General features: G+C 45.1%; 46 protein-coding genes (2 of these 46 cut by a window edge). 38 read left to right on the top strand and 8 right to left on the bottom strand.

Features of this window, described 5'->3' with window-relative positions; translation table 11 throughout:
* From ISALK_RS06230 to ISALK_RS06210, 5 genes are all read left to right on the top strand, one after another.
* A protein-coding gene (locus ISALK_RS06230; RefSeq protein ID WP_160720237.1) for a MutS family DNA mismatch repair protein crosses the window boundary here: on the top strand, positions 1 to 566 show its final stretch. 1,300 nt of this gene lie to the left of the window's left edge; the window shows 566 of its 1,866 coding nt (coding positions 1,301-1,866); its start codon lies off the left edge, out of view; its stop codon occupies positions 564 to 566.
* Between the two features lie 29 nt (positions 567 to 595).
* Positions 596 to 2,260, top strand: coding sequence for a M20/M25/M40 family metallo-hydrolase (locus tag ISALK_RS06225; RefSeq protein WP_160720235.1), 1,665 nt, complete (start codon positions 596 to 598; stop codon positions 2,258 to 2,260).
* Positions 2,261 to 2,635: 375 nt separating this feature from the next.
* Complete coding sequence (locus ISALK_RS06220) at positions 2,636 to 2,833, top strand: cold shock domain-containing protein (protein ID WP_160720233.1); 198 nt, start codon at positions 2,636 to 2,638, stop codon at positions 2,831 to 2,833.
* A 361-nt stretch (positions 2,834 to 3,194) separates the two neighbouring features.
* Positions 3,195 to 4,616, top strand: a complete 1,422-nt coding sequence (locus tag ISALK_RS06215) for a DEAD/DEAH box helicase (protein ID WP_160720231.1) — start codon at positions 3,195 to 3,197, stop codon at positions 4,614 to 4,616.
* A gap of 208 nt (positions 4,617 to 4,824) precedes the next feature.
* A complete protein-coding gene (locus tag ISALK_RS06210; RefSeq protein ID WP_160720229.1) occupies positions 4,825 to 7,182 on the top strand; it encodes an ATP-dependent Clp protease ATP-binding subunit in 2,358 nt (785 codons plus the stop codon).
* A gap of 165 nt (positions 7,183 to 7,347) precedes the next feature.
* Here the strand turns inward: ISALK_RS06210 and ISALK_RS06205 are convergent, their stop codons facing one another.
* Positions 7,348 to 8,373 carry a branched-chain amino acid aminotransferase gene (locus tag ISALK_RS06205; protein ID WP_160720227.1) on the bottom strand — a complete coding sequence of 342 codons (1,026 nt, stop codon included), beginning with the start codon at positions 8,371 to 8,373 and terminating at the stop codon, positions 7,348 to 7,350.
* 211 nt (positions 8,374 to 8,584) lie between these two features.
* On the opposite strand from ISALK_RS06205, the gene ISALK_RS06200 reads away from it, so the two are divergent.
* The 10 genes from ISALK_RS06200 to ISALK_RS06155 all read left to right on the top strand — a co-directional run bounded on the left by ISALK_RS06200 (position 8,585) and on the right by ISALK_RS06155 (position 19,257).
* Positions 8,585 to 10,015: a leucine-rich repeat domain-containing protein gene (locus ISALK_RS06200; RefSeq protein ID WP_160720225.1), complete on the top strand. Its 1,431-nt coding sequence runs from the start codon at positions 8,585 to 8,587 to the stop codon at positions 10,013 to 10,015.
* Positions 10,016 to 10,176: 161 nt separating this feature from the next.
* A complete protein-coding gene (locus ISALK_RS06195) occupies positions 10,177 to 10,824 on the top strand; it encodes a hypothetical protein (protein ID WP_160720223.1) in 648 nt (215 codons plus the stop codon).
* A 75-nt stretch (positions 10,825 to 10,899) separates the two neighbouring features.
* On the top strand, positions 10,900 to 11,460 hold the full coding sequence (locus tag ISALK_RS06190) for a hemerythrin domain-containing protein (protein WP_160720221.1): 561 nt from the start codon (positions 10,900 to 10,902) through the stop codon (positions 11,458 to 11,460).
* Between the two features lie 222 nt (positions 11,461 to 11,682).
* Positions 11,683 to 12,030 (top strand): encapsulin-associated ferritin-like protein, encoded by a 348-nt coding sequence (locus ISALK_RS06185; RefSeq protein WP_160720219.1) that lies wholly within the window; start codon positions 11,683 to 11,685, stop codon positions 12,028 to 12,030.
* A gap of 58 nt (positions 12,031 to 12,088) precedes the next feature.
* Entirely contained in the window at positions 12,089 to 12,880 is a 792-nt protein-coding gene (locus tag ISALK_RS06180; RefSeq protein ID WP_160720217.1) for a family 1 encapsulin nanocompartment shell protein, read from the top strand.
* 276 nt (positions 12,881 to 13,156) lie between these two features.
* Positions 13,157 to 14,437, top strand: coding sequence for an L-cysteine desulfidase family protein (locus ISALK_RS06175; protein WP_160720215.1), 1,281 nt, complete (start codon positions 13,157 to 13,159; stop codon positions 14,435 to 14,437).
* Positions 14,438 to 14,453: 16 nt separating this feature from the next.
* A complete protein-coding gene (locus tag ISALK_RS06170) occupies positions 14,454 to 16,244 on the top strand; it encodes a sigma 54-interacting transcriptional regulator (RefSeq protein ID WP_160720213.1) in 1,791 nt (596 codons plus the stop codon).
* Between the two features lie 118 nt (positions 16,245 to 16,362).
* The gene (locus tag ISALK_RS06165) at positions 16,363 to 16,713 is read left to right on the top strand and encodes an ArsR/SmtB family transcription factor (protein WP_160720211.1); all 351 of its coding nucleotides are present in this window, start codon (positions 16,363 to 16,365) and stop codon (positions 16,711 to 16,713) included.
* A 79-nt stretch (positions 16,714 to 16,792) separates the two neighbouring features.
* Entirely contained in the window at positions 16,793 to 18,028 is a 1,236-nt protein-coding gene (locus ISALK_RS06160; protein ID WP_160720209.1) for a competence/damage-inducible protein A, read from the top strand.
* Complete coding sequence (locus ISALK_RS06155) at positions 18,025 to 19,257, top strand: BaiN/RdsA family NAD(P)/FAD-dependent oxidoreductase (protein ID WP_160720207.1); 1,233 nt, start codon at positions 18,025 to 18,027, stop codon at positions 19,255 to 19,257. Before ISALK_RS06160 ends, ISALK_RS06155 begins: the two co-directional genes overlap by 4 nt.
* A gap of 61 nt (positions 19,258 to 19,318) precedes the next feature.
* Here the strand turns inward: ISALK_RS06155 and ISALK_RS06150 are convergent, their stop codons facing one another.
* Positions 19,319 to 20,947, bottom strand: coding sequence for an ATP-binding protein (locus ISALK_RS06150; RefSeq protein WP_160720205.1), 1,629 nt, complete (start codon positions 20,945 to 20,947; stop codon positions 19,319 to 19,321).
* A 466-nt stretch (positions 20,948 to 21,413) separates the two neighbouring features.
* Between ISALK_RS06150 and nifJ the strand changes: the two genes are divergently transcribed.
* The 9 genes from nifJ to cls all read left to right on the top strand — a co-directional run bounded on the left by nifJ (position 21,414) and on the right by cls (position 34,704).
* Positions 21,414 to 24,929 (top strand): pyruvate:ferredoxin (flavodoxin) oxidoreductase, encoded by a 3,516-nt coding sequence (nifJ, locus tag ISALK_RS06145; protein WP_160720203.1) that lies wholly within the window; start codon positions 21,414 to 21,416, stop codon positions 24,927 to 24,929.
* Positions 24,930 to 25,056: 127 nt separating this feature from the next.
* On the top strand, positions 25,057 to 26,346 hold the full coding sequence (locus tag ISALK_RS06140; protein WP_160720201.1) for an ATP-binding protein: 1,290 nt from the start codon (positions 25,057 to 25,059) through the stop codon (positions 26,344 to 26,346).
* Complete coding sequence (locus tag ISALK_RS15530; protein ID WP_160720199.1) at positions 26,336 to 27,274, top strand: response regulator; 939 nt, start codon at positions 26,336 to 26,338, stop codon at positions 27,272 to 27,274. Before ISALK_RS06140 ends, ISALK_RS15530 begins: the two co-directional genes overlap by 11 nt.
* 168 nt (positions 27,275 to 27,442) lie before the next feature.
* A complete protein-coding gene (locus ISALK_RS06130) occupies positions 27,443 to 28,441 on the top strand; it encodes a TAXI family TRAP transporter solute-binding subunit (RefSeq protein ID WP_160720197.1) in 999 nt (332 codons plus the stop codon).
* A gap of 94 nt (positions 28,442 to 28,535) precedes the next feature.
* Positions 28,536 to 28,988, top strand: coding sequence for a DUF1850 domain-containing protein (locus tag ISALK_RS06125; RefSeq protein WP_160720195.1), 453 nt, complete (start codon positions 28,536 to 28,538; stop codon positions 28,986 to 28,988).
* A gap of 14 nt (positions 28,989 to 29,002) precedes the next feature.
* Complete coding sequence (locus ISALK_RS06120; protein ID WP_306770703.1) at positions 29,003 to 30,961, top strand: TRAP transporter permease; 1,959 nt, start codon at positions 29,003 to 29,005, stop codon at positions 30,959 to 30,961.
* A 79-nt stretch (positions 30,962 to 31,040) separates the two neighbouring features.
* On the top strand, positions 31,041 to 31,934 hold the full coding sequence (locus tag ISALK_RS06115; RefSeq protein WP_160720193.1) for a DUF4392 domain-containing protein: 894 nt from the start codon (positions 31,041 to 31,043) through the stop codon (positions 31,932 to 31,934).
* Positions 31,935 to 32,027: 93 nt separating this feature from the next.
* Positions 32,028 to 33,251, top strand: a complete 1,224-nt coding sequence (locus ISALK_RS06110; protein ID WP_160720191.1) for a patatin-like phospholipase family protein — start codon at positions 32,028 to 32,030, stop codon at positions 33,249 to 33,251.
* Positions 33,252 to 33,264: 13 nt separating this feature from the next.
* The gene (gene cls / locus ISALK_RS06105; RefSeq protein ID WP_160720189.1) at positions 33,265 to 34,704 is read left to right on the top strand and encodes a cardiolipin synthase; all 1,440 of its coding nucleotides are present in this window, start codon (positions 33,265 to 33,267) and stop codon (positions 34,702 to 34,704) included.
* Positions 34,705 to 34,809: 105 nt separating this feature from the next.
* Here the strand turns inward: cls and ISALK_RS06100 are convergent, their stop codons facing one another.
* The 4 genes from ISALK_RS06100 to ISALK_RS06085 all read right to left on the bottom strand — a co-directional run bounded on the left by ISALK_RS06100 (position 34,810) and on the right by ISALK_RS06085 (position 40,101).
* Positions 34,810 to 35,184: a class II SORL domain-containing protein gene (locus ISALK_RS06100; RefSeq protein ID WP_160720187.1), complete on the bottom strand. Its 375-nt coding sequence runs from the start codon at positions 35,182 to 35,184 to the stop codon at positions 34,810 to 34,812.
* 113 nt (positions 35,185 to 35,297) lie between these two features.
* Positions 35,298 to 35,954, bottom strand: coding sequence for an energy-coupled thiamine transporter ThiT (gene thiT / locus ISALK_RS06095; RefSeq protein ID WP_236660285.1), 657 nt, complete (start codon positions 35,952 to 35,954; stop codon positions 35,298 to 35,300).
* Positions 35,955 to 36,217: 263 nt separating this feature from the next.
* Positions 36,218 to 37,636, bottom strand: coding sequence for an MATE family efflux transporter (locus ISALK_RS06090; RefSeq protein WP_236660284.1), 1,419 nt, complete (start codon positions 37,634 to 37,636; stop codon positions 36,218 to 36,220).
* Between the two features lie 269 nt (positions 37,637 to 37,905).
* A complete protein-coding gene (locus ISALK_RS06085; protein WP_160720185.1) occupies positions 37,906 to 40,101 on the bottom strand; it encodes a methyl-accepting chemotaxis protein in 2,196 nt (731 codons plus the stop codon).
* Between the two features lie 270 nt (positions 40,102 to 40,371).
* Here ISALK_RS06085 and ISALK_RS06080 point away from each other — a divergent pair, with 270 nt between their 5' ends.
* The 6 genes from ISALK_RS06080 to ISALK_RS06055 all read left to right on the top strand — a co-directional run bounded on the left by ISALK_RS06080 (position 40,372) and on the right by ISALK_RS06055 (position 48,294).
* Complete coding sequence (locus ISALK_RS06080; RefSeq protein WP_160720183.1) at positions 40,372 to 41,667, top strand: glutamate-cysteine ligase family protein; 1,296 nt, start codon at positions 40,372 to 40,374, stop codon at positions 41,665 to 41,667.
* Between the two features lie 13 nt (positions 41,668 to 41,680).
* The gene (locus ISALK_RS06075; RefSeq protein ID WP_160720181.1) at positions 41,681 to 43,009 is read left to right on the top strand and encodes a glutathionylspermidine synthase family protein; all 1,329 of its coding nucleotides are present in this window, start codon (positions 41,681 to 41,683) and stop codon (positions 43,007 to 43,009) included.
* Between the two features lie 89 nt (positions 43,010 to 43,098).
* Entirely contained in the window at positions 43,099 to 44,331 is a 1,233-nt protein-coding gene (locus ISALK_RS06070; protein ID WP_160720179.1) for an AI-2E family transporter, read from the top strand.
* 184 nt (positions 44,332 to 44,515) lie between these two features.
* Positions 44,516 to 45,562 carry an extracellular solute-binding protein gene (locus ISALK_RS06065; RefSeq protein ID WP_160720177.1) on the top strand — a complete coding sequence of 349 codons (1,047 nt, stop codon included), beginning with the start codon at positions 44,516 to 44,518 and terminating at the stop codon, positions 45,560 to 45,562.
* Positions 45,563 to 45,668: 106 nt separating this feature from the next.
* Positions 45,669 to 47,222, top strand: coding sequence for an ABC transporter permease (locus ISALK_RS06060; RefSeq protein WP_236660283.1), 1,554 nt, complete (start codon positions 45,669 to 45,671; stop codon positions 47,220 to 47,222).
* Between the two features lie 16 nt (positions 47,223 to 47,238).
* On the top strand, positions 47,239 to 48,294 hold the full coding sequence (locus ISALK_RS06055; RefSeq protein ID WP_160720173.1) for an ABC transporter ATP-binding protein: 1,056 nt from the start codon (positions 47,239 to 47,241) through the stop codon (positions 48,292 to 48,294).
* A gap of 27 nt (positions 48,295 to 48,321) precedes the next feature.
* Here ISALK_RS06055 and ISALK_RS06050 read toward each other — a convergent pair whose 3' ends face one another.
* Positions 48,322 to 48,990, bottom strand: coding sequence for a metal-dependent hydrolase (locus ISALK_RS06050; RefSeq protein ID WP_160720171.1), 669 nt, complete (start codon positions 48,988 to 48,990; stop codon positions 48,322 to 48,324).
* Between the two features lie 261 nt (positions 48,991 to 49,251).
* Here ISALK_RS06050 and ISALK_RS06045 point away from each other — a divergent pair, with 261 nt between their 5' ends.
* Positions 49,252 to 50,148, top strand: a complete 897-nt coding sequence (locus ISALK_RS06045) for an FMN-binding protein (RefSeq protein WP_160720169.1) — start codon at positions 49,252 to 49,254, stop codon at positions 50,146 to 50,148.
* A gap of 171 nt (positions 50,149 to 50,319) precedes the next feature.
* Here the strand turns inward: ISALK_RS06045 and nhaC are convergent, their stop codons facing one another.
* Entirely contained in the window at positions 50,320 to 51,726 is a 1,407-nt protein-coding gene (nhaC, locus tag ISALK_RS06040; protein WP_160720167.1) for a Na+/H+ antiporter NhaC, read from the bottom strand.
* Between the two features lie 356 nt (positions 51,727 to 52,082).
* Here nhaC and ISALK_RS15525 point away from each other — a divergent pair, with 356 nt between their 5' ends.
* The 7 genes from ISALK_RS15525 to ISALK_RS06005 form a co-directional block, all read left to right on the top strand.
* A complete protein-coding gene (locus ISALK_RS15525; RefSeq protein WP_332925425.1) occupies positions 52,083 to 52,373 on the top strand; it encodes an iron-sulfur cluster biosynthesis family protein in 291 nt (96 codons plus the stop codon).
* A gap of 184 nt (positions 52,374 to 52,557) precedes the next feature.
* A complete protein-coding gene (locus tag ISALK_RS06030; protein WP_160720163.1) occupies positions 52,558 to 52,824 on the top strand; it encodes a Veg family protein in 267 nt (88 codons plus the stop codon).
* A gap of 349 nt (positions 52,825 to 53,173) precedes the next feature.
* On the top strand, positions 53,174 to 54,403 hold the full coding sequence (gene arcA / locus ISALK_RS06025; RefSeq protein WP_371723624.1) for an arginine deiminase: 1,230 nt from the start codon (positions 53,174 to 53,176) through the stop codon (positions 54,401 to 54,403).
* A gap of 82 nt (positions 54,404 to 54,485) precedes the next feature.
* Positions 54,486 to 55,481, top strand: coding sequence for an ornithine carbamoyltransferase (gene argF, locus ISALK_RS06020; RefSeq protein WP_160720161.1), 996 nt, complete (start codon positions 54,486 to 54,488; stop codon positions 55,479 to 55,481).
* A gap of 78 nt (positions 55,482 to 55,559) precedes the next feature.
* Entirely contained in the window at positions 55,560 to 56,522 is a 963-nt protein-coding gene (arcC, locus tag ISALK_RS06015; RefSeq protein ID WP_160720159.1) for a carbamate kinase, read from the top strand.
* Between the two features lie 146 nt (positions 56,523 to 56,668).
* Positions 56,669 to 57,529: a 4-(cytidine 5'-diphospho)-2-C-methyl-D-erythritol kinase gene (gene ispE / locus ISALK_RS06010; RefSeq protein WP_160720157.1), complete on the top strand. Its 861-nt coding sequence runs from the start codon at positions 56,669 to 56,671 to the stop codon at positions 57,527 to 57,529.
* 70 nt (positions 57,530 to 57,599) lie between these two features.
* Positions 57,600 to 57,671, top strand: the beginning of a protein-coding gene (locus tag ISALK_RS06005; protein WP_160720155.1) for a D-alanine--D-alanine ligase family protein. It continues 1,038 nt past the right edge of the window; 72 of the gene's 1,110 nt are visible here — the first part of the coding sequence; its start codon is at positions 57,600 to 57,602; its stop codon lies off the right edge, out of view.

Genomic DNA, 57,671 nt, shown 5'->3' with positions numbered 1-57,671 from the left:
TTACAGGATCGAATATGTCTGGGAAAAGTACTTATCTGAGAACCGCCGGGATCAATCTTCTTTTTATGAACATCGGAACCAAGGTCTGTGCCCGGGAAATGGAAGCATCCCTGATGAAGATTCATACCTGTATGCGAATCAGCGATAACATTGAAAAAAACATTTCCTCCTTCTACGGAGAAATCCTTCGAATCAAAGAGATTGTGGAGGAGACGAAAAAAGGAAAACCGGTATTTTTCCTGTTGGATGAAATATTTAAAGGAACCAATTCCATGGACCGCCATCTCGGGGCGAAGATACTGATTCAGCAGCTTTATGAAACCGGAGGGGTGGGTCTGGTATCCACCCATGACTTGGAGCTTACGGAACTGGAGGAAAATCCGAAGGTGGGGGTGAAAAATTATCATTTTCAAGAAACCTATAAAGACGGGGAAATTCAATTTGACTACAAGCTTCGACCGGGAGCCTCCAGAACGACCAACGCCCTGTATCTAATGGAAATGGCGGGGGTAGAGGTTACAAACCGAGGGGACCCTGTTAAAAATTCAAAGGAAAATCCGAAATGAGTAGTTTTAAAGAATAAAGGAGGCTAACTATGCTATCGGAAAAACAGCAAAAAATTATCGAGTCCATCTTTTACCGTCTGGTGGCGATTCGAAGTGATACCAATTCAATCTATGAACCGATTATTGAGGATGTAATTCTTAACTGGTTCCGGGAAAGGGAATATTTTCAGGAGAACCCGGAATATTTTGGTACGGAACCCCTGGAAGATGATGCTTTTCGAAGGGAAGTGGTGTGGGCCTTAGTAAGGGGAGAAGGAAAAGAGACGGTGGTACTGATTCATCATCACGATGCGGTGGGAATCGAGGAATATGGCAGTCTGGAGGATATGGCCTTTCGTCCGGAAGAGCTGAAGGAAGCCTTGAAGAGTCGAGTGAAAAAGAAAGCGGTACTTCGGGATCTTCAGGATGAGAACTGGATTTTTGGTCGGGGCACGGCGGATATGAAAAGCGGTGCCGCCCTTCAAATGGGCGTGGTGGATCATTTCACTAAACGAAAAGATTTTAAAGGCAACCTCCTGATTTTATCCGTTCCCGATGAAGAAACCATTTCTAAGGGCATGCTTCAGGGGGTGGAGCTCCTTCATAAACTCCATCAGAAATACGGGCTGAACTATAAACTGGCCATCAACTCGGAACCCTACTTTAACAATGTGCGGGACAAAGCCCTATACTACGAAGGCAGTGTGGGAAAGGTGATGCCCATTATTTACGCTAAAGGGGTGACCAGTCACATCAGCAATCCCTATAACGGCATCAGTCCCTCGATGATCATGGCCAACATTCAGCGGCGAACGGAACTAAACCCGGGACTATGCGATGTTCATGAAAATGATGCCACGCCGCCACCGATGTGGGTTCATTTGAAGGATCAAAAAAAGGTGTACGACGCCTCTATTCCCGAAGCAGCGGTGGGCTTTTTCAACTGGCTGACCTTTGTAAAGGAACCCCATGAGATCCTGGAATCCCTTAAAGAGTTTGCTCAGGAAGCGGTAACGGAAACCCTGGTATTTGTGGATGGGTCCTATCAGGCTTTTTGTGAAATGAATCACCAGGACTACGAGCCCATTGATTACTCCCCTATAATTTTAGACTTTGAAGAGGCCTATGAGTGGGCAAAGGAAGACGGGGGAGAACGGTTTGTAACAGAATATGAGGAGACCCTGTTTTTATTAAAACAGGATTTTAAAGATAATAAGGTAACCCTGCCGGAATTGTCGGTTAAGCTTATTGCCTTAGCCGGCGAGCACATTAACATCGAGGAACCCGTGGTGATCATTGGGCTTTCAGGACCCTATTATCCCCATATCAACAATCATAATATCATCGGAGATGATTTGAAACTGGATGAGCGTTTAAATCGAATTACGAAGCAATACTACAACTTTGCCTTTCAAAAAAACGAATACTTCATGGGGATGAGTGATTTAAGCTACTGTGGATTCACAGGAAAGCCCGAGGATATTGCTGTCATCAAACGAAACAGTCCCGGCTGGGATGAGGTGTATAGTATCCCCTTTAAAGAAATGCAAAAGCTGAATATGAAAGTGGTAAACATCGGTCCCTGGGGTAAAGACCTGCATCAACGGTCGGAAAGGGTGTACGCCCCTGACGTTTTTGAAAGGATCCCGACGATTATTAAAGATTTAATTGAAGAGGTTCTAACAGGGGAAGAGCAAAGTGAAGAGGTAGGCTGAAAAATTTATAGATCATTATAAAAGGCCTTTATTCTAAGGAGTTTTTAATTCTGCTAACGGTTTCTTTTTTGCAAAAGGCATTTGTAATAGTTCTTAAAATCAGTAAAACAGCGAATTGCTGAAGTTGTGAAAAGCCAGGGGCCTATCCTTGGAATAAATGAAAGGGTTGTAAGAAGAACAAAATCCCTGGAAAAAATAAATTAAATTCAAAAAGCCCTTTCTTTTTATTTTTACCTGTGGTATGATGTAATAGTTAAAGCAGATAGAGGAAAAACGGTTTTAGAAGCCTTACTCTAAATGAAATACTTCAGTTTTAGGATTTAAAAACGTTTTCTGCATGATGCTTTAGAATTTAATTTAGAGGAGGTCATTAATTTGACAGGAAAAGTAAAATGGTTTAACTCAGAAAAAGGATTTGGATTTATCGAAAGAGAAGAAGGAGACGATGTATTTGTACACTTCTCAGCGATCCAATCTGAAGGATTCAAGACTTTAGAAGAAGGTCAAGACGTTGAATTCGAAATTGTTGAAGGCGACAGAGGTCCACAAGCAGCGAACGTAACTAAGCTGTAATTCAGGATCTGAAGAATCGTTTGTAATCACTAGATATTTTATTCTATTAAAATAATTATTTACAAATGACAGACCTTAAAGGCCAATTCCTTTAATATTAAAGGAATTGCCTTTTTTTATGGCGTAAAAACACTACGGGAAACCGTCGCCAAGGATTGAAGAAAGACGGAACTTATATCAATAGGAGTCGGGGTGGCAAGTGCATCTCTGACAGATAAAACGGCGTCAGCCGATAGATAATCTCTTTTAGTTAGCGATTTTCCCTATTGATTAGAGGTATAGAAAAAATAGAGGCTAGAAAAGATCTCTTAAGTGCCGTCTAGGAAAAGTGGAAAATCAAAAAACAAAGGAGAATGATTAAGTGAGTAATTTTAAAGAATTTATGGTAGACGAGAAAATTTTACATGCATTAGACAAAATGGGGATTGTAGAGCCTACGGACATACAAAGCCAGGTAATACCCCATGCAAAACTGGATCGAGATATTATTGGACAGGCCCAAACCGGAACGGGAAAAACCGCAGCCTTTGGTATTCCCACCATTGAAAAAATGCTGCCGGACAGAAAACACCCCCAGGCTATGGTTTTGGCTCCCACAAGGGAACTGGCCATACAAGTGGCAACGGAAATCAACCGACTCAGTCAATTTAAAAAGGTGAACGCCCTGGCAATTTATGGGGGAGAGCCCATTGACCGACAAATCAAAGCCCTGAAGAGAAATCCGGAAATCATTGTGGCTACCCCGGGAAGATTTATGGATCATATGCGTCGAAAGACCATCCGTCTCGAGGAGATGTCCGTAGTCATTCTGGATGAAGGGGACGAAATGCTGAACATGGGCTTTATTGAAGACATTGAAACCATCTTTAAAGAGCTTCCTACGGAGCGACAAACCATGTTGTTTTCAGCGACCATGCCAAATCGATTGAAAAAAATCGGAGAGCGATTTATGAATAACCCCCAGTCCATCGCCGTGAAATCCCAGGGGATGACTGTGGATACCATAGAGCAACGATACGTAAAGGTAAAAGAAGCGGAGAAGTTAAATGCGCTTTGCACCTTACTGACTAAGCATCAGCCGGAGTCCGCCATTATTTTCGGCCGGACCAAAAGACGAGTGGATGAACTGACGGAAGCCCTTCGAAGCAACGGCTTTAAAGCAGAAGGTCTTCATGGAGATATGCGTCAGGAAAAAAGAAGCAAAGTGCTTCAGCGATTCCGACAAAACAAAATTGAGCTCTTGATTGCAACGGATGTTGCAGCGCGAGGCCTGGATGTTACCGGAGTAACCCATGTATTCAACTTTGACTTACCCCAGGATACCGAAAGTTACGTCCACCGGGTAGGAAGAACGGGAAGAGCGGGAAAAACGGGAATCGCCTTTACCTTTGTAACCCCTAAGGAAATGGAACTCTTAGCCCGGATCGAGGAGAAGACCAAAAAGGAAGTGGTAAAAGAATCGATGCCGAGTTTTGATCAGTTAACGAAAAAAGGCTTTGAAGTTACGGCAGAAAAAATCGTGGATCAAATCGAAGATACGGATTTATTGGAGGCAAGAAAAGTAGCCAAAGAGCTATTAGAACGCTACGATGCGGAAACGGTTCTAGCCATGGCTCTGAAATTGTCGACGAAAGCGCCGAAGGAAGTGGAAAATGTATTGACCGCTGAATCCCCTATGCGCTCTAAAAAGCCTCAGAATCGGAATAACTCGAAAAAAGGTCGACCGAGCCACCGCGGCGGACGACGAAGCAGCCGGAAGAACTATGGAAAAGGCAGCAATTAAAATAAAACGTGAAACCTTAAAAAAAAGTCTACCAATCCCGGTAGATTTTTTTTATTTGGGTAAGTATAATAGATAAAACGGTTTCTAACATTGACAAGTTTGTTATAATAGAGTTAAGAAGCTGGAAGGTGTTAATAAATTAAAACCGATAACAAATAAAATCAGTTATACTGATATTACTATTTTAATAAATATGGAGATGATCAACTTGAAAAAATGTTCAGTATGTAAAAAAAATGTAGCAGTGATTTTTGCCGCGGATATGAAGGAAAAGGATTCGGGCATGAAGGGACTTTGTGTTCCCTGTGCGAAAAAAATGGGTCTGCCCATCGTAGATCAAATTATGGAGCAAACCGGAATGAGTGAAGAGGAAGTGGAAGGCTTAATCGAACAGATGAACCATATGTTTGATAATATAGAGGACGGTGAGGATGCGGGCAATGAAGAGGGAAACAATCCCTTTATGAAGCTACTAAACGGCGCCAACAAACCGAACTCCGATAAAAAAGACCCTTCCAGGAAAAAGGAAGAAAAAAAACCGGAAAAGGAAAAGCCCTTGAATCAACAAGAGCATCCTCATAATTATTCCGAGGGGGAATCGAAAAGCAAAGAGAAGACCATGGGAAATCCCTTTAAAAAGAAAAAGAAATTCCTGGATCTTTACGGAAGCAATCTTACGGATAAAGCCAATGATGGGGAAGTAGACCGTATTATCGGAAGACACCGGGAAATCGACCGAGTGGTACAAATCCTGAATCGAAGAAATAAAAACAATCCCATTTTAATCGGTGAACCGGGAGTGGGAAAAACCGCCATTGCCGAGGGACTTGCGGTGCGAATTGTGGATAAAGAGGTCCCGGCAAAGCTGTTTAATACAGAAATTTATTTATTGGACCTCACCGCCATCGTAGCGGGAACCCAGTTTCGAGGACAGTTTGAAGGAAGAATGAAGTCCATCGTCAAAGAAGCCAATGATCTGGGAAATGTAATATTGGTTATTGATGAGGTCCATAATATCATGGGGGCGGGGGAAGTCCACGGCGGCGTCATGAATGCTGCAAATATTTTAAAACCATCTCTGGCAAAGGGAGAAATCCAAATTATCGGGGCCACCACCTTGGAGGAATACCGAAAACACATCGAAAAGGATGCCGCCTTAGAGCGGAGATTTCAGCCGGTAATGGTGGAGGAACCCAATATTTCCGACAGCATAGAAATCGTCAGCGGCGTAAAGGATTACTATGAAAAATATCACAGTGTGAAGGTTTCCGAGGCTGTGATTGAAGCCGCAGTAAAACTATCGGAACGCTATATTAATGACCGATATCTTCCGGATAAAGCCATCGATGTTCTGGATGAAGCGGGCTCCCGGGCAAATCTGAAAAACAAAGGACTGGTAGAGCTTGCGGCCCTAGAGGAAGAATTGGAGATCCTTCGGGAGAAAAAAGAGTTTGCAGCGGAGCATAATGATTATGAAAAGGCAGCGGAGTACAAAGCCGAGGAATTGATGGTGCTGGATAAAATCGAAAAAATCCGTAAAGAAACGGAAAACATTGAAATCACCGTGGAGGATATTGCCTATGTGATTGAAACCTGGACCAGAATTCCGGTGCAAAAAATCACGGAGGAGGAAGCGAAAAAGCTTCTGGATCTGGAAGAACGTATGCATCGACGGGTTATCGGTCAGGAAAAAGGTATTTCCAGTCTTGCGAAGACCATTCGAAGAAACCGTTCAGGCTTTCGAAAACTTAAAAAACCGGCGTCCTTCATTTTTGTAGGACCTACCGGGGTTGGTAAGACCGAATCCGTAAGGACGCTGGCCCATGAGCTTTTCGGGGATGAAGAAGCCATGATTCGAATCGATATGTCGGAGTATATGGAAAAGCACACCGTATCAAAACTGATTGGTGCCCCTCCGGGATACGTAGGTTACGACCAGGGCGGTCAATTGACGGAAAAAGTCCGACGAAAGCCTTATTCTGTGATTCTCCTTGATGAGATTGAAAAGGCCCATCCCGATGTATTTAACATGTTGTTGCAGATTCTAGAAGACGGACGGCTGACGGATAATCAGGGTCGAACCGTTCATTTCGATAATACGGTGATCGTGATGACCTCCAATGTAGGCACCAATGCCAAGGCCAATACCATCGGATTTAGCCAAAACGGTTATGCAGCCATGGAAAGCCGGGTTAGGGATAAACTGAAAGAAACCTTCCGCCCAGAATTTTTAAATCGTGTGGATGACATTGTGGTTTTCACCGAACTTTCAAAGGCGGAGCTGAAAAAAATCATCGATCTTATGATTTGGGAAGTTCGACGGGAAGCCTTAGAGCAAAATATTGAATTAAGCGTAACCGAGGAAGTAAAAGATTTAATCCTTGAAAAAGGCTATGACCAAAAATATGGAGCCAGACCCCTTCGAAGAACGGTGCAACGTTTGATTGAGGATGAAATTGCAGAGATGTTCTTAAAGGGAATCGTCACGGAAGGCTCAAAAGTGGAAATCTATGTGGAAGAAGGAAAACTGCAGTTTCACGTGGAACAAATCAAGCAGCCGGTTTAAATAGGCCTTGAAAAAGGTGTAAGACCTACAATTCAGTGTGTGAATTTTGTGGATAGAAAAAAGGAAAAGGATCGGAGGCTCTCCGATCCTTTTCCTTTTTTTAAAAACCCGTGTTCTCTAACTCTCATGCATCCTTTGATTCATGATTGAAATTAAAACCCGTATCTAGTCTACTTCTACAATCCATCCTTCGGGGGCTTCATCGTCTCCGAACTGGATATTGTAAAGGGTGTCATACAGTTTTCGAGTGATGGGTCCTACTTCCGTTTCACTGTGGAATACATGGAAGTCATCTTTGTGCTGGATGCCGCCAATCGGGGTGATCACCGCCGCGGTACCGCAGGCGCCGGCTTCCTTAAACTCATCTAAGTTATCAACCAGTACGTCCCGTTCTTCCACTTCCAGGTTTAAGTATTCCTTCGCTACGTGGAGCAAAGAATACTTTGTGATGCTTGGCAGGATAGATGGGGAGTCCGGGGTAATAAATTTGTCGTCATGGGTAATGCCAAAGAAGTTGGCAGCTCCAACCTCTTCAATTTTTGTGTGGGTAGCAGGATCCAGGTAGATGGCATCGGCAAAACCTTTATCCTTGGCTATTTTGTTGGGATATAAGCTTCCTGCGTAATTTCCGCCTACCTTTGCAGCTCCGGTACCATAGGTTGCCGCCCGGTCATAGGGGGAAGTCATAAAGTTTACCGGCTTTAGGCCGCCTTTAAAGTAAGGGCCCACGGGTACGGCAAAGATTGAGAAAATATATTCGGGAGCCGGTCGAACACCGAGATTGTGGCCCACCCCGATAACAAAGGGTCTTAAATATAAGGTAGCACCGCTTCCGTAGGGAGGTACAAAGTGCTCGTTGGCTTTAACCACCTGCTTTACCGCATCGATAAATTTTTCTTCTGGAATTTGAGGCATTAAGATCCGCTCACAGCTTTTGTTGATTCTTTTCGCATTCTGGTCAGGTCGGAAAAGCTGGATTTTCCCGTCTTTTCTCCGATAAGCCTTCATTCCTTCAAAACACTGTTGGCCATAGTGAAGGGCGGTGGAGGCTTCGCTGATGCTCAGGTCATTATCCTCCACTAAGGCACCGTCATCCCACTGGCCGTCCTTCCACTTTGAAAGATAGCGGTAGTCGGTCTTCATATAGCTAAAACCCAGTTTGCTCCATTCAATATCAACTTTTTTGCTCATCTAAATCCCTCCATAAAATATTTTAGGCTTGAGAAAATTCTCCTAATCACTAACAGTATATCATATTTTAAAATTTTTTGAGGGCCTCTCTTAAAAGTTTAACAATTCAAACTTTCAAGCAAAAAAGTTGAAAGCCTAAGCTTACCAGATCCAAGGAAGTATGATAAAATACTGTGTAGATTGTAATAAGGAAAGGAAGGGGAGCCAAGTGATGAAAAGCAAAATAGCAATGATCAATTTGATAATTGTTGGGATCTGTGTGCTTTTGGTTTCCGGAATTTCCCCGGCCTTTGCCGGAGAAAGCGAAGCTTCCTTTAGATACAGGGAATTAGAGGAGGGCACCGTGAAACTTGTAGGTTTTCAGGGGGAACCCCAAGAGACGGTGAAAGTGCCCGCAACCCTTAAGGACAAGAAGGTAACGGTGATCGGCGAGGAAGCTTTTCGAAATTACAGCATACGGTCTGTGGTGCTTCCTCGGGGTCTTTTGGAGATTGAACCCTATGCCTTTGCCAACAACAGTATTGAAGAGATGGTTCTGCCGGACACCATAGAATACATCGGAGAGGGAGCCTTTGGCAACAATCAACTGAAAAGCCTGCACCTTCCCTCTTCCCTAAGAAACATTGAAGTTTGGGCCTTTCGAAAGAATCAAATAGAGGAACTGACCTTTGAAGAAGGGTTGGAAACCATAGGGTCCGGGGCTTTTCGGGGGAATAAAGTGAAAAGCCTGATCCTTCCCCAAGGACTCAAAACAATCGAAAGTTTCGCCTTTGATAATAGTCAGCTGGAAAGCATAACCTTCCCGGAAACCACCCAATCCATTGGTGTGGGAGCCTTTCGGGGAAATAACCTTCAAGAGTTGTTGTTGCCCCAAGGTTTACGGGAGTTAGGGGAACGGGCTTTTATCGATAACCAGTTGAAAGGGGTAACCTTTCAGGGAAGCCTGGACAGAATCCCTTCCCGGGCCTTCCAATCCAATGGGATCGAGGAGGTGGTTTTTCCAAAGGGGCTGAAGGTTCTTGGAGAAGCTTCCTTTCAAGACAATCAATTAAAAGAGGTGCAACTTCCCATGGGGGTTGAAAGGGTGGAGGCCTTTGCTTTTCGCAATAATCAAATCGAAAATCTTGAATTGCCGGGAAGCCTTAGGATTGTGGAGAACTCCGGATTTCGGGATAATCGTTTGACAGAACTTTTCTTGCTTCGGGGCCTGGAAGAAATTCATCGAGGAGCCTTCATGGGAAATCGACTGGAAAAAGTGGAATTCCCTTCGGGACTCCGGGAGATTTCCGTAAACGGTTTCCGAGACAATCAACTACAAACCGTGAACCTTCCCGAGACGCTGGAGGTCCTGGGAAGGTATGCTTTTTATCAAAATCCTGTGGAAGAATTGAGACTTCCGGAAGGCTTACAGGAAAGTACGGACATCGAAGACATTATCGGACCCCAAGCCTTGGAAGATCAACAGGAACAGGGGAATCTCCAGAGTGACGGGGAAGAAGGGTACGCCGGGGAGGCCTTTGGCCTGTTCGATTTATGGCAACGGTATCAACCTATTTTTGCAGGAATTACCTTTTTTATGATTCTTCTGGGGACCCTGATCCTTGGAAAATACCTTTATCAGGAAATGAACCGACACCCCTAGGCTACATTCTGCCTATGTAAGGGGTGTTTTTTATTAATCGCTTAAATTGTGATGGAGCTCACAGAATCATCGGTATGCCTCCTGTACAATAGGAAGTAGTTAATCGATAATATAAAACGTTGAAACAAAAGTTGAAACGGAATAAGAAAGGATGATTTGAAATGAGTTTATTTGTCGGACCGATTCACCACTGGTTATTTAATAAAATTAAAACCTTTGAAAAGATGGAACAGGAGGTGATCCGCTGGGGGGAAGAAAAGGGCCTGGAAGGGGAAGCCCTCGCCCGGGAGATTTATCAAAAATACGGAGAGCCGGTAGGGGAGGCCTCCCTTGAAGAAATTATTGATACGGATAATATCCATGGCTGGCTACAGGAAAAAATTTCCCGGGCGGAAATCCGCCAAAGCGCCTTGATTTCAGAAATCCTGAAAAAGGATTCTGAATATATCATGGAACTGGACAAGGTCTTTCGGGAGGAAGGGGACCGTGTAGGTAAGGAACTGGCTCGAAAATCGGGACAGGCAAAGGATACGGCGCCGGACCTGTTTGAAGGGCTTCACGACTATCTACTGGAAGGGATGCCTTGTGACCGGGTAACGGAGGTAATGAAGCAGGAAGAGGCCGAAGTGCTATGGAAAACCAATCAATGCCTCCACGAAAAATACTGGGAAGCGGTGGCCTCCGACGTTAAGATATTCTATCGTCTACGGGACTCCTGGAGCAAAGGATTTATCGAAGCGGCCAATCCTAAGTTTACCTTTACTCGGGTAGAGCCGATGCTTCAGAAGATTGAACCGGTGGAAGATTAAGCCAAGAAGGCCAGGCAAGAAGACGGAACCAAGAAAAATAAAATCCGATGATAAAATGAAGAAAGAAGGGATAATATGGATGGAATTCAATTAATGATCGATGAGCATAAAACCATTAAACGGATGCTCCAGGTGATTCGAAGCTATTGTCTACGGATCCTCAACGGAAAAGAGGTTGAGGGGCAGGACGTCTTTAGAATGATCGATTTTGTCAGAAATTATGCGGACAAACACCATCATGGAAAAGAAGAGGATTTGCTCTTTAAATTTATGACCGAGGAGCTGGGAGCCACGGCGGAGAAGCTGGTACGAAACGGCATGCTGGTGGAACACGATTTAGGAAGACTGTATATGCGGGAGTTGGAAGAGGCGACCCAAAAAATGATCGACGGGGATCCGGAAGCAAAGGTGGATGTGATTGGGCACGCCATGTCCTACTATCATTTATTACAGCGCCACATTGATAAGGAAGACGGAATGGTTTATAAGTACGGAGAAAATAATCTGTCTAAAGAAACCCTAGAGCGGGTGAACCGGGAAACCGAGATTTTGGAAAAAGAAGCCCGGGAAAAAGGGGTTCAGGAAAAATACGAAAGACTTGTGGATGAACTGGAAAAAAAGTATGTAACTTCCTAGGAAGAGCCGATGAAATCGGGAAACCCTCAACACCCCAAATGAAATTCGAAGAAACCTTAGGGATTATAAAAGGGATTATAAAAAAAAGACTTCGGTCTTTTTTTTTTGCTTGTTTCGTTTTTTTCGGGAATTCCATGGGCTGAGGGGCAAAGAAATTCTCTGTTAGTTTCCTGGAGCCTTGGGTAAATATAAAAATGAGATAAAAATAAAGGAGGTTTTTGCATGTCAAATTATCATGAACCAGTAGAGCTGTTAAGCGAAAAAGCAAAAAATATCACAAGAGCCATTAATAGTTTAAGAGAGGAATTAGAAGCGGTGGACTGGTACAACCAACGGGTGGAAGCCAGCGAAGACGAAGAATTACAGCAAATTATGGCCCACAATAGAGACGAAGAAATTGAGCACGCTTGCATGACCATTGAGTGGCTCCGAAGAAACATGGATAAATGGGACGAAGAATTAAAAACCTATTTGTTTACGGATCAGCCGATTATTGAAGCCGAGGAAGGGGCAGAAGAAAGTGGAGGAAAGCCTCCCAGCAAAGGCCTTAATATCGGGAAATTAAAATAAAAAACGATTATGGGAAGAGCGTAAAAGCTTCGGACTATAACATTGGAGGAGGAAGAATATGGATATTTTAAAGAGAAGCATTGCACCTTTAACAGAAGAGGCGTGGAAGGAAATAGATGAACAGGCGGTTGAAGTTTTACGATCCCACCTGTCGGCGAGAAAAACCGTTCATGTGGAAGGCCCTAAGGGATGGGACTACACCGTGGTCCCCGAGGGTCGTTTAGCCCTTGTGGATAATGAAAAAGATGTGAAAACCGGTATATATAAATCCACCCCCCTAGTGGAAGCTAGAATCAGCTTCGAACTGGACCGGTGGGAAATGGACAATCTGGTACGGGGAGCGAAGGATATCGAACTGGAAGCCCTGGAAAATGCAGTTCATAAACTTGCGGTATTTGAAGAAGAGGCGATTTACAATGGCTATGACAAAGGACAGATTAAAGGCCTGAAGGCATCCAGCGAACAGGAAACCCTAACCTTCGGAGACGATGCGAAAACCATTCTGGAAATGCTTGCAAAAGGCATGATTATGCTGCAGGATGCTTTTGCGAAAAAGCCCTATAACCTCGTAGTGGGAGACGAAGCCTGGAAACGAATAAACCGGGAATCCGATAGTTATCCCTTGGTTAAGCAGATAGAAGAGCTGATTGAAGGAAAGGTGATCCACAGCCATGTGGTGCAGGGCGCCTTTTTACTTCCCGAAGATCATGAAGATCTGGAAATGACCATTGGTCAGGACTATTCCATCGGATACGAATCCCATACCGATGAAAAAGTGCGGTTATTTATTACTGAATCCTTTGCCTTTAGGGTATTGGATCCCGCTTTAATCATCAATTTCAAGGTTTAGTATTTAGGAAAAAACCGGCTTGAACCTTCGCTTTTCTCAAAATGAGAAGGTTCAAGCCTTCAGTTCAGTTAATAAAAGTAGGAAAATACCAATTGTGTCAAGGGGAATTATCAAAATGATAAAATCTTATCATTTTGATAATTTTTTTGAGTAAAAATCCCGCTTTTATGATAGAATAAGTGAAGAAGAACTGAAAAACCTGGGGTCTATGGTTGGCACGGTAATTGCTAGTTAACTAGTAGAGAAACCATAAACCAAGACCTTAGGAGGCATCATATGGAAAAAATGATTATCGATATGCTAAAAGAAGAAATCCGACCGGCGGTAGGTTGTACGGAGCCGGTGGCCGTGGCCTATGGGGCAGCCTTGGCCAAGGAACTTCTCGGGGAAGACCTAGAGGAGTTAAAGATATTGGTAAATTCCAATCTGTATAAAAACGGTATGGGGGTGTTTGTCCCGGGAACCACGAAGAAAGGCCTTCGCTGGGCGGCGGTCCTGGGGGCTTTACTGGGAAACCCCGATAAAGAGTTGGAGGTTCTGGAAAATCTCCCCTTGGAAAGTGAAACCCTTGGCCGGGAGTTTTTAGATAAACACCGGGTTACGGTAAACTACCTGGAAAAAAAGCCGGAGGTTTTTATCGAGGTAAAAGCCTTTGGAAACCAAAGCCATAGCCGGGTAATTATCGAAAAAACCCATGGAAATGTGGTGTTGAAAGAAAAAAACGGGGATAAGATTTATGTAAAGGAAAACAAAGGGGAAAAAGAGCAGCCTAGGGAGTTTCTTCGACGGGATCTGGATATCGAAGGCCTAAGAGGATCCGTAAAAAAGCTTACAAAGGAGGACTTGAGCTTTTTAAATCCCGTGATCGAGAAAAACTGCCATATCGGCAATGAAGGCAAAAAGATCAAACTGGGGATGGGGGTTGGCTACAGCTTAACCCGTTTGATGGAAGAAGGCAAGATCGGAGAAGATGCACTGAATAAAGCAAAGGCTATTACCGCTGGGGCATCGGATGCCCGTATGTCCGGGGCTTCTTACACGGTATACAGTTGCGCCGGTAGCGGCAATCAAGGCTTGGCTGCATCCCTTCCGGTCATTGTTATGGCCGAGGAGCTAAACCTTGGAGAAGAGACCCTGCTTCAGGGGCTGGCCCTGAGTTTCATGGTGACCATTTATGTGAAAAACCGGATCGGAAGACTGTCGCCTCTTTGCGGTTGCGGAATTGCTGCAGGGGTGGGGAGCGCCGTGGCCCTGGGGGAATTCATGGACATGTCCACGGAGGAAATTGAAAAGGGGATTCAAAACATTATCGGGAATCTTACGGGGATGATCTGTGACGGGGCAAAGCCCGGCTGTGCCCTGAAGCTTTCCACCTCCGTGGGAGGGGTTATGGAAATGATGCTTTTGGCAAAGGCGGGAGCCTGCATTTCCGAGAGTGAGGGGATTACGGGAAAAACTTTGCAGAAAAGTATTGAAAACCTGGGAGCCTTGAGCACGAAAGGGATGGAAAGTGCAGACGATTTAATACTGCAACTGATGGTGGCTCAAAACCCATAGCAAAGAGGGGATCTGAATGGAAGAAAAAAAACTGAAACTCCAATCCATTAAGGATACCGTAGAACAAATTGCGGAAGTGATTGCCATGGTTCTGGGTATTGAGGTAAGCATTATCGACCAGAGAGGAGAGCGCCTCTATGTTACCGGTTCCTATAAGGATACCATCGAAGGCTATGTTTCGTTGGATTCCGTATTCTCGGAAGTCCTGGAAGGGAAAAAAGATCAAGCGGTGACGGACAAACTGCAATCCATGACCTGTCGGGACTGTTCTTATCGGGATCAGTGTTTAGAGCTTGCTAATCTCTGCGCCCCCATAAGCGTAGACGGAGAGATTTTAGGTCTGATCAGCCTGATTGCCTTTGACGACGACCAGCGACAGCGACTGGTGGACAACCAGGAAGCCTACCGAAAGTTCATTGATAAGATGGCAAACTTCCTGGAGAGTAAAATGATTGAAGAGCACTCAAAGCATCAAATTTCCATCCAGAAGGTTCAGCTGGAAGCCATCTTAAACGGGGTGGATGAAGGGATCATCAGCGTAAATGCCAAGGGGGAAATTCTGTTTATTAATGAGAACGCAGAAAAGCTTTTGGGTAAATCCGAGAAGGGTCTACAAGGAAAGCCCTTATCCGAGGTGTTTCGGCACTTCGAGCGAATCGAGAAAGCCTTAAAAGACATAACCTCCAACAACAAAAAAGGGGGACGTCTGATTTCCAAACCTCTGGCGGCAAAAAATGGAAAGGATGCCCGATTTTTTCTCGGCAATTACAACCCCGTACGAAAAGAAGGCACGGATATCGGCGGAATTCTAAGCTTCCGTCCCTATAAAGACATCTATCAGATGGCCCAGGAAGTTCATCGGGAAGAGGCTTTTGTAGGTTTTGATTCCATTGTGGGGGAAAGTAAAATCCTCCAGGAAACCATAAAAATCGGGAAAGCGGCGGCAAAACAAAATTCCACGGTGTTGATTCAGGGAGAAAGTGGCACGGGAAAAGAAATGTTTGCCAAGGCCCTTCATCTGGCAAGTCCTAGGCGGGAGAAAAACTATATACCCATTAACTGCGGATCGATTCCCGAAACCCTGTTGGAGAGTGAGCTTTTCGGTTATGAACCGGGAGCCTTCACCGATGCCAACAAGAAGGGTAAAAAAGGAAAGTTTCTTTTGGCCCATGAAGGGACGATTTTTCTCGATGAGATCGGGGATATGCCCCTGAATCTTCAGGTGAAGCTACTACGGTTTTTAGAGGATGGAGTGATTGAGCCCCTGGGATCCATAAAATCCAAATATGTGGATGTTCGGGTAATCGCAGCGACGAATCAAAACCTGGAAGAGCTGATGGAACAAAAACTATTCCGGGAGGATCTTTTTTACCGGTTGAATGTGGTGCCTCTTCGAATCCCTCCCCTGCGCGAGCGAAGGGAAGATATTGAAATATTGGCGGAGGTATTTCTCAGGAGATATGAAGAGCGTTTTGAGAAGGAAGGAAAACATCTTTCCCTGGAGGCGAAAAAAGTATTGAAAGAGTATTCCTGGCCGGGAAATGTTCGGGAGCTGGAGAATTGTATGGAGTATGCCCTGAATGTTTCAAAGAACCGGATGATTCATAAGGAGGATTTGCAGCAGCGGATTCTGGGAGATAACCCAAAGGATCCGGAAGGGGACGGGATTCTGTCGTTGGATTCGATGGAAGAAAAAATGATCAAAAAAGCACTGGGGCACTACAAAAACACAAAAGCTGCGGCAGAGGCGCTGGGAATCGGACAGGCAACGATTTACCGGAAAATGAAAAAGTATGGTATTACCTAAAAGCAAAGGGACCCTATAGGAAAAAGGGGAGATTATTGGTTGACAACGGCATTACGAAAGCATAAAATTAAAACAATAACAGGCAAAGGAACCTTTGCCTCAATGAGGAGACGGTAATATGGAAATTGTGGAAATCCTAAAAGCTCTGGGGGATGATACCCGGGTTCGGGTCCTGCATTTAATTCAGGAAAAACCCCTATGTGTCTGTGAAATCCAAGAAATTCTAGGGATATCTCAGTCCAACACTTCAAGGCATCTTATTAAACTGAAGAATGCGAAATTGATTCGAGGGGATAAAAAAGCTCAGTGGGTATATTATTCCTTAGACCCGGATACCTTTGGGAAATACTCCTTCTTAGAGGAGCTGATGAAAAATCTTAACCTATACAAAGATTTAGACAGGGACCGCCAGGCGTTACAAAGGTTACAGGAAAAAGGCTTCTCCTGTGAAACATTAACGAAAGGCTAGACTTTCCATAATGGAAAGTCTTTTTTTGAAAGCGTGAAGAATTTAGTGTGAAGAATTTATTATAGAAAGGAACAAATCCATGAATGCAGAGATTTTATCCGTAGGTACAGAACTTTTGCTGGGGGATATTGTGAATACCAATACCCAGTACATTGCAAAGGGCTTGGCAGAGCTTGGGATTAATGTTTATCGTCAGTCCGTGGTGGGGGACAATCCCAAGCGCTTAAAAAGCAGTATGGAAGAAAGCCTTGGTCGGGCGGATCTAGTAATCGTTACCGGAGGATTGGGCCCCACCAAGGATGACCTGACCCGGGAAGTTGCGGCGGACGTGCTGGGGAAGAAACTGATTTTAGATGAAGAAATTCTAAGGGGAATTCAGGGTTTTTTTGATCAAATCAAGGTAACCATGGAAAAAAGCAATAGGAAACAGGCTTATTTACCGGAAGGGGCCCTGGCTATTGAAAATCCCAATGGCACCTCTCCGGGGATTTTACTGGAGGAGGGGGAGAAAATTATGATTCTTCTACCGGGGCCTCCCCGGGAGCTGCAGCCCATGTTTGATAACCATATACGCCCCCGTCTTAAGAAATACGGTCAAGGTCTGGTAAAGTCCAAGGTGCTGAATATTTTCGGCATTGGAGAAAGCACCATGGAAGCCATGGTGGATGATCTTATGGAAGCCCAGGATAATCCCTCCCTTGCCCCCTATTGTATGAAAGAGGGGCTTATCCTTCGGATCACCGCAAGGGCCCGAAGGGAAGAGGAGGCGGATGCTATGATCCGTTCCTTAGAAGAGAAAGTGCGGGAGCGCCTGGGAAGTTATGTTTACGGTACGGATCATGAAAGCCTGGAAGAGGCCGTGGTGGAGGCCTTGCTAAAGAAAGAATACACCATCAGTGTGGCGGAGTCTTGTACCGGAGGGCTGATAGCAGCGAAAATCACCAATGTACCCGGCGCCTCAAGGATTTTCCCGCTCTCCATTGTTACCTATAGTGAGGCATCGAAAAATACCCTGTTGGGGATTTCAAAGGAGAACTTGAAAAGCCATGGAACGGTAAGCAAGGAAACCGCCATTGCCATGGCAAAAGGGATCCGGAAAAAAGGAGGAACCGCCCTGGGTCTAGCCATCACCGGCGTCGCCGGTCCCGGGGGAGGCACGGCAAAAAAACCCGTAGGAACCATACACATAGCCTTGGTCCTTGGGGACCGGGTGTTTCATGAAGAAAAACGGCTCCTGGGGGATCGAAATCGAATTCGCCATATGGCAGCAAAACATGCATTGAATCTTGTTCGAAAAGCGGTGATGGAACAGTGAATCCCAGAGAAGTACTGATTATCGGCGGCGGTGCCAGCGGATTAACCGCGGCGATTTCCGCCGCAAGAAAAGGGGCAAGGGTGACTCTCATCGAAGGGCTTAACCGAGTGGGAAAGAAAATTCTTGCCACAGGAAACGGCCGTTGTAATTTATCAAATATGACCGCGGATAAAATACATTACCATGGGGAAAATCCTGAATTCATGGAGTACGTGGTGTCGCAGGTGACTGTGGAGGAAACCCTGGGTTTTTTCCAGCTTCTGGGCCTTGAGACCAAAGTGGAGGAAGGTGGGAAGGTTTTTCCTCTGTCGGATCAGGCCAGCGGCGTTTTGGACCTCCTCCGGTATGAAGTGGAGAAGTTAGGGGTCCGACAAATCCTTGGAGATCCGGTGATCTCCCTGGAAAAAAAAGCCCCGGAGTTTACCCTGAAAACCGCTTCGGGAAAAAAAATTTTGGGGGACCGGGTAATTTTAGCTACGGGGGGGAAATCCGCACCGAAATTAGGATCCACAGGGACCGGGTATGCCCTGGGAAAGGCTTTGGGTCATTCCATGACCCCGGTGTTTCCCGCTTTGGTGCAGATCAAATGTGAAAATCCCGGTTTTCGAAACATGAAAGGGGTTAAGATCCAGGGAAGGATCCGCTCGGAACTGAAAGGACGAACCTTAAGGGAAGAAAAGGGGGAAATACTGTTTACGGATTATGGTGTTTCCGGGCCTCCGGTACTGCAGCTCAGCCGCGGAATCGCAGAATCCCTGGGAAGGGAGGAAAGGCCCGGAATTGTGATAGATTTCTTCCCGGAAATCCCCGAGGAGAAACTTTATGAAACCCTGTGGATGATGGTGAGTTTAGATGGGGAAAAGCCCTTGGATTTCAGCCTGATCGGTTTATTGAATAAAAAAGTGATCCCCGTGGTCCTAAGGGAAATCGGTGTTGAAAATCTAAAAAAACCCTGTGGCGAAGTCGGGGATCAGGAGATACAAAAACTGACAAGGCTGTTAAAGGCCTGTCGCTTAAAACCCAGTGGAACCTTATCCTGGAAGGACTCACAAGTAACCGCGGGAGGGTTCCGAACAAAGGAAATTCATCCCAATACCCTGGAGTCTAAAACTGTACCGGGACTGTACTTTGCCGGAGAGGTTTTGGACATAGACGGAGACTGTGGGGGCTTTAATCTACAATGGGCCTGGTCCTCGGGGATCGTTGCCGGGGAAAGAGCCGCCCGGTAAGAGGGAAGGGGATAAAAAAACTACCGAAGGTTATGATTCGGTAGTTTTTTTACGCTTCTTGCTATTTTTCTTTGGGGATTCGTAAATAAAAATGGTTGCCCCCGTCATTGACGATTAAATCCACGGTGCCCTGATGCTTTTCGATTAAAGACCGGACCATATATAGACCAAAACCGTCGCCCTTTTTCTTGGTGGTAAAGCCTTTCTCAAAGATGCGCTCCCGATCTTCTGAGGGAATTAACGGAAGATTGTTGCTTACTTTAAAGACATAAGCCTTGTTTTCTTCAAATATTTCGATGCTTAGGCTGCGATCTTTTTCAGGGTAGGCTTCCATAGCCTCAAAGGCATTCTTAATTAAATTGGTAAGCCCCTTAACCAGGTCATAAATGTTAATCGGTAGGGTGCTGGGAAGTTCCATGGTTTGAATATTGACCTCGATCCCCTGTTCCTTTCCTTGCATATAGGCATCGTACATGACCACCTCCAGTTCGGGAATACCGATTTCATAAGTGTCATAAATCATTTTACCCTGGCCGGAGATCTTGTTTAAGTATTTCAACGCCCGATCGCTGTGACCCAGATGAATTAATCCTTGAATGATCTGCAGGTGGTTGGAAAAATCATGTTTATACATTCGAAGTTTCTCATTCAGTTCTTCACTTAAGGTTAAGCGGTAGTGGGCCTTTTCCTTTTCTGTGGCCATGTTGGAAATGATAATGATTTCAACTAAAATCCAAATGGAAATCAAGGTACTAATAAAAATCATTAAGTAGAGGTTTAGTCTAAGGGGGCCTTCAATAGACTGGGTCAAGGAAGCCTCGGGGATTCTTGCGGTTAACTGTCCAGGGAAAGAATCCAGGGACAACTGATAGAAGACCGTAGGTTCTCCCTCGGCGTCGAAGGTTTGAAAATCCTGGTTCTCAAACACTCTCCCTTGAATCTCCGAAGGAAAGCTTTCCACCCCGTCCCGACTCAGTGGTTGATTGTCACGGCTCCAAAGGGCTAAACTGCCGCCCTCTCCCAGAAACACATTTTGATAGAGCTCTTGAAAGCTCTCCTGGTGAATGACGGAAACCACATACCCGACAGGACTGGTTCCCTCCAGATTTTCCAGACTTTGAACGTAAAGAAAGGTGTGAGGGAAATCTTCGCTGCTTGTCTCTTCATGGTAAGAGGAAGTAAAGGCTTCCTCCGGGGGCAGAAAGTGCCATCCCTCCGCCAGGGCTTCGGCCATCATATCCTGATAGAGGGGACTTTCGGTAAAGTTCTCATGCCAAATATCCTCTCCGGCAAAATGATCCCCCTCTAAGGAGAAAACACTGCTGTGGGCCAGATAAGGGGAGGCGTTCTCTATATCAGAGAGCTGTCGTTCCATATAGCCGTGAAAGTTTTCCCGGGCTTGCTCCGGAAGCAGGGAATAATCCTCCACCCCTTTTTGAATACCCGGTTGATTGGAACGGTCCTCGAGAAGCTGGGCGATATCCTCCGCGGCTTGATCGATGGAAGTACCGGTGTTTTCTAATGAAGCTTCCATGTTCATTAACTTGTCATCTTTCACGGCGTTAAGGGTCTGTCGTTGGATAAAAAACACATTAAATAAAATGGGAAGGTAAATCAAGATTAGGAAAAGAACAAGCAAACGAACCTGTAAAGGCCGCTTGTCCTTGATTAAATGCAGAATTTTTTTCATAGCCGTCACTTCTTTCTACTAGGAATTTTAATCGATCCTTTTTAAATCAGTCTATAATAATTTTAAATAATAACATAGTGATATACTTAAGTATAGTTGGAAATACGACAAATATCAACAAATATCTACAAATATCTACAAATGAAATATGAAACAGCAGGATGAAAGCATAAAAGGGAAGGAAGGAAATAACATCAAATAAAAAAGAATAATCATGAACTTTGTGGGTTGCAATCCTATTATTTCCTTGGGAAACCGGGGGAGACAATGGCTTGGCTGGGGGAGAGCTTCCAGGAGGGACCGATTTCGGAGGGGCGACTGCTAAAAATTTTTAAGGCTTACACAAATTCCCCCTATAAATAAACGTTTTTTTTTAATATAATGGAATTGTGCGCAAACTAGATTCACGGTATTTTCAGAATTGTTAAATGTACATCAATATTATTATATAAAGGGAGGAATGAAAATGGCAAGAAAAACACAAACCATGGATGGTAATGCTGCAGCATCCTATGTATCCTATGCTTTTACCGATGTGGCAGCGATCTATCCGATTACCCCTTCGTCAAACATGGCAGAAAATGTTGATGAATGGAGTGCCAACGGCATGAAGAATATTTTCGGACAGCAAGTACGCGTCTCAGAACTACAATCCGAGGGTGGTGCCGCAGGAGCGGTACACGGTTCCTTACAAGGAGGAGCCCTTACAACGACCTATACCGCATCTCAAGGATTACTGCTTATGGTTCCGAACATGTATAAAATCGCGGGTGAACTGTTACCGGGAGTATTCCATGTAAGTGCCCGGGCCTTAGCGGGTCATGCTCTATCCATTTTCGGGGATCATTCCGATGTTATGGCAACACGTCAAACCGGATGTGCCATGCTTGCCTCGGGAAGTGTCCAGGAAGTGATTGACCTTGGAGGCATCGCTCACTTAGCCGCGATTAAATCCAGTGTACCCTTCGTACATTTCTTTGACGGTTTCAGAACCTCTCACGAAATGCAAAAAGTTGAACTGATCGAGTACGATGAGTTGGAAGAACTTGTGGACAAAGAAAAAATTAAAGAGTTTAGAAACAAATCCTTAAATCCTCAAAGTCCCGTGCTTCGGGGTACGGCTCAAAACCCGGATGTTTTTTTCCAAGCGAAGGAAGCGTCGAATCCTTATTACACGGACTTACCCGATGTAGTAAATGACTACATGGAAAAAATCAGCAAAAAAGTAGGCAGAGAGTACAAGCCCTTTACCTATTACGGAGCGAAAGATGCAGACCGGGTGGTTATAGCCATGGGATCGGTTACGGAAACCATTGAGGAAACCGTGGACTATTTAATGGAAAAAGGAGAAAAGGTCGGAGCAATAAAAGTACACCTTTACCGACCCTTCTCTGCAAAATATTTCTTTGATGTATTCCCGAGTACAGCTAAAAGAATCGCAGTAATGGACCGAACCAAAGAACCGGGAGCCTTAGGAGAGCCGTTATACCAGGATATCCAAAGTATTTTCTACACCAAGGAAGAGCGACCAATGATCGTTGGAGGAAGATATGGACTTGGTTCGAAAGACACTACCCCAAGCCAGATTAAAGCGGTGTTTGACAACTTAAAGGAAGAAACACCGAAAAACGGCTTTACCGTAGGAATCAACGATGATGTAACCCACTTAAGCATAGACATGAAAGACAAGATTGTGACAGAACCTCAAGGAACCATTCGATGTAAATTCTGGGGACTGGGATCCGACGGTACCGTGGGAGCCAACAAAGAAGCGATCAAAATTATCGGAGAGAATACGGATAAGTATGCCCAGGCTTACTTCTCCTATGACTCGAAAAAATCCGGTGGCGTTACCGTATCCCACTTAAGATTTGGAGACGAGCCGATTCGATCCACCTATCTCATTGATGAGGCTGACTATATTGCCTGTCATAACCAAGCCTATGTCAATCAGTATGACTTGGCAAAGGGACTGAAAAAAGGCGGAACCTTCCTTCTGAACTGTATGTGGACACCGGAGGAATTAAATGAGAAGTTACCGGAAAGCCTTAAAAACTATATCAAGGAAAATGATATCAACTTCTACGTTATAAACGGTACGAAAATCGCCGAGGAGATCGGTCTTGGCAATCGGATCAACATGGTTATGCAATCCGCATTCTTTAAGCTGTCCGAGGTTATTGACGCAAATGAAGCGGCGGATTTCCTGAAAAAAGCCATTGTCAAAGCTTATGGCAGCAAAGGAGAAAAAATTGTTTCCATGAACCAAAAAGCCGTTGATGAAGGGATGAATGCCCTTGTGAAGATTGAAAAAGATGTAATCGACAACTGGTCCGGCGGAGGCGGCAGCCAAGCTGCTTCTGGAAAGAAACCAGCGTTTATCAAGGATATTTTAGAGCCTATGAATGCACAAAAAGGAGACGAACTACCGGTAAGTTCCTTTGCAGATCGGGCCGACGGAACCTTCCCGCTGGGAACTACGGAGTTTGAAAAGCGTGGAATTGCGGTTAATGTTCCCGAGTGGCAAAAAGAAACCTGTATTCAATGTAACCAATGTGCCTATGTTTGTCCCCATGCGGCGATTCGACCGGTAATTCTAACGGAAGAAGAACGGAAGAATGCGCCTCAGGAAATGGAAACCCTAAAGGCCATGGGCAAAGAATTTGCAGGATACGAGTACAAGATTCAAGTAACCCCGCTGGATTGTACCGGCTGTGGAAACTGTGCGGATATTTGTCCCGCACCGAAGGGTAAAGCCCTGATCATGAAGCCTATGGAAGAGCAAGTGGCTAAGGAAAAAGAAAACTGGGATTATGCCATGACCTTGGAAAATCGAGCCCACTTAACCAATACGGAAAACTTGAAGGGCTCTCAATTTAAGCAGCCACTGTTCCAATTCTCTGGAGCCTGTGCCGGTTGTGGAGAAACTCCCTATGTGAAGCTAATCACCCAACTGTTTGGAGATCGAATGGTTATTGCCAATGCCACCGGCTGTTCTTCAATCTATGGGGGAAGTGCACCTTCGGTACCCTTCTGCAAAAACGATGAAGGAGAAGGACCTGCTTGGGCAAACTCCTTATTCGAAGATAATGCGGAATACGGTTATGGTATGAAGCTGGCAGCTCTACAAATCCGAGATAAGATTGAAAACCTGATGAAGGAAGCCAATGTTTCCGATGAACTGGAAAAAGTCTTCCACAAGTGGATGGAAAACAAGGATGAGGGCAAAGGTTCTAAGGAAGCCACCATCGAAATGCTTCCCTTATTGGAAAAAGAAAAGAATGTTCCGGAAGTTGCGGAAATTCTTGACAAGAAAAATTATTTAATTAAGAATTCTCAGTGGATCCTCGGTGGAGACGGATGGGCCTATGACATCGGATTCGGAGGACTGGACCATGTACTGGCATCGGGAGAAGACGTAAACGTTCTGGTTATGGATACCGAAGTATACTCCAATACCGGAGGTCAATCCTCTAAAGCCTCCCCAACGGCGGCAGTTGCCAAGTTTGCGGCCTCGGGTAAGAAGACCAAGAAGAAGGACTTAGGTATGATGATGACCAATTACGGCTACGTATATGTGGCACAAATTGCTATGGGAGCCGATAAGAATCAAGCATTAAAAGCCATCAAAGAAGCGGAAGCTTATAAGGGACCTTCCGTAATCATCGCGTACTCTCCTTGTATTGCCCACGGAATTTCCAGTGGGATGGGAGCAACCCAAAAGCAGCAAAAAGAAGCAGTGGAAGCCGGTTACTGGCATCTGTACCGATACAATCCCTTGCTGAAGGAACAGGGTAAGAATCCTTTTGTACTGGATTCCAAGGAGCCGACGAAATCCTTTAAAGATTTCTTAATGAGTGAGGTTCGATACGCTTCCTTGACCAAAACCTTCCCCGAGGTTGCGGAAGAACTGTTTAAGCGTTCAGAGGAAGAAGCTATGGAACGATATGAAGGTTATAAGAAAATGGCGGAACAAGATTAATTCAAAGAATAAAAAAACTTAAAAAAGGCAGGGACCCGGTCCCTTGCCTTTTTTTTTGATACAGGATAGAATAAAGTAATCGACAGAAAAGTTTGATAAAAAAACCCTCATGCAGAGGAGAATGAAAATGAATAAAAAAGTCTTAAAAGATGTATTGCTTGTGGTTATTTTCACGGTTTTTGCAGCACAGCTTCGAGTGCACCCCTTTGATACCACTTTTCGTATAGGGCTTGGGGTAATCGTATTTGCCATGGGCTGTTTATATAAAAAAGACATCCCGGTCCTTTGGACCGGAGTCTTGGTTTCCCTGGCGATCTTAGGTTTTCGTACCGGGATGAGTGTATGGGGTGGGGATATAGCCTTATCCTCCGCTTTCTTAACCCATATTCCCGGCTCTCTATACTATGCTTTCTTTGCGGCTCTACTAAAATACTCCAAGGTGCTTTCCTTAGAGCATCAACCGATACAGCGCGGGATTGTGCTTGGGTTTATGGACTTCACCTCTAATGTTTTCGAAATTATGCTACGGTTCCTCCTTTTGCAGGAGTGGATTGTGGGAGACTCCATAGGGATGCACCTGTTGAGCCTGTTGATCATCGGAATGCTTCGGATGTTTCTTGTAACCGGACTTTACTCCACCACCCAAAACCAACGATTACGACTGATGCAGCGGGCAGAGAATAAGAAGCTTGAAGAGTTGGTTCTTTTAACCAGCTCTTTGCAGGCGGAGGTGTTTTATCTTCAAAAGTCGGCCCAGGACATGGATCGATTAACAAAGGAAAGCTATGAAATCTACAAATCCCTGATGGAAAAAAAGGAGCGGTTGTTAGGAAGGAAAGCCTTAGAGATTTCCCGAATGATGCATGAAGTAAAGCACGACTATACCCGAATTAATACGGGACTGAAAAAACTGTTAAAGACTCCGGAGCATACGGATTATACTTTTTCCGAAGTATTGGACTTATCCATCAAAGTACATCAGAATTATAGTATTGATACCGATAAACATATTCACTTCACTCGGGATTTACAGGTGGATTTTGCGCCTAAAGACCCCCTGGTATGGACTTCGATTTTGAACAATATTATTGCCAACGGGGTGGAGGCCATCCCCAGAAGAGGAAATATTCATATTGAACTTTACGAAGAAGAAAAGGAGTTGATTTTAAAAATCCTGGATAACGGCAGGGGCATTGACCCCAAGGATAGCAAGCACATCTTCATCCCGGGATTTTCCAACAAGCTCGATGAAGCTTCCGGCTGCTACTCCAATGGTTTGGGATTATCCCATGTGGAAAATCTGGTGGAATTTTTCAATGGAAGCATAGAGGTTTCCAGTGAAAAAGAAAAAGGAACGACTTTTCTCATTCAGGTGGCAAAAAATAATGTGATTCGAGGTGAAAACAGTGAATTATGAAAGTAAAATTTTTGTGGTGGATGACGACTCCGGGGTTCGGAGAATGGTTTCGAACATTATTGAAGAAGAGGGGATCGGTCAGGTGATCGGGGAAGCGGAAGACGGTATGCAAGCCATCGATCAGGTGATGGATCTGCAGCCGGACCTTGTCATGATCGATTTGTTGATGCCGGAGCTGGACGGAATTGAAACCATAAAAAAACTCAGGAAATCAGGCTATGGAGGCACCTTCGTATTATTATCAAAGATCACCGATAAAATGATGGTTCGGGAAGCCTATCGGGCGGGGGTGGAATTCTACATTCAAAAACCCATTAATAAAGAAGAAGTCTCCCATGTGGTAAAAAAAGTTCTTCGGTATAAGGGAATGGAAAAAACTTTTCAGAACCTCCAGTTTTTCTTAAACAACCAGGATTTAAGTCATTCCCCCCAGGAAGGAAAGCCGAAAACTCCGGGGAACTATTTAACGAAACAGGATAAAGCCAACAATATCGCGGAAAATATTGCAATGGATCTCGGGATTTTAAGTCAAAGCGGCAGCGGGGACATTCTAGAAGCCATGAGCATTTTAGCCGCCATGGACTATCCGGAAGATATGAAACTTTTGCAAAACCTAAAACTGCTCTATGAAAAGATTGGAGAGCGCTATGAAAAAAGTGATAACCGGGATGTGGCCCGGGGAGAAAAGGCTATTGAAAGAAGAATACGAAGAACCATTGAATATGCCTTGAACAACCTGGCAAATCTCGGCATTGAAGATTATCATCATCCGAAGTTTGAGCGCTTCGGCCATCGGTTGTTTGATTTTGCCGCCCTTCGGGAAGAGATGTTAAGAATCCAAAAGAAATCGGATAAAAAACCGAAAATAAACGTGAAACGGTTTTTAGAGGGGATGCTACGGGAAGTGAAACAGGAGGATTTTTATTAACACCGGAAGAATTTGAGCGGTTTATTCAGACAATTGTAATTTTTTAAACTATTCTGTGTAGGATTCTGTAGTTTTCCGTCGGTTTCATCAACGGCTTGAATATAATGAGGCTGTAGCATTTATTATGTTGTAGAGGAAACATAAATTATTTAAGGAGGAATGGAATTTATGAAAAAACGGCGTATCTTTACCCTATTGTTGATCAGTGTTTTTGTACTGTCCATATTCATGGTAGGATGTGGGAATGGGGACAACGGTGAGAACGGAGAGGTAGAAGAAGGCTCTGAAAGCCCGGATCGGGTAGCCATTGCAACCGGCGGTACAACCGGGGTTTATTATCCCTTGGGAGGGGCATTTGCCAATATTATTTCCGATAATGTTGACGGTGTAACCGCTAATGCAGAATCTACGGGAGCTTCCGTGGAAAATGTTAACCTGTTAAATGACGGAGACGTTGATTTTGCCATGGTACAAAATGATATTTCCTATTATGCCTATGAGGGAATTGAAATGTTTGAAGCGGAAGAACCGATGGAAAACCTACGAGGGTTAGCCACTCTTTATCCCGAAACGATTCAAATCGTTGCGGATGCCGGTGCTGGAATTGAAGCCATCGAGGATTTAGAAGGCAAAAGAGTTGCAGTAGGGGCACCGGGAAGCGGAACGGAAGCGAATGCCCGACAGATTCTCGAAGCCCACGGTATTACCTATGATGACTTTACCCCGGACTACCTGTCCTTTGCTGAGGCTTCCGACAATCTCCGAGACGGAAATGTGGACGCGGCCTTTGTAACCGCAGGAACTCCAACCGCAGCCATCACGGACCTTTCGACCCAACACAGTGTGGTACTGGTTCCGATCGCCCAAGATAAAATCGATGAAATAATTGCCGACTACCCATACTATGCCCAAGTAGAAATCGAAGGGGGCACGTACCGAAATCAAGATGATTCGGTGGATGCCGTAGCGGTAATGGCCATGCTTACCGTAAGAGCGGAACTGTCTGAGGATATTGTATATGATATTACGAAAGCGTTATTTGAAAACTTAGACGCCCTGGAAAATGCCCATGCTCGAGGCGGAGATGTCAGTCTGGAAGATGCCCTTGAGGGAATGTCTCTAGAGATTCACCCCGGCACTCAGCGATATTTTGATGAAGTGGAATAGACCAGGTTTTTATTCGGAAAGGAATGATAGCAGGGAAAAGGTGCCCGGGAGGCGCCTTCCCCTGCTTTATTTTAAGAGTAGTGCTCCTTTTATTATGCTATCGATATCAATGGTGATAATCTTTCTTGTTTGGCCGGTGAAAGGCCTGGGTCTCAGCACAGAGGAAGAATTTTTATTTTTCATTCCCGAAAAAAATTTCGAAGAGTTTGCAATTATCTATGACCACTCGGTAATGCGTACGGAAGTTAAGGATGTCTTCACCCTGGATGGGGGAGAAATTCTGCTGCTTCGAACGGAGTACCAGTCCTTTGGTGCAGGGCTGCCCACAGAAGCCTTTGAAAGTTTCGAGAAAGTGGATGGTCGATACATTAATCAAGGTATTCATAGGCGGATCCCTCAAATTCGTATGAGAACAGGAAGAACCACGGAACATCGGTTAATTTACAACGAAGAATCGGAAATTTATTTTGATGAGTTCCTGGAAAAGGGAGCGTTGATAGTGATTGAAGAAAAGACCATGACAACTTTGGAGAGTCTGTTTTATTGAGAGGAGGAAATCCATTGTCTAATGAGGAAAAGAAGAATTTGCAGGAAGAGGTAGAGGTGGATGTGGATGAGAAATTAGCGGAGTTTGATGTTTCATCCAATGTACGGAAGCTTACTGGAAAGCTGGCCATGGTGATTGCCATTATTGCCATCGCCATGTCTTTATTTCACTTATACACTGCGGGTTTTGGCATCCTGTTGGCCATGAAACAGCGGGCAGTGCATTTAATGTTTGTGCTGGTACTGGGTTTTTTATTGTACCCTGCCAGTAAACGATTTGATAAAACAAAAATTCAATTTTTCGATTGGATTTTAGCCGCAGCCGGCATTATGGTTACCGCATATATCATAATGATGTTTGATCAGCTGGTATTGAGAATGGGACGACCCACGGACCTGGATATGCTAATGGGCGTGATCACCATCCTATTAGTGTTGGAAGTGACTCGACGGAGTATTGGTCCTCAGCTGCCGATTATTGCGGTAATCTTTTTAATCTATACCTATGTAGGCCCTTATATTCCCGGAATGTTGGGACACCGGGGTTACTCGGTACAACGTATAGTAAATCAGATGTATATGACCACCGAGGGAATATTCGGAACCCCCCTGGGGGTTTCCGCCACCTTCGTTTTCATGTTCATCCTCTTCGGATCCTTTCTCGAGATTACCGGAGTGGGCCAGTTCTTTATTGATATCGCTTTCGCCGGAGCGGGAACCCGTAAAGGGGGACCGGCAAAGGCCGCGGTTATTGCCAGCGGGTTTATGGGATCCATTTCCGGAAGCTCCATTGCCAACACCGTAACCACCGGAGCCTTTACCATTCCCCTGATGAAAAAGGTCGGTTATCAGCCCACCTTTGCCGGCGCCGTGGAAGCCGCAGCTTCCACCGGGGGACAAATTTTACCGCCGATTATGGGAGCCGCAGCCTTTATCATGTCGGAGTTTACGGGGATCCCCTATATTCAAATTGTGATCAGTGCCGTAGTTCCCGCCCTGCTGTATTATCTTGGGGTCATTACCATGGTACACCTTCAGGCATCGAAAAAAGGCTTGGAAGGAATGAAAAAAGAAGATCTGCCGGACTTTAAAAAAGTGTTAAAGGATGGATTCCATCTATTTATTCCTTTAATCGCCGTCGTTTTTCTATTAGTCAGATTCTCCCCCTTAAGAGCCGCCTATTGGAGTATTGTCATCGCCCTAGTGGTCAGTATGTTTAGAAAACACACCCGGGTCAATATCTCGAAAATCCTTTACGCTCTTCAGGATGGAGCGAAAAAAGCAATCGGTGTTGCCGCGGCCTGTGCCTGTGCCGGAATCATTGTGGGAGTGGTAACTTTAACCGGCCTCGGTTTAACCTTTGCAAACTTAATCGTTGGTTTAGCCGGAGGAATGTTACTTCCCACGCTGTTCTTAACGATGTTGGCATCCATTATACTTGGCCTTGGGCTGCCTACCACGGCGAAGTATATCGTCCTTGCAACCATGGCGGTACCGGCCTTATTAGTATTGGACGTGCCCCTACTGGCCGCCCATTTATTCGTACTGTATTTTGGGGTAATCGCAGATGTAACCCCACCGGTAGCCTTAGCCGCCTATGCCGGGGCTGGGATCGCCGGAGGAGACTCCTTTAAAACCGGAGTGTCGGCTTTAAAACTAGCCTCCGCAGGATTTTTGATCCCTTACATTTTTGCTATGAGTCCTGAACTATTGTTAATTGACGTGACATTTTTTGAAGCGGCCTTAGCCATTATCACGGCGTGTCTTGGGGTGGTAGCCTTTGGCGCCGCAGTGCAGGGTTATCTTTTAACCACCACACGATTCTATGAACGGATCATGTTCCTGGCCGCCGCCTTGTTGTTAATTCACCCGGATAAGTTAATTGACCTTGGTGGATTTGTGATATTAGTTGTAGTGGTTGCACTACAAGTAGTAAGAAATAGAGAAGGAAAGGCTACGGTTCAGGAATCCTAGTCTTTCTCCCCCCAACAGAAAAGGGTCAGCGCTTCTGACCCTTTTTATGATAATCGAAGAAGTAAAAGGAGGGGTTAGGATGAGGGCCTTTTCCCTAAAGGAGCAGCCTTTTCGAGAAATCGAAGAAATCATTACCCGGGATGAAGGGCAAAGAGGAATTTCGAAGCATCTGAATTCCTATGAAGATTATTATCAAGGACTGAAATCCCTATACAAAGGGGAAAGAATTCTAATTATCACCGGCTTTACGGTTCCCAAATGCCAAGTGGGAGAGAGTGACGGTCCCCTGGGATCCATTGCCCTTGCCAAAGCCCTGGAAGACTTAAACAAAGAGGTGTTAATTGTAACCGATGAGTACTCCCGCAAAATTCTGGAAGGCCTAAAAAAAATCAAAGAAATCAGCGGGGCGATTTATTCAGCGCCCTTGAATGTGAAAAATAAAGAGCTGAAGAAAATACTCGAGGCGTTTAACCCTACCCATCTGCTGGCCATTGAAAGGCCCGGCAAAGGGATCAGTGGCAGGTACCATTCCATGCGGGGGGAAGACATCACCGACTATGTTGCGGATTTGGACCCTCTAATGGATATGGCCAAAGAGCAAAGGATTACCACCCTGGCCATCGGAGACGGAGGCAATGAAATGGGCATGGGTAAGATCCGCAAAGCGGGGATTCCCTATGTGGATCAGGGGAAAAAAATATTTGCCACTTCCTCAGCGGATTATCTGATTGTGGCCGGGGTCTCCAACTGGGGAGCTTATGGTCTTGTGGCAGGACTTTCCCTTCTTAGCGATATGGACTTATTACAGGAGGGAAAAGAGGAAGTTTATCTATTAAAAGCCCTGACAGACCTCGGCGGTGTGGATGGCTGCAGTAAGCAAAGAGCGTTGACCGTCGACGGTTTAAGTTTAGGAAGCAATTTGAACCTGTTGTTGGGGTTAAAACAGATTATTCAGAAAAACCTTTCCCGTTAAGTGGCGAAAGGTTTTTTTGTTGGGATTTTGGGGTTAATGGGTATAGACTACAATACAGGATAATAGAAAATATAGAAGAAAGAAGGGAAAAATATGATCGGACTTTCGCTGGAGGGTGGGGGCGCAAAGGGCGCCTATCAATTCGGTGCCTGGAAAGCTTTCCGAGAGCTGGGCATGGAGTTTGACGGGATCACGGGAACCTCCATAGGGGCATTAAACGGAGCATTAATGATTCAAGAAGATTATGAAAAAGCCCGGGAAATATGGGAGGAAATTGCACCGGAAAAAATCCTGAATATTGATTCCAAGCTTTACAAAATGGTTATGGAAACGGGCATTAAGCCGGATCAAATTCAGTATGTCCTGGAACAGGCCCAACGGTTTGTCAAGGATGCGGGGCTGGACATCGGTCCCCTGGTGAAGATGATTCGAGAAGGCACCAAGGAGGACGTGATTCGAAAATCTAAAAAAGATTTTGGCTTTGTTACCGTATCCCTAACGGACTTAAAGCCCCTGGAGCTTTTCAAAGAGGAAGTCCCGGAAGGGAAGATGGCGGACTATTTATTGGCCTCCTCTTATTTGCCGGTTTTCAAACCGGAGAAGATCGATGGGAAAACCTTCCTGGACGGAGGCTTCTATAATAATCTGCCGATTAATATGCTCTATCAAAAAGGCTATAAAAAAATAGTTGCGGTGCGATTGATGAGTAAAGGAAGAATTAAAAAAGTTGATTTTGAGGACCTGGAAGTTATCTACATTCAACCGAAACACGACCTGGGTAATATTTTGGATTTCTCAAAGGAAAAAGCGGAGTTTAATATAAATCTCGGTTACTATGATACCCTAAAGGTATTTCAGGATTTATACGGGGAAAATTATTATTTAAAAGCAGGGATCACGGACCGGGAAGGAGTGGCTTTTTTACAGGGGCTGAAAGAGGAAACCCTGGGAAAAATCAGCGGCTTATTAGGCCTCTCCACGACCCTTCCGAAAAATCGCTTAGCATTGGAAGAGCTGGTGCCAAAGCTTGTGCAACTATTAGGCTGTCGAAAAGAGGTATCCTATGGAGAACTGGTGCTAAAGCTTTTAGAGGAAATTGCAGCCCATGAGAAGGTTGAGCTTTTTAAAATATACGGTTTGGAAGAGTTTATGGAAGAGATCAATAGTAAGCGCCGGCCCATGAAAAAAAGCAGGGACACCCTGTTTCAAAGCAGCGCCTTGCTTCTTCGTTTTAATAAGGATATCATTTTAGAGGAGCTGATTAAAATAATCCTGACATCCGAGGAAAAACTATCACTACAGAGGACGGATCCTTAGAAGGAGGGCTTCTATGCTGTACCTAAGCGTAATTATCGGGATTTATGCAATAATAGTATTAATTCTCAGCATCTTTATTATATTGGAAAACCGAAACCCCACTCGCACCATGGCATGGATTTTGGTGTTGATTTTCTTACCCCTGGTGGGCATTTTCTTATATCTCTACATTGGACAAAATCATCGTAAGAAAAAGACTTTTAGCAAAAAGAGAAAACAGGATTACCGGGTGTTGAAAAGATTGCTGGATACTCAAATTACCTTCACCCAGTTTGGAAAGTTTTTTAAGAAAAATTTCAAGGATGTCCGGGCAAAAATGGTGCCCCTGATTCTTCGAAACGGAGACGCCCCCATTACCTTTAATAATGAGGTGAAAATCCTAAAAAACGGGGCTCAAACCTTTACGGAAATGTTAAAGGCCATCGAAGGGGCCCAAGACCATATCCACATGGAATATTTTATTATCAAGGACAGTGAAATCGGTCGAAAATTCCAGCGGGCTTTAATAAAAAAAGCAGAGGAGGGGATTCAGGTTCGACTGATTTATGACGGGGTGGGTTCCTGGAAACTGAAAGAGGATTATTTAAAACCCCTTAGAAAGGCCGGGGTACAGGTAGAGGCGTTCTTACCCGTCACTCTACCCTTTTTTGGAAGTCGCTTGAATTATCGGAATCACAGGAAAATCTTGCTGGTGGACGGAACGGTGGGGTTTACCGGAGGTATTAATATAGGAGATGAATACCTGGGTCGGGATAAACGGCTGGGTTTTTGGCGGGATACTCATGTGAAGATCCTCGGGGAAGCCAACTACGTCCTGCAAACCATCTTCCTTAAGGACTGGTATTTTGTAAGCCATGAAGAGTTGGATGCCCCTCGATACTTCCCGAGACAGGGCTATCAAGGAGAAAAAGGGGTGCAAATTCTCTCCAGTGGTCCGGATATGTATTGGCACACCATTCAACAGGCCTATTTTACAGCCATCACCGCTGCCCGGAAAAGTGTGTATATCACCACCCCTTATTTAGTTCCCGATGAAGGCATTTTAACGGCTCTAAAAGTTGCCGGCCTCCGGGGGGTGGACGTTCGAATACTCCTGCCCTCGGTGGCGGACCACCGAACGGTGTTTTGGGCCTCCCAATCCCATTTTAAAGAACTTCTTGATGCCGGGGTAAAAATCTATCAATACCAAAAAGGCTTTGTCCACAGCAAGATCATTATGAGTGATGATCAGGTAACCTCCATCGGCACGGCAAATTTCGATATACGTAGCCTGGAGTTGAACTTTGAAGTGAATGTTTTCATCTATGATGAAAAGATTACCAAAAGGGTAAAAGGAGATTTCTTTGAAGATTTACGGGAAAGCAAAAGAATTCATTTAGAGGAGTATGAGAAACGTTCTGTGAAAAATCGGCTAAAAGAGTCGGCGGCCCGTTTGTTTTCCCCGATACTCTAGAGGGAGGAACCGATGAATCGAATAAAAAAATCAATAAAAAAAAGGAGATGCGGCGCATCTCCTTTTTAGCCTTCCCGAAGGTCCATGGACCAGAATGAAAAGCGACTAGACCACTTCGATTTTTTGGCTGTTCATCCATAAGCCATGGATATTACAGTAGCTAAGGGCATAAATCGTTCCGGATTTTTGAAGCTTTACTGAAGTAAGTCCCGTAGGTTCCGTGAAAATATCACTTTCCCCGTGGGCGGCAAAATCAAAGCTTGCCAATTCGATAGGGAACTTTGCCCCTTCGGGATGGTACATCAGCTTAAACCAGGAAATGTAATGTTCAAAGGTGTTCGGATGTCCCACCGCATCACCGATGGACATTTTAAGTTCAAATACCTCTCCTGCAGTAACCTTTTCCGGAGCATGAATCACCGGTACGTGCTTTTCACCTTTCCAATCACCTGTTTGAAAAAAAGTTCCAAAACCTTCCATAAAATATAACCTCCTGTTAATCAAATTTTTTGTGCTTCAAGAAAATGAAGCCTTAGAATATATATAACCAAAAATTAGAAAAGATAACAGGGAATATATGAAAAGAAAAGGGTTTAGTTGGTCAACAGTGTACCCCTTCGCATTTGCTTTAATACCGATTGTACCTGGGGAACCTGAAGGAGTAGAATAATGATGAAAATTTCCGCCCCGATGAAGGATCCGTTATAGACAATGGAATAAATAACATCGTTCCAGCCCTCGGGGGTGAACTCCCGAAAGAAGATGATCCCCGATAAAAAACTCATGGACAGCCGTCCGATGCCGGCGATGAGGGCACTGATGCTTAGATGCTTCCGATAGATCCCTGCCAGTCCCAGGGCGCCATAGGCCAGAGGGTAGTCCAGGAAAATCTGCATCCAATGAACAATATAAGGGTCTTGTATCAGATTCAAAAGTCCCAGGGCAAAGCCGGCTAAAATACCGGGAAGGGGACCGAAGGCTACGGCAAAAATAATGATGGGAAGCATACCCGCCAGGGTCACACTGCCTCCCTGGGGCATTCGAAACAGCCGAATATAAGACAGTAAAAAAGATAAGGCCACACAAAGACTGCCATAGACCAACACTTTTGTTTGTAACAGCCGGCCGCCCTGACTTTCCCGACTGCGATGGAAGAGTAAAAGCATTACGGGAAGCAAAATCATAACCCCGAGTATGACCCAAACTTCTAAGGAGAGTTGATCCAATTGAATATCAAAGTTTTTGAACATAAAAAAACACATCCTTTCCAAATTATTAAATAAATTTTTCCCTAGGATGCAAAAAAGAGTGAATCGAAGCACTCACTCAAGATTGAGCTTCCCTGCGCAGGTACTAACCTACAGGTTTAAAGGGTTGGAGAAGATCCTCTCAGCCAACGGCACCCCTAGCGAAGTAATTTAATTGTAAAGTGATTATAACACAGGCCGGGGGAAAATAAAACAGCTTCGGATTATTATATCCGAGAAACCCTGTTCCTTTCCCCCTGTCTTACTTATGAGGCTAAAGCTTTTTTAGAGGCATCTGTTTTCAATTCATCTAAATCCTCTTCATCAATGATTTTTTCCTCCCAGTTTCCTTTGAGATAAATACCCATACCGATGACACAGATCAGAAAATTACTCGTTACCATCGAGTACCAAATTGCATCGGCCCCAAGGTCGGTAACCCGGCCTAAGATATAGATCATGGGAATCCGAAGTCCCCACAATCGGAACATGTTAATAAACATGGAATACATGGTATGACCGGATCCTTGAAAAGTTCCGTTGAGTATCTGAAATATGCCCATTAAGGGTATGGAAAGGGAAATTAAACGCAGATAATCCGTACCCAGGGCGATGACCTGGGGATCCCCGCTAGCGAAAATTTTGATGATGGACTCGGAAAAGGTAAAGGCGATGAGCCCCCCCACGGCCATAAAGGTCGTGGACATGGCAATGCTGGTTTTAAAGGTAGACCGGGCCCGGGGGATCTGGTCGGCGCCCAAGTTTTGACCGATAATCGGTGCGATGGCATTTCCGATGCCCATGGCGGGCATCATGACCACGCTGTTAATGCGGTTTCCAATGCCAAAGGCTGCCAGGGCGGAGTCGCCGTAGCTTAGGACAAACATATTTAAAATAATAAAACCGAAGGCGGCGGCGGACTGACCGATGGAAGCAGGAAGGCCTACTTTGATGATTTTTTTTAGAACCTTGAAATCGGGAAGGATGTATTTTTTTCGAATATTGATGCCGTCTTTTCGGATGAACAGGGTATAGATTCCATAGCCCACAAAGATGGAACGGGAAATCAGTGTGGCAATGGCCGCCCCTTGGATACCCATGAAGGGCAGCGGTCCCAGGCCGAAGATGAACACCGGGGATAAAACCACATTTAATAGTGAGCCGGCCACGTTCAGAATCATGGGGGTAAAGGTATTTCCCTGGCCCTGCATAATGGCATTGTAGACAATAAACATAAAAATAATGGGCATCTCCAAAAACATGATGCTAAGGTATTGGGATCCGTAGAGGAGGACATTCCCTTGACCGCCCATTAGGCTTACAATGGTTGGGGTTAGAAAATACCCCCCTAACCCGAGGATTGTGGATAGAACCAATAAAAAGGAAAAAAGCTGTGAGGCCACCTTTTCTGCCCGATCCTCTTGATTAGAGCCGATATACTGGGAGATTAAGGAGGTTCCCGCCATATTCATGCCCATGGCAATGGAAAGAATCAAAAAGATTACGGGAAATACCAAGGTCATGGCGGCCACTTCATCGGAGCCTAATTGACTGACCCAATAAGTATCCGAGAGGTTGTACAGGGTTTGGATAAAGTTGTTAAACATGATGGGCGCCGCCAGGGCTATAATGATTTTATGGATTTTCCCTGATAAAATCATTTCTTTTTTTTCTGCAAAATTCATGGGACATCGCTCCTAAAATTCTGGTTATGTATAAGAATAAAAAAATAATTCGTAAGGCTAAATATATTATAGCATTTTCTTCTGAAATTATAAAGAACAACTTTCATCGAGAAAGGGTTTTTGTTTATACACAACATCTTGTGTATACTGGGGATAAGATTCGAAAAAAGATACAAGTTCAGAGAAAGTTATCCACAAAAACATAAAAAAACACTTGCTCCGAAGAGCAAATGCTTTTTTTGTGTTTTTCTTGTATATCAAATAGATGCCTAAGTTTCGGATTCGGTAAAGGAATCCGTGTCTGCGCCATCTTCCGAGAAAGATGAGGCAGTGTTTTCTTCATCCACTTTGAATTGTTCGATTTCTTCATTGAGTTCATGGGCTAAGGATATTAAATGCCCGGAAGTCTTTTCGATTTCCGTTAAGGTGGAGGCGGTTTGTTCCATGGATGCCGTTACCTCTTCCGAAGAGGCCGCGGTTTGTTGGGATACGGCAGAGATGTTGGAAATCACAGACACAATTTCATTGCTGTCTTCCGTCATGGCATCGATGGCTCCGTTGATTTCCTGTATTTTTGTGGTGATGGTTTTGGTGGCTTCGGAAATATCTTCAAAGGAGGTGTTTACCCCGCCGATAGCTTCGGATTGCTGAAGGTTTGCAGATTTTACATCCTTCATGATACTAACGGTTTGATTACTTTCTTCCGTGATGTCGGATATGATACCGCTGATCTGGTCCGTAGACTTTGAAGTCTGTTCCGCCAGCTTACGAATTTCCTCCGCCACAACCGCAAAGCCTCTGCCCGCTTCGCCGGCTCGCGCTGCTTCAATCGCCGCATTTAAGGCCAGGAGGTTGGTCTGTTCCGAGATGGCGCTGATGCTGTCAAGAATTGTGCCGATGGAGGTGGTTTTCTCATTTAACTGCACCACGGCATTTTCAATATTATCGATGGCCCCCTTGTTCTCATCGGCCTTGGAATTAAGATTTTCCAAAGTTGCCACTCCCTGGTCGTTGGCAGAAAGAACGGATTGGGAAGCGTTCAGCATTTCTCCGGAGCTGGCTTTAAGCTCCTGGAATTTTCCGGAAAGGTTTGCGGTCATGGTCGAGCCCTTTTCCGCTTCGCTGGCCTGTTCCGTAGCGCCGTTTGCTATTTCTTCCACAGCCCGGCTAACCTCTTGGGAGGAACTGCTGGTGGATTCAATGCTGTGATTCAAATTATCCGAGTAGTCCAGAACGTTTTTCGATGCTTTTTGGATGTTTCTGACTAATCCGCAAAGAGACCGGGTTACCTGATTCAGGGTTTTGGCAACTTCCCCGACCTCCCCATGGGTGGCTATGGAGGACCGGGTAGTAAAGTCTCCCTCTCCCACTTTGGACATGTCGGAAACTAAAACCTTTAAAGGCTTGGTAATACTTATAGAAATCAGTATTCCCGCCAATAGGGCAATCAATAAGGTGATCCCGGTGCTCATCAAAGTCCCGGTTAAAATCACCTGGGTCTGTTCATCGATTTCGCTGTAATTCATAATCCCGATGAGTTTCCACTCCGTGCCGGGAATGGTATCGAAAACCGCGAAAAATTCCTCTTCTTCCCGGCTAAAGTCATAATCCCCCGAGGGGTTGTTCACTAAGGTATCGGTGAAATTGGGAATGGTCTCGGAGACGTCTAAGGAAACCAGGGATTCATCTTCATGGGCGATGATTTCTCCCGCGGCATTGGTAAGGATCAAATAGCCGCTGTCCCCAAGCTCCACATCCCCTAAAAGGGTCTGTAAAGCACTCAGATTTAAATCGATGGCACTAACGCCCACAAAGTTATTGTTCTCCGGGTTATTTACCGGTCTTGCCAGGGAAACCACAAGATCCCCGGTCCCTGCATCTTCGTAGGGGTCGGTCCAGGTAAGGCTATCGCTGGCTTCCGCCTCGGTGTACCATGGGCGCTCCCTGGGATCAAAACCCTCGGGAAGATCGATATCCGGAGAGACATACATATCTCCCAGGTCCGTACCGATATAGGCATGGAAAACATCTTGATGATTTTCCACAATATTGTCCAGGGAGTCCATCACCCGGGAAAGGTACTGGTTGCTCTCCGGGGCGGTGTCCTGTTCTTCTGCCGGGGCTTCTTCTGTTTCTTCTTCGTTGTCAAGCTCCTCTCCGTTGTCGGTCTCCTCTTCAGCGGGAGCCGGTGTAGCAGGGATCAGATCAGGATTCGCCTCGGGATCCGTGAGAACCCGTTGAAGATGGTAATCCTGGCTTAAGGTTTTTACCAGCTCTTCCTGAGCGTTTAAGAAAAAGTGAAAAGCATTTCTTACGTCTTCAATGGTGTCCTCCGTAGAGCTTTTAAACTCCCCTTCCAATAGGTCCTGGGAATTTTGATAATTCACATAACCGGTGATTAAAGCGGGCAAAGAAATAAAGACAATCAAGGTAATAATGACTTTCATTCGTATGGATAATTTCATGTAATGCCTCCTTTATGTATTTCCCTTAGGATTTCAGGGCTTATTTTATATTCGACAAGAATAGACAAAACCTTTTGCGAAAATCAAAAAAAATTTAAAAAGGATGAATAGGTCACGGGAAGCATGTATTTAGGAAAAAAGAAAAAGTATTTAGGGTGCAAAAATATTTCTAGTCAGAATCCACGGTGTAAGGTACAATAGAATGGGTAACAGTAACAGTATAAAATAAACAATAGAACTTGGGAAATTATAGAAGTTGAGGTGTAACTATTGAAGAAGGAATCCATCAAAGAACAATTGATCAGCATATTAAAAAACGGAGAAAAGTCTCCGGAGGATGTAAAACTGGGAATTGAAATCGAACACCTGGTGGTACATCGAAATAATTTTCAGTCCGTTACTTATTACGAAACCTTAGGAATCGAAACCCTGCTTAAAAAGCTGGAAAAGAAAGGGTACCAAGGGAAGTACGAGGAAGGTTATCTCGTAGGGTTGTCGAAAGGGGAAATGGAGATCACCCTAGAGCCCGGGGGTCAGCTGGAGTTTTCCACCCGTCCCTGTATTCATCTTGCCCATATTGAAGAAGTATATGATCAATTTCTAGGAGATGTACTCCCCATTGTAACCGAGCATAACCAGTATCTTTTAGGAGTGGGCTACCACCCCCAAAGCCTGATTAAGGATATTCCCTTTAATCCCAAGAAACGGTACGAGTACATGTCCGAGTACCTCCATAAAAAAGGAAAGTACGCACTGAATATGATGAAGGGTACCGCCTCGATACAGGTGGCCATTGATTATGTATCGGAAGAGGATTTCATTAAGAAGTTCCGGGTGGCCAATTTTTTAACCCCGCTTTTTTATTTAATCACGGATAATGCCCCGATATTTGAAGGGGAAATTTATAAAAATTTCAGCCTTCGCACCCTGATATGGGAAAACACCGATCCCCGTCGCAGCGGAATCATCACGGGTTCCTTGGATAAACGCTTTAATTACAGGGATTATGCCGAATACTTACTACATAGTGAGCCTATTTGTGTTTTGGACCAGCAGGGGTTAAAGCCCGTGGGGGAAAAATCCCTATGGGAAGTTTATCAAGAGGCGGAGGGACTTTCCAAAGAAGAGCTGGAACACCTTTATACCATGGTATTTCCTGATGTGCGGGGAAAAAATTACATTGAAATACGGATGGCGGATTCCATGCCGGCGGATTTGAGTATGGCTTACTTGGCTATGATCAAAGGACTGTTCTATCACCAAGGGAACTTGGAGAAACTCTATCAGAAGTCTTTGGCCTATGGGGATGAAGACATTCAAGGGCTGAAAGAAGGGGTGGTAACTCAGGGTTATCAGGTTCCTTTCGGCGGCAAAGACCTTGGGAGCTTTGGGGAAGAACTGATCCAAATGGGGGAGGCGGCCCTGGAGAAGGAAGAACGATCCATGATTACCCCGCTAAAGAAATTGATTATGAACAAAGAAACTTACGGGCAGCGGATCAAAGCCGGATATAAAGAACTAGGAATGGAAGGGTTGTTACCACTGCGAGTAATTAAAGAGCCTTAGAGGAGGAAAAAACATGAGTCAGCATGAACTGTTTCAACGATTCAAAGAAGATGTTCAAAAAGAGCCGGAGAGGTATATCCGGGAATATGTGAAGGTTCAGGATCGGGTAAACCATTCGCCGGCAATTTATAAAGGGGAGCCGGTGAAGTTTTTATACCAGCCCTACTTTTTCTCGGATCAGGATATTCGCCGATTTAAAGAACTGACAAACACCCTGGGAGAAATTTTAAAAAAGGTAATTCGCCGTTATATGGAAGAGCCCGATTTTCGAAAGCATTTTGGCTTTTCTCCATATTTAGAGGAACTGATTCTTAAAGATCCCGGATATCACCATCCCTTTCCCATGGCCCGCTTCGATATTTTTTACCACCAGGACGGATCTTTTCAGTTCTGTGAGCTTAATGCCGACGGCTCTTCAGGAATGGTAGAGGCCCGAGAGTTGGACCGGATTATTTATGATTCCCTGGCCTTGGACCGATACAAAGAGGAATACGATTTTCATACCTTTGAGCTCTTCGATTCATGGATCGATGCATTGAGGGATAATTATCATCAGTTTGCAGGGACCCGGAAGACTCCGCAAGTGGCCATTGTAGATTTTATAAAGGATAAGCCTCCCAGTGAATTTGTTGAATTTCAAAAGGCTTTTCAAAAAAGAGGATATTCCACCATTATCGCGGATCCTAGAGATTTAGAGTTGCGGGGAGAGCATTTATACCACGGGGATTTTCGAATTGACTGCATCTACCGCCGTACGGTAACCTGGGAAGTGGAAAAACACCGAAAGGAAGTACAGGACTATGTTAGGGCCTATCTTCAAGGGAAGGTTTGTATTGTAGGCTCCTTCCGTTCCCAAATCATTCATAATAAAATCATTTTTTCCGTTCTCCATGATGAAGAGGCCACGGGCTTTTTAAATCCGGAAGAACGGGAGTTTATCCAAAGGCATATTCCCTTCACGGTTCCCTTCAGTTCCAAGGAGCCGAGACTCCTGGAGATGATTCTTAAAAACAAAGACCGCTACGTCCTAAAACCCTCGGATAAATTTGCCTGTCACGGGGTGTCCGTGGGAAGGGATTACCTCAGTGAACAGTGGCGGCAATTCGCTGAAGAAGAAGTGGATGAAGAATACTTAATTCAAGAATTTTGCAACGTTCCCTCCCGGGAAATGGCGATTTTTTCAAAGGATCAGGTGACCTTTCAGGAGTGCAACTACATTACGGGGGTTTATGTCTACAATGGTTCTTTTCAAGGGATTTATCATCGGGCGGGGAGAGAAAACATCATCGGAAGTCTCGTGGAGGGTTTTTCCCTACCGAATTATTTAGTTCGGAAAAAGTAAGGATAAAAAACAAGTCCCCTAAAAAGGTAGAAGCATAAGCAGGAGTGGGTTATAATAGAAATATGGAAAGTTCGGAGAGGGGGGAGTTAATGAAAATTCAGTTGGATCGAAGATTGGTAAAGTATGCCCTGCATGCTTTTTTAGTAATTACCATGGCTATTATAGTATATCAAGTGTTGGATAATATGGGCTATTTTTCCGATCAATTAAGGCTGATCTGGAAATGGATCCGAAGGATTCTAAGCCCTTTTATCATTGGCATTTTTGCCGCCTACATTCTTAATCCCGGGGTTCGAAGGTTTGAGGAAAGTGTGTACGGCCGGGTGAAGTTTTTGAAGGATAATATTCGAATTAAACGGATGCTAAGCATCGCCAGTATGTTTTTAATCGTGATCCTTTTCTTTGTGATGATCTTTATTGTGGTGACCCCCCGGGTGATTGCCAGCATATCCGATATTATGCGAAATTTCCCTAAATACATGGACAACACCATCGTCTTTGTGGAAAATATAGAGCTTACCCTAAGAGCCCAAAACCTGGATGCTTTTTTCCAGGAGTTCCAAATTATCGAGGAGATCGAAGGATGGCTGGAAAACGGCTTTCAATATATACGGGAGTCCCTGGATGAAATCATTGATATGATTTTTTTCCAGATCACCAATATTACTTCCGGGGTTTTAAACTTTTTAATCGGTATGATTATGGCATTTTATCTGCTCTACGATAAAAATATTATTAAGAAAAATATCAATAAAATCCTTTATACCTTTTTTTCCAGGGAAATGGTGTTTAGAATCAATGATTTCGGCCGGGACGCTGATGATCTTTTCGGCCGTTACATCGTGGGACGTTCCATCGATTCTTTTATTATCGGCGTGATCGCTTTCATTGGTCTCAGTATTTTAGGCATTCCCTATCGACTGCTTTTCAGTATCATTATCGGGGTCACCAATATGATTCCCTATTTCGGGCCTTACTTAGGGGGGATTCCGGTGGTTATTGTAACCATGTTCTCTTCCTTTCAGGAAGCCCTTTGGGTGGGACTCTTTATTATTGCCCTGCAACAGTTTGACGGATTGGTCCTGGGACCGAAAATTTTAGGAGACAGCGTGGGTATCCGCCCGATTTGGATCATCCTATCCATCTATGTGGGGGGGAGGATCTTCGGAATCCTGGGCATGTTCCTGGGGGTGCCGGTGTTTGCGGTAATCGTCATGTTTTTGGAACGGCTGATCAACCGAAGGCTTCAAAAGCGGGGAATCTCTGCAAAGGAAGCGGAGAGCGCCCCTCCCCGGATAAAAGATCCGGCACAGGAAGGATAAAAAGACTCGAAAGAGTCTTTTTTTTTCGGAAAAATCCTGAGAAAGCAGGGAAGACTTCGTGAAAAAAAACACTACTTGCAAACGATTATCAACTAAGCTATAATATCAAGTACAGTGATTCGGTTTGCTCTGAGAACAGACCCTAGATCATTGAAATCATAAAAACAGGAGAAGGAGTGGAACAATGAACTTATTTAAGAACAGAAAAATAACAGTTCTTTTGGGACTGCTGATTGTAGTACTGGCCCTAGCCGGTTGTAACGAAGCCTCGGGGGACGAAGGGGCGGGGGAACTGGTGGTATACTCTGCAAGAAATGAAAACTTTGTAAACGCCCTTTTGGAGAAGTTCGAAGAAGATACGGGAATTGAAGTACAGGCCCTTCATGGGGGAGAGACCATTGTCAACCGGGTAAAAGAAGAGTCCGGCAACGTACAGGGGGATGTTTTTATCTCCAATGACGTCGGTGCCCTGGAGCACTTAAGAATGGAAGGCCTCTTAGAATCTATTGAAAGAGAAGAATTCACCGGGATTGATGAACAGTACCGGGGGGAGGATAACTCCTGGATTGCTCTATCCGCAAGAACCCGGGTACTGATGTACAATAAAGACTTGATTACGGAAGAGGAAATGCCCAAAAACATCTGGGAGCTCACGGATTCTCAGTATGAAGAGGCCTTCGCCATCACCCGGGGAGGCAACGGAGGAATGATCGGTCACGTATCCGCCCTTCGAAATGAGTGGGGAGATGAGCGGACCATGGAATGGATTGAAGGGGTAAGTGATAACGCCGGGGGAATTCTCCAAGGCCATGGGGATATTCGTCGAGCCGTAGGGGCGGGAGAGTTCAAGTTCGGCCTGGTAAACAACTATTATTTCCATCAGCAACTGGCGGAGCCTTCCAACAACAATGTGGATGCAATTTATCCCGATCAGGAAGAGGGGGAAATGGGCGCCGTGGTTAACGCCGCCGGTTTCGGAAGAATCAAGGACGGCCCTAATGATGAGAGCCTACAGGCTTTTGTGGACTGGATTTTAGAGCCGGAGAATCAACAGATGTTTTCCAATGCCTCCTTGGAAGTTCCCATAAATCCTGATATTGAAGTGGTAGACGGAGCGAAAGCGATTTCCGAGTATAAGGTTCAGGGAATGTCTCTACGGGAACTGGGGCATGTTTGGGAAGATACCCGGCGGCTGATTGAAGAGTCGGGACTGGATTTAGAAATTCGATAATCCGTTGGATAACCGGTAAAAAAAGCGTGGACAAAAAAGCATGAAAAATGGGAAGAAGCCTCAAAGACTTACTTTGTTAGGCTTTTTCCCCGTTAGGAGAGGACTTATGAAGGGAAGAAAATTCGGTTCATTATTGGGACGGGTACCTCCGAACCCCTATTTAACCATCATCAGTATATTTGTGGCACTTTTTATGAGCATTCCCATTATTTATGTGGGATTCAGGGGGATTTTCGCAGGAAGGGAGCGGTGGCTACGACTGTTGGACGGTCGGATTCCTCAACTGTTAGTGAATACCCTGGGACTTACCGTGGTGGTGGTGTTTTTTGCTACGGTGATCGGTGTCGGCCTTGCGGTGGCTGTTACCCGATGTAATATACCCGGAAGAAAAATTTTCTCCTGGGTATTGGTGCTGCCCTTAATCATCCCGCCCTACGTGGGGGCGGTTACCTATGTAATGATCTTCGGGCCCGCGGGACCCTTGGGAGATTGGTTTCAAATCTACTCCTTTTGGGGCGTGGCCTTTGTACTCACCATTTTCACCTATCCCTATGTGTTCCTGGTGGTCCGATCCGCTTTAAAACGGATGAACCGGAATCTGGAAGAGGCGGGAAGATCCTTGGGACTGAATAATTTAGGGGTGTTTTTAAAGGTTAATCTCCCCCTCCTTCGGCCCTCCATCGGAGCGGGCGGGATTTTAGTTGCCCTCTATGTATTATCGGACTTCGGTGCGATTTCCATGCTGCGCTATAATACTTTTACCTCTGCAATTTACTATCAAATGGGAGGCTACGACAATGTCTCCGCAACGATTTTAAGTCTGGTGTTGATTATCCTCACCGTGGGGGTTTTATGGCTGGAGGCGAAGGTGGGGCGGAAGAAAGTCTACTTTCAGGCGGACAGTTCCTACCGTACCCTGGAGATTTTGGATATCGGAAAATGGCGTTATCCCATTCTGGCGGTGATCCTTGTAATCATCGGCGTGACCATTGTGTTGCCTATCGGAGTGCTCCTTTACTGGTCGGCCATCGGTCTGTCCCAGGGCGCTCTGGAGGGAGGCTTCTGGGGTTACCTGGGGAACAGTCTTCAGGTCTCCTTGCTTGCCGCAGGGTTTTCCATGGTATTGGCCTTTCCCATCGTTTATTTAAAATCCCGGTATCCGTCGAAGTTCACTACGATTTTGCAACGATTAAGCTACTCCGGGTATGCCCTGCCGGGAGTGATTGTGGCCCTGGGGATCATTTTTTTCTTCAACCAATATATTCCCGTGCTCTACGGTAGCTCCTTTGTGATTGTGATTGCCTACCTGATTCGGTTTTTACCCCAGTCCATGCAGTCCAGCAGCGCCTCTTTGGAAATGATCCCTCCGAAAATTGATGAAGCGGCGAGGAATCTGGGAGAACCTTTCTGGAAAGTGATCTTTAAGGTGATCCTTCCCCTGATGCTTCCGGGGCTCTTCGCAGGAGGGGCTCTGGTTTTTGTCAGTTCCATGAAGGAACTGCCGGCAACGCTGCTGCTTCGACCACCGAATTTCGACACTTTGGCGGTCCGGGTTTGGGTGGAGGCCAGTGAGGCGGTCTACCATATGGCGGCCCCGGCGGCCCTGATCATTATTATCGTATCAATTATACCGATCAAGTTTTTATTGGATAAATATTAAAGTAGAGGTGGATAACATGGAGACGGCCATTGAATTAAAAGGGATTAGCAAGACTTATAAAGGAGAAGCTCGGGCGGCGGTGTGTGACGTCAGTTTAAAAGTGAAGCGGGGAAGTATCATCACCTTGCTGGGACCCAGCGGCTGCGGAAAGACCACGACCCTGCGCTTGATTGCCGGATTTGAACGTCCGGAATCCGGAGAAATCAACATCGGAGGGAAACTCATGGCGGGGGATAACACCTGGGTTTCCCCGGAAAAAAGAAAGATCGGCATGGTTTTTCAGGATTATGCCCTGTTTCCCCATTTAAACGTGGAAGAAAACATCGGCTTTGGCTATCGGGGAAAGGATAAAAAACAGCGGGTACAAGAGGTGCTGGAGATGGTAAACCTTCAGGGTTTTGAAAACAAAGGGGTCCATCACCTATCCGGGGGACAGCAGCAACGGGTGGCCCTTGCCCGGGCCCTGGCAAAAAGACCGGAGGTGGTTCTTCTGGATGAACCCTTCAGTAATTTGGATACCAATCTTAAGCAAACCATGCGTAACGAAGTCAAAAGAATATTAAAGAAGGCCAATGCCACGGGGATTTTGGTCAGCCACGATCAAAAGGACGCCCTGGCCATATCCGATGAAATCGTCGTGATGAAAGACGGAATCATTCAGCAAAAGGGAAGTCCGAAAAAGATCTATCAGTTCCCGAGGAATGCCTTTGTTGCCGGATTTGTAGGGGAATCCAATATGATGGAGGGTGTTGTGGAGCCGGGGAAACGATGGATCGCCACGGACATCGGAAGAATTCCCTGTAATCAGTACCATATCCTTACCGAGGGGGAGGAAGTACTGTTATCCCTGCGTCCCAGCGGTTTTGAAATTGCCGAGGAGGGGGACATCAAAGGAGTTGTGGAGTCCCTTAGCTATGTGGGGGAGTACTTGGAAGCCAGGGTTGCCGTCGTCAATCAGAAAAAGAAAAAGATCTCCCTGCTGGTCTATCTCCATCCCAATGAGATTCTCAAGCAGGGAGATCCGTTGAACCTTCGGGTTTCCCCGAATTTTGTGTCTGTGGTGAAAAGCTAGGAGAGGGACTTGAGGATCCTAAACCATCTAAAACTGAAAGCTTTCCCCCGGGGCCAAGATTTTCCCTAGGGCTTTTTCCATGCCTTCAACAAAGGTATTTGGAGAGGCTTCGATTACGGGAAAAGTATTGTAATGCATAGGAATTGCGATTTTCGGTTCGATAAAATCCACGGCCCGAAGGGCATCCTCCACGTCCATGGTAAAGTTGCCTCCGATGGGCAGTAAGGCTACATCCACTTCCTCCACTCTCAACAGCTGCATATCATAGGTGAGCCCGGTGTCCCCGGCATGATAGAGCTTCTTTCCCTCATTTTCGATTAAGAAACCTCCGGGATTGCCGCCGTTGATCACCCCTTTATCGGTTTGGATGCCGGAACCGTGCAGGGCGGGAGTCATTTTTACTTTCCCAAAGGGAAAGGCGGTGCGTCCCCCGATATGCATGGGGTGGCATTCCACATCGAAGGTGGAAAGGTAGATACAGATTTCATGATTGGCCACCACGGTGGCTCCCGACTTTTTGGCCAGTTCCACGGTACTTCCCAGATGGTCGCCGTGACCATGGGTAAGGAAAATATAGTTTAACTCTTCAACGTTGAAATCCTGGTGCAGATCCTCTTCCAAAAAAGGATCGATCAAGGCCTTTAAGTTTTTTCCCTCCACATAAAACGCGGAATGTCCTAAGAATTGAATTTTCATCGATATTCCTCCTTTAATATTTTTCAATCCACCGGTTACATCGGTCCTTATTTTCATTTATATCAAAAATTCTCTTGATTAATCATAAAATTCCCGATTCATTTCGGTTTCCTGGTGAGCCTTGATGTAGGCCTTAGGGATCAATAAGCATTACTAAACGATAATCATTGTATTTTGTGTTTAAAAATTAACTAAGCTGTGTTATAATATGTACAGATGAGAATATAAGACTAAATAATAAATAGGGAAAGGGATGAAAAAATGGATAAAAAGCAGATCATTGCAACCATAGCTATGGTACTGATTGCCGTAGTTGCACTTCTTGGATATGACGCCCTAAGAGAGGACGTCACGGCGGGAGCACAAAGTTATGAAGTTACAGCGGAAGGCTATGGCGGCGCGGTGCGCCTAGAAGTATTCATCAGCGACGAAGAAATCGTTGAGATTGAAGTATTAGAGCAAAACGAGACCGAGGGTCTCGGAGATGACGCCATATTTGAAGTCATCGAAAGGATCATTGAAAACAACTCCACAGAGGTGGAAGTCGTGAGTGGTGCCACCATATCTTCCGATGCGGCGATTACAGCCGTGGAAAATGCCCTGGCGGAGGCCGGTTTAGTTGCCGGTGAAGCTTATAACGTAGTAGCCCAAGGCTACGGTGGAGATATAGAACTGGAAGTAATTATTGCCGACGGAGAAATTGCCGCCGTTAATATCATCGAGCATAGCGAGACGGAAGGCTTAGGCGATGAAGGCATGGAAGAGACCGTGGCAACCATAATCGAAGAACAGTCCGTAGATGTAGATACCGTATCGGGAGCTACAGAGTCCAGCGAAGCAGTGATCTCCGGTGTGAAGGAAGCCCTGGAGGATGCAGGGGTGGAACTTGGCGGAGAAGCTTATGAACAACAAGGTACCCTGGGTACCGGCAGCGGTTACGGTGGAGAGATTATCCTGGATGTAGTTACCGACGGAGAAGAGATTCTAGACATTGTTGTTGTAGAGGAAAGCGAAACCGGAGGTCTTGGAGATATAGCCATCGATGAAATTATTGAATCGGTGCTTGAAGCCCAATCCACAGAGGTGGATTCGGTATCCGGTGCTACGGAGTCCAGTGAAGGAGCCCTAGAAGCCATTGAGGACGCCCTGGATCAGTAATAACTCCGGAGGGATCCCCCTGATGTATTAAAGAAGAAAAAAACGAAGAAAAACGAAGACAGATTGAATTTAGAAACAAGAGCGTAAAAAAAACCCCGATGGATAGCATCCAACGGGGGTTTTTTTACGCTTTATGATCAAACAAAGGGTCAATCTGTCTTACTAAAAGAGTTAGCCTTTGATCGCTTCCGGATCTTCCTCTTCCAGTTTTCGGATCTTAAATCCTGTGTAACCGAGGATCACGTTGACCACCGGTACCAATAGGTTAAAGAAAGTGTAGGGCAGGTAGGTGAAGGGATGAACGCCCAGCATTTGCCACATATAGGCCCCACAGGTGTTCCATGGAATAAAGGGGGAGGTTACGGTACCGCCGCCCTCTAGGGCTCGGGATAGGACCATCGGAGACAGGTTCTTATCCTTATAGGTGTCTTTAAACATTCTTCCCGGTACCACGATGGCCAGGTACTGGTCACCGGATAACAGGTTAATGGCGATACAGGAAAGAATGGTCGCCAGGATCAAGGATCCCGTGGTTTTTGCCACCGTCAGAATGGTATCGCCTACGGCACTGAGCATTCCCGTGCTTTCCAGGACGCCACCCAGGGACAGGGCGATGATAATCAGGGATACGGTCCACATCATGCCGTCGAGACCGCCACCGGAAACCAGGTCGTCTACGATTTCCACGCCGGTGTCAATGCCGAAGCCGTAATGGGCGGCATCAATGATCTCCCCAAGGCCCGCTCCTTGGAAAATGAAGGCGAAGAGTCCGCCCAAGAAGGTTCCCGCCAACAGTCCCGGAATCGCCGGAACCTTAAAGATGACAATCACAATAACCAGTAAAGGCGGGATGGCCAGTAATGGGGATAAATTAAAGTTATCCGACAACGCATTTAAAATCGCATTGATTCGATCGGTATCAATTTCCCCTCCGGCATAACCGGCACCCATCACACCGAAAATAATAAGGGCGATGATGTAGGCGGGCCCGGTGGTCCAGAACATGTACTTGATATGACTAAAGAGTTCGCCGCCGGCCATGGCCGGGGCTAAGTTTGTGGTATCCGATAGGGGAGACATCTTATCTCCGAAATAGGAACCGGATACAATGGCTCCGGCTACGATTCCCACAGGGATGCCAAGGCCCTGGCCTACTCCCATCAGGGCTACCCCGATGGTGGCTACCGTGGTCCAGGAGCTTCCTACGGAAATGGAAACGATGGAACAGATCAGTAACGTGGCAATTAAGAAAATTCCCGGGGATAGTATTTGCAGTCCGTAGTAAATCAGTGTGGGAACCGTACCGCTCAGCAGCCAGGTTCCAACTAAGGTACCGATAATCATAAGAATAACAATGGCCTGCATGGCAAGCTTAATGCCGTCCACAATACTGCCTTCCACCTCCTCCCAGGTGTAATTCAGGGCAAAAATCGCCACCGCAGCAGCAACAATGACCCCTAAGAGCAGTGGGATGTGGGGATCGGCTCCGAGAAATACAATGCCCACCAATAGAAATACAATTAAAGAAACAATAGGGATTAGGGCGTGACCAATATTCGCTTTTTTCTTTTCTTTCATAGACTTACCTCCTTATAACATTTATTTGGGTAAATAGTTTTACTTGTTTATCCATACCCCCTTATCGACATTTTAAAAGTAAAAGTGAATTTTTCACTGTACTTTATATTATCATACTATAGTACTAAGAATATTTCAACAAATTTGAATATTTCCGCAAACCTTTCTTATATAAACTTTTCAAATCAAAGGGAAGCCCTGGATCTTTGAGAAAGTAGACAGTTCCCTGTTTTTCAAAAGGGTAGAAAGGGTATAATAATAAAAAGGCCGGAAAGGATAGGGTTTGACTTTTCTTTACTGAGGCTTTATAATAAAAGAAACCCCCTTGGTGGGGGGATCGAAAAAGGAGGATCATAATGGATATAAAACTTACGGAAAATGCAAAAAGCGAACTGAAAAACCAAAATGCCGAGAATAAAGACTTAAGAATCTTTGTACAGGGTGTTGGCTGAGGCGGCCCAACTTTTGGAATGACTCTGGATGAGTCAAAAGAGGACGATAACATCAAGGAAGTGGAAGGTTATCGATTTGTCGTGGAAAAAGAGCTGGACCGACAAATAGACGGCGTTACCGTGGACTATAAAAACGGTATGTTAAGAAAAGGTTTTGTGGTTTACATGTCTGCCGGCGGTGGCGGCGGCTGCTAAGATAAAAAATTCGAATACAGTGATTTTTTTGACCCAAAATAATTTGGGTCTTTTTTTTTATAATTCATTTGACAAATCGACGGTATCGATGTAGAATATTAAGTTTAATTGTTTGACAAAACCCATAATATATGTTAGAATATGAATGTAAATATGCGTTAATCATTTGAAAGAAGGTGATTCTTTGGCGAACGGTAATACGTTAGATCAAATCAGAAAGAACATTACAGGCTACATCGGCCAGAAAGTTACGCTTAAGGCGGATAAAGGCCGGAAGAAAGTGATGGTGAAAGAAGGCGTATTAGAGAACACCTATCCGAGTATTTTTGTCGTTAAAATCGAAGGAGAATTTGACGCAGACAGAAGAATTTGCTACAGTTATTCGGATGTATTGACTTCCACAGTGGAACTGACATTCAGCACTCAACAAGACCCGATTGAGGTTAATTAATCTATACCACCTATTTTTGACAATAGGTGGTTTTTTCTTTGAAAAATATATTTACAAAATTCTAAATTATTAATATAAATGTAAAATCATTTTTATTCATTATAGTTAAAAATGAAAAAGAGGGAGGCCCTAGCCTAGAGTAAAAAAAAATTATGCCTCGGAGGAGGATGCAAAAAAATACAAATCTTGCATAAAACCTTGAAAAAGCTATAAAAATAGCCACTTGATTTATGCATAGATGAAATATATACTGTAACTACGAAGGAAAAGCATCGACGTTCAAAAGAGATCCGAAAGGCAAGGCTCTGTGATACCAAGTTAAAATCCTATAAGAGAAAGGGGCTTTACTGTGACAAATTCAAAAGGTTTTTTACATGTGACCTCAGAAATTGGTAAATTAAAAGCGGTTATGCTTCACCGACCGGGAAAAGAATTGGAAAGGCTGACTCCGGCCTACTTAGAAGAGCTTTTGTTTGATGACATCCCCTGGTTATACCAAATGCAAAAAGAGCACGATGCCTTTGCGAAAGTTATGGAAGATCGGGGAACGAAGGTTTATTATTATGAAAAACTTTTGGAAGAAGTGCTGGAAGAAGAGGACGTAGCGAAAAAATTTATTGATGAACTAATTGAAATTACAGGGGAAGACAATGATCGGATCAATGAAGAAATTCGACAGTTCCTAGGGGGAAAAACAGCGGAAGAGCTGGTGGAAATCGCAATATCCGGTTTGTTAAAATCGGATCTGGATGCCGGTCTGGAAAAAAGAAGCCTCGGGGACTATATTCAACGGGATTATCCCTTTTACATCAATCCCATTCCGAATCTGTACTTTACCCGGGATCCCGGAGCGGTAATCGGAGACGGTTTAAGCATCAGCAAGATGAACACTCCCGCAAGAGACCGGGAAACCATGTTTTTGCAATATGTCTATGAATATCATCCCTTAATCAAGAAAGAGAAGACCCCGCTTTGGTATGACTATAAAGAAAAAAGCAGCATCGAAGGGGGGGACGTTTTAGTCCTCAGTGATGAAGTGGTGGCCATCGGAGTAAGTGAACGGACCTCCGCAAGGGCCGTGGAAATCATTGCCCAGCGGCTGTTCGATAAAGCTCCGGTGAAAAAGGTGCTTGCGATACAAATCCCCTTTACCCGGGCTTATATGCACTTGGATACGGTGTTTACCATGGTGGACCATGATAAATTCACGATTTATCCGGGGATTGAAAAGGCGGTAAAGGCTTATGAAATCACCCCGGGGAAACAGGGACTTCTAGTAAAGGAAAAGGCCAGTTTGCAACAAGCGCTCCAAGACGTACTAAAACTTCCTTCTGTAAATCTTATACAAAGCGGGGGAGGAGATCCGATTACGGCGGCTCGGGAACAGTGGAACGACAGTACCAATACCCTTGCCATTGCGCCGGGAGTGGTGGTGACCTATAACCGAAACGAGGCCTCCAATAAAACCCTTAGAAGCCATGGAATCGAAGTAGTGGAGATTGAAGGTTCTGAACTTGTTAGAGGCCGCGGTGGACCAAGATGCATGTCCATGCCTTTAGTAAGAGAGGACTTAAAATAATACAAGCCAGTAAAGCAACCCAAAAGTAAAGTGTAAAGCAAAGTGTGAAGAAAAAACTAAAAAACTCAAGGAGGAATGAACCATGCCAGTAAACTTAAAAGGAAGAAATTTTGTAACTTTGAAAGACTTCACCCCGGAGGAGATTCAATACCTACTGGATCTATCCAAGGACCTTAAGGCGAAAAAACGAACGGGAAGCAAAGAGAAGGCATTGGACGGGAAAAATGTGGTGTTGTTGTTTCAAAAATCCTCCACAAGAACCCGTTGCGCTTTCGAAGTAGCGGCCTTGGACGAAGGGGCCCATGTAACCTTCCTGGGCTCCAGTGATTCCCAAATGGGCAAGAAGGAATCCTTAGAGGATACGGCGAAAGTACTGGGACGTTTCTATGACGGCATGGAGTTTAGAGGGTTTAAGCAGGAAACCGTGGACATTTTAGCAAAGCATGCAGGCATTCCTGTTTGGAACGGGTTGACCGATTTGTATCACCCCACCCAAATCCTGGCGGACTTATTGACGATTTCCGAGCATGTGGATAAGCCTTTAAATAAAGTGAAGTTTGCCTTCCTGGGAGACGCACGGAACAACATGGGGAACTCGTTGATGATCGGTGCAGCGAAAATGGGAATGGACTTTAGAGCCGTAGCCCCGAAGGAGCTGTTCCCTGGAGAAGAGCTGGTCGGTGAAATGAAGGAACTGGCCAAGGAAACCGGCGGCAAGATCACCATTACCGATGACGTTGCTGAAGGCGTGAAAGATGCGGATGTGATTTATACCGATGTATGGGTTTCCATGGGAGAAGAGGATCAGTTTGAAGAGCGGATCAAACTTTTAAAGGACTATCAGGTAAACATGGATATGGTTCGAAAGGCAGGAAACGACAATTTGATTTTCATGCACTGCTTACCGGCTTTTCATGATCTGGAGACCGATGTGGGAAAAGAAATTCACGAGAAGTTCGGTCTGAAGGAAATGGAAGTCACCGACGAAGTATTCCGTTCTAAGCATTCCGTTGTATTTGATGAGGCGGAGAACCGAATGCATACCATCAAAGCGGTCATGGTTGCCACCATGGGCTAGCACCATGGGCTGGGCAAACCGATCAACATTCGTTAAATCGAGAAGGGAGGGAGCTGACAGTATTGTCAGCGATCATATATGGTTAACAAAAACAGCAGAATTGTTATTGCACTAGGAGGGAACGCCCTGCAGGCAGACCCGAAGGATACCACCGCAAAGGCCCAAATCCAAACCGCAAAGGATACGGCGAAACCCATTGTGGATTTGATTCAGGACGGCCATGAGGTAATTATCGCTCACGGAAACGGTCCTCAGGTAGGACAGATTGTGGCGACCTATGAAACCGCCACCGCTGCCAATAAAGATTTGCCCATCATGCCTTTTCCCGAGTGCGGGGCCATGTCTCAAGGATACATCGGTTATCACTTGCAGCAGGCCATTCGGGAAGAAATGGTTCAAAGAGAGTTGAAAAAAGAAGTGGGCACCGTGGTAACTCAAGTAGTCGTGGACGAAAAGGACCCCGGCTTTCAGAATCCCACAAAGCCCGTAGGCTCTTTCTTCAATGAAGAAGAGGCCAAAAACCTGGAAAAGGAAATGGGCTTTGTTATGAAAGAGGACTCGGGAAGAGGATACCGAAGGGTGGTGGCCTCTCCTGAGCCCGTGGACGTGGTGGAAGCCCCTATGGTTCGAACCCTTGTGGATAACGGACATGTGGTAATTACCGTTGGCGGCGGCGGTGTGCCGGTGCTCGACCGGGGCAACGGGGTTTTAGAAGGAGTGCCCGCGGTAATTGATAAGGATTTTGCATCGGAAAAAGTCGCGGAAATTCTTGATGCGGATATGTTAATTATCCTAACGGCGGTGGAGAAAGTGGCCATCAACTTTGGAACTCCCGAGGAGAAAGAGTTGTCGGAGATCACCATTGGGGAAGCGAAAAAATACATGGAGGAAGGACATTTTGCTCCAGGTTCCATGCTGCCGAAGGTAAAGGCGGCACTGAAGTTCGTGGAGTCGAAACCGGGACGAAAAACTTTGATTACCTCCTTGGAAAAAGCGAAGGATGCCATTGAAGGAAAAACCGGAACCACCATTGTAAACTAGAAAAATTCCAAAACCAGGATGATTTTCAGATAAAGAAACTCTCTTCTGCTTCTACAGAAGGGAGTTTTTTTAGATTTTTTTTTACAAGTTTCCGGTTTTAAGATATAATAAACATCAAACTCATGAAACGATGGAGGCTTTGGAAGATGGAGAAAATAAGGATCAAAACCTATGGGAAAATTAATCTATATCTGGAGGTTATTAAAAAGCGGGAAGACGGATACCACGACCTCCAAATGGTTATGCAAAGCATCGGTCTTTACGATGAAGTAAGTCTACAGAAAAAAGAAAGGGATGAAATCACCTTATATACTAACTCCCCCTACATACCCACGGATGAAGGGAATATCGCCGTACAGGCGGCGAAGTTGATGAAGGAAGAATTTCAAATTGATCAAGGGGTGGAAATTTCCATTACAAAAAATATCCCTGTAGCCGCCGGACTCGCCGGGGGCAGTGCCAATGCGGCAGGGGTTTTAAAGGGCTTGAATGAACTGTGGGAACTTAAGCTAAGGGATGAAAAACTTCGGGAGCTGGGCCTTCGCTTAGGGGCGGATGTCCCCTTCGTCTTGATGGAAGGGGCCGCCGTGGCGGAGGGGATCGGAGAGCGGCTGACCCCTATTGAAGGCCTCAAAAACACTTGGCTGGTACTGTGTAAGCCCGGCATCTCCATATCCACTCCCGAGGTATATAAAGCGTTGGATCTGGAAGCCCTTGAGAGAAGACCTTTACCCCCGGGGTTTTTAAGCGCCATTGAAAAAAGGGATCTGAGAACCCTCAGTAAAACTATGTATAATGCGTTGGAAAGCGTAACCGCGAAAAAACACGGAGTGATTGAGGATATCAAAAAAAAGATGATGCAGTACAATGCCATTGGAGCTATGATGACCGGTAGCGGGCCTACGGTGTTCGGTATTTTTAAAGACCAGGACCGGGCAAAAAAAGCGGCCAGGAACCTGAGGAAGTATCATCATCAAACCTATGTGGTCAATACCTATAACAAATAGTAATTCCGTACAGAAGATTGTTTCCGGAAGATAAAAGGAAATACTGTACATGGAAAGGAAGGAAAAATCGTTGAAAAAAAACATTTTGGTAGTTTTAGGAGGACAGTCGGGAGAGCATGAGGTCTCCCTGATGTCGGCCTTA

Origin of the sequence: Isachenkonia alkalipeptolytica (assembly GCF_009910325.1) — a bacterium.
In the GTDB taxonomy this organism is placed as follows: Bacteria; Bacillota; Clostridia; order Peptostreptococcales; family T1SED10-28; genus Isachenkonia; species Isachenkonia alkalipeptolytica.
Note: the sequence above shows the minus strand (reverse complement) of the source record. Positions and strands in the feature narration are given on the sequence as shown.

Excerpts from the sequence above, each read along its gene's own strand:
- ISALK_RS06185 (WP_160720219.1), top strand. The coding sequence starts at position 11,683 with ATGTCAAATTATCATGAACCAGTAGAGCTGTTAAGCGAAAAAGCAAAA.
- ISALK_RS06090 (WP_236660284.1), bottom strand. The coding sequence starts at position 37,636 with ATGAATTTTGCAGAAAAAAAAGAAATGATTTTATCAGGGAAAATCCAT.
- ISALK_RS06070 (WP_160720179.1), top strand. The coding sequence starts at position 43,099 with ATGAAAATTCAGTTGGATCGAAGATTGGTAAAGTATGCCCTGCATGCT.
- argF (WP_160720161.1), top strand. The coding sequence starts at position 54,486 with ATGCCAGTAAACTTAAAAGGAAGAAATTTTGTAACTTTGAAAGACTTC.
- thiT (WP_236660285.1), bottom strand. The coding sequence starts at position 35,954 with ATGTTCAAAAACTTTGATATTCAATTGGATCAACTCTCCTTAGAAGTT.
- cls (WP_160720189.1), top strand. The coding sequence starts at position 33,265 with ATGCTGTACCTAAGCGTAATTATCGGGATTTATGCAATAATAGTATTA.
- ISALK_RS06150 (WP_160720205.1), bottom strand. The coding sequence starts at position 20,947 with ATGAAAAAAATTCTGCATTTAATCAAGGACAAGCGGCCTTTACAGGTT.
- ISALK_RS06130 (WP_160720197.1), top strand. The coding sequence starts at position 27,443 with ATGAAAAAACGGCGTATCTTTACCCTATTGTTGATCAGTGTTTTTGTA.
- ISALK_RS06075 (WP_160720181.1), top strand. The coding sequence starts at position 41,681 with ATGAGTCAGCATGAACTGTTTCAACGATTCAAAGAAGATGTTCAAAAA.
- ISALK_RS06175 (WP_160720215.1), top strand. The coding sequence starts at position 13,157 with ATGGAAAAAATGATTATCGATATGCTAAAAGAAGAAATCCGACCGGCG.
- ISALK_RS06065 (WP_160720177.1), top strand. The coding sequence starts at position 44,516 with ATGAACTTATTTAAGAACAGAAAAATAACAGTTCTTTTGGGACTGCTG.
- arcC (WP_160720159.1), top strand. The coding sequence starts at position 55,560 with ATGGTTAACAAAAACAGCAGAATTGTTATTGCACTAGGAGGGAACGCC.
- ISALK_RS06165 (WP_160720211.1), top strand. The coding sequence starts at position 16,363 with ATGGAAATTGTGGAAATCCTAAAAGCTCTGGGGGATGATACCCGGGTT.
- ISALK_RS06160 (WP_160720209.1), top strand. The coding sequence starts at position 16,793 with ATGAATGCAGAGATTTTATCCGTAGGTACAGAACTTTTGCTGGGGGAT.
- ISALK_RS06085 (WP_160720185.1), bottom strand. The coding sequence starts at position 40,101 with ATGAAATTATCCATACGAATGAAAGTCATTATTACCTTGATTGTCTTT.
- ISALK_RS06115 (WP_160720193.1), top strand. The coding sequence starts at position 31,041 with ATGAGGGCCTTTTCCCTAAAGGAGCAGCCTTTTCGAGAAATCGAAGAA.
- ISALK_RS06225 (WP_160720235.1), top strand. The coding sequence starts at position 596 with ATGCTATCGGAAAAACAGCAAAAAATTATCGAGTCCATCTTTTACCGT.
- ISALK_RS06195 (WP_160720223.1), top strand. The coding sequence starts at position 10,177 with ATGAGTTTATTTGTCGGACCGATTCACCACTGGTTATTTAATAAAATT.
- nhaC (WP_160720167.1), bottom strand. The coding sequence starts at position 51,726 with ATGAAAGAAAAGAAAAAAGCGAATATTGGTCACGCCCTAATCCCTATT.
- ISALK_RS06205 (WP_160720227.1), bottom strand. The coding sequence starts at position 8,373 with ATGAGCAAAAAAGTTGATATTGAATGGAGCAAACTGGGTTTTAGCTAT.
- ISALK_RS06055 (WP_160720173.1), top strand. The coding sequence starts at position 47,239 with ATGGAGACGGCCATTGAATTAAAAGGGATTAGCAAGACTTATAAAGGA.
- ISALK_RS06180 (WP_160720217.1), top strand. The coding sequence starts at position 12,089 with ATGGATATTTTAAAGAGAAGCATTGCACCTTTAACAGAAGAGGCGTGG.
- ISALK_RS06060 (WP_236660283.1), top strand. The coding sequence starts at position 45,669 with ATGAAGGGAAGAAAATTCGGTTCATTATTGGGACGGGTACCTCCGAAC.
- ISALK_RS06140 (WP_160720201.1), top strand. The coding sequence starts at position 25,057 with ATGAATAAAAAAGTCTTAAAAGATGTATTGCTTGTGGTTATTTTCACG.
- ISALK_RS06125 (WP_160720195.1), top strand. The coding sequence starts at position 28,536 with ATGCTATCGATATCAATGGTGATAATCTTTCTTGTTTGGCCGGTGAAA.
- ISALK_RS06045 (WP_160720169.1), top strand. The coding sequence starts at position 49,252 with ATGGATAAAAAGCAGATCATTGCAACCATAGCTATGGTACTGATTGCC.
- ISALK_RS06100 (WP_160720187.1), bottom strand. The coding sequence starts at position 35,184 with ATGGAAGGTTTTGGAACTTTTTTTCAAACAGGTGATTGGAAAGGTGAA.
- ispE (WP_160720157.1), top strand. The coding sequence starts at position 56,669 with ATGGAGAAAATAAGGATCAAAACCTATGGGAAAATTAATCTATATCTG.
- nifJ (WP_160720203.1), top strand. The coding sequence starts at position 21,414 with ATGGCAAGAAAAACACAAACCATGGATGGTAATGCTGCAGCATCCTAT.
- ISALK_RS06190 (WP_160720221.1), top strand. The coding sequence starts at position 10,900 with ATGGATGGAATTCAATTAATGATCGATGAGCATAAAACCATTAAACGG.
- ISALK_RS06170 (WP_160720213.1), top strand. The coding sequence starts at position 14,454 with ATGGAAGAAAAAAAACTGAAACTCCAATCCATTAAGGATACCGTAGAA.
- ISALK_RS06110 (WP_160720191.1), top strand. The coding sequence starts at position 32,028 with ATGATCGGACTTTCGCTGGAGGGTGGGGGCGCAAAGGGCGCCTATCAA.
- ISALK_RS06050 (WP_160720171.1), bottom strand. The coding sequence starts at position 48,990 with ATGAAAATTCAATTCTTAGGACATTCCGCGTTTTATGTGGAGGGAAAA.
- ISALK_RS06200 (WP_160720225.1), top strand. The coding sequence starts at position 8,585 with ATGAAAAGCAAAATAGCAATGATCAATTTGATAATTGTTGGGATCTGT.